This is a genomic window from Comamonas trifloxystrobinivorans (assembly GCF_043359985.1).
Classification (GTDB): Bacteria; Pseudomonadota; Gammaproteobacteria; order Burkholderiales; family Burkholderiaceae_C; genus Comamonas; species Comamonas trifloxystrobinivorans.
The window spans coordinates 1-56789 of sequence record NZ_JBHZGV010000019.1 but is presented as its reverse complement, the minus strand read 5'-3'; the positions used below and the strand labels follow the sequence as shown (position 1 = coordinate 56789).

Annotated in this window: 51 protein-coding genes and 1 pseudogene (1 of these 52 running past the window's edge); 42 read left to right on the top strand and 10 right to left on the bottom strand. The window is 61.0% G+C overall.

The window, feature by feature from the left end; genetic code table 11:
• The 6 genes from lldD to ACFIQF_RS20595 all read left to right on the top strand — a co-directional run.
• Positions 1 to 475 carry the end of an FMN-dependent L-lactate dehydrogenase LldD gene (lldD, locus tag ACFIQF_RS20620; RefSeq protein WP_393945521.1) on the top strand. Its footprint begins 665 nt before the window's first position, so 475 of the gene's 1140 nt are visible here — the last part of the coding sequence; the start codon falls outside the window, past its left edge; its stop codon occupies positions 473 to 475.
• A 492-nt stretch (positions 476 to 967) separates the two neighbouring features.
• The gene (locus tag ACFIQF_RS20615; RefSeq protein WP_393945520.1) at positions 968 to 1435 is read left to right on the top strand and encodes an ankyrin repeat domain-containing protein; all 468 of its coding nucleotides are present in this window, start codon (positions 968 to 970) and stop codon (positions 1433 to 1435) included.
• A 225-nt stretch (positions 1436 to 1660) separates the two neighbouring features.
• Complete coding sequence (locus ACFIQF_RS20610; protein ID WP_393945519.1) at positions 1661 to 2236, top strand: hypothetical protein; 576 nt, start codon at positions 1661 to 1663, stop codon at positions 2234 to 2236.
• Positions 2237 to 2596: 360 nt separating this feature from the next.
• Positions 2597 to 3073, top strand: coding sequence for a hypothetical protein (locus ACFIQF_RS20605; RefSeq protein ID WP_393945518.1), 477 nt, complete (start codon positions 2597 to 2599; stop codon positions 3071 to 3073).
• A gap of 702 nt (positions 3074 to 3775) precedes the next feature.
• Positions 3776 to 4252, top strand: coding sequence for a hypothetical protein (locus ACFIQF_RS20600; RefSeq protein WP_393945517.1), 477 nt, complete (start codon positions 3776 to 3778; stop codon positions 4250 to 4252).
• A gap of 1022 nt (positions 4253 to 5274) precedes the next feature.
• A complete protein-coding gene (locus tag ACFIQF_RS20595) occupies positions 5275 to 6033 on the top strand; it encodes a DUF3011 domain-containing protein (RefSeq protein ID WP_393945516.1) in 759 nt (252 codons plus the stop codon).
• Positions 6034 to 6099: 66 nt separating this feature from the next.
• On the opposite strand, the gene ACFIQF_RS20590 is transcribed toward ACFIQF_RS20595, so the two are convergent.
• On the bottom strand, positions 6100 to 6462 hold the full coding sequence (locus ACFIQF_RS20590; RefSeq protein ID WP_393945515.1) for a barstar family protein: 363 nt from the start codon (positions 6460 to 6462) through the stop codon (positions 6100 to 6102).
• Between the two features lie 78 nt (positions 6463 to 6540).
• Positions 6541 to 7929, bottom strand: coding sequence for a glycerate kinase type-2 family protein (locus tag ACFIQF_RS20585; protein WP_393945514.1), 1389 nt, complete (start codon positions 7927 to 7929; stop codon positions 6541 to 6543).
• A gap of 94 nt (positions 7930 to 8023) precedes the next feature.
• Here ACFIQF_RS20585 and rlmB point away from each other — a divergent pair, with 94 nt between their 5' ends.
• Positions 8024 to 8815, top strand: coding sequence for a 23S rRNA (guanosine(2251)-2'-O)-methyltransferase RlmB (rlmB, locus tag ACFIQF_RS20580; protein WP_393945513.1), 792 nt, complete (start codon positions 8024 to 8026; stop codon positions 8813 to 8815).
• A 128-nt stretch (positions 8816 to 8943) separates the two neighbouring features.
• Here rlmB and ACFIQF_RS20575 read toward each other — a convergent pair whose 3' ends face one another.
• From ACFIQF_RS20575 to ACFIQF_RS20565, 3 genes are all read right to left on the bottom strand, one after another.
• Entirely contained in the window at positions 8944 to 9417 is a 474-nt protein-coding gene (locus ACFIQF_RS20575; protein ID WP_393945512.1) for an SRPBCC family protein, read from the bottom strand.
• Positions 9418 to 9425: 8 nt separating this feature from the next.
• The gene (locus tag ACFIQF_RS20570; protein WP_393945511.1) at positions 9426 to 9881 is read right to left on the bottom strand and encodes a VOC family protein; all 456 of its coding nucleotides are present in this window, start codon (positions 9879 to 9881) and stop codon (positions 9426 to 9428) included.
• A gap of 188 nt (positions 9882 to 10069) precedes the next feature.
• Positions 10070 to 10714: a PepSY domain-containing protein gene (locus ACFIQF_RS20565; RefSeq protein WP_393945510.1), complete on the bottom strand. Its 645-nt coding sequence runs from the start codon at positions 10712 to 10714 to the stop codon at positions 10070 to 10072.
• Positions 10715 to 10861: 147 nt separating this feature from the next.
• Here ACFIQF_RS20565 and ACFIQF_RS20560 point away from each other — a divergent pair, with 147 nt between their 5' ends.
• Genes ACFIQF_RS20560 through ACFIQF_RS20545 form a run of 4 tightly spaced genes read left to right on the top strand, consistent with a single transcriptional unit; the run spans position 10862 to position 14555 of the window.
• Entirely contained in the window at positions 10862 to 11602 is a 741-nt protein-coding gene (locus tag ACFIQF_RS20560; protein WP_393945509.1) for a PepSY domain-containing protein, read from the top strand.
• 6 nt (positions 11603 to 11608) lie between these two features.
• Complete coding sequence (locus ACFIQF_RS20555) at positions 11609 to 12280, top strand: response regulator transcription factor (RefSeq protein ID WP_393945508.1); 672 nt, start codon at positions 11609 to 11611, stop codon at positions 12278 to 12280.
• Positions 12281 to 12298: 18 nt separating this feature from the next.
• Positions 12299 to 13735, top strand: coding sequence for a sensor histidine kinase (locus ACFIQF_RS20550; protein ID WP_393945507.1), 1437 nt, complete (start codon positions 12299 to 12301; stop codon positions 13733 to 13735).
• Between the two features lie 55 nt (positions 13736 to 13790).
• Positions 13791 to 14555, top strand: coding sequence for an SIR2 family NAD-dependent protein deacylase (locus tag ACFIQF_RS20545; protein WP_393945506.1), 765 nt, complete (start codon positions 13791 to 13793; stop codon positions 14553 to 14555).
• Between the two features lie 70 nt (positions 14556 to 14625).
• On the opposite strand, the gene ACFIQF_RS20540 is transcribed toward ACFIQF_RS20545, so the two are convergent.
• Together ACFIQF_RS20540 and ACFIQF_RS20535 are read right to left on the bottom strand one after the other, a co-directional pair.
• Positions 14626 to 15588: an aldo/keto reductase gene (locus ACFIQF_RS20540; RefSeq protein ID WP_393945542.1), complete on the bottom strand. Its 963-nt coding sequence runs from the start codon at positions 15586 to 15588 to the stop codon at positions 14626 to 14628.
• Positions 15589 to 15726: 138 nt separating this feature from the next.
• Positions 15727 to 16140 (bottom strand): annotated as a pseudogene (locus ACFIQF_RS20535) (GNAT family N-acetyltransferase); the annotation flags it as partial.
• Between the two features lie 140 nt (positions 16141 to 16280).
• Between ACFIQF_RS20535 and ACFIQF_RS20530 the strand changes: the two are divergent.
• From ACFIQF_RS20530 to ACFIQF_RS20505, 6 genes are all read left to right on the top strand, one after another.
• Positions 16281 to 16718, top strand: a complete 438-nt coding sequence (locus ACFIQF_RS20530; RefSeq protein ID WP_393945505.1) for a universal stress protein — start codon at positions 16281 to 16283, stop codon at positions 16716 to 16718.
• 358 nt (positions 16719 to 17076) lie between these two features.
• Entirely contained in the window at positions 17077 to 20313 is a 3237-nt protein-coding gene (locus ACFIQF_RS20525) for a M66 family metalloprotease (RefSeq protein WP_393945504.1), read from the top strand.
• A 154-nt stretch (positions 20314 to 20467) separates the two neighbouring features.
• Entirely contained in the window at positions 20468 to 21214 is a 747-nt protein-coding gene (locus ACFIQF_RS20520) for a 2OG-Fe dioxygenase family protein (RefSeq protein WP_393945503.1), read from the top strand.
• A gap of 482 nt (positions 21215 to 21696) precedes the next feature.
• Positions 21697 to 23193, top strand: a complete 1497-nt coding sequence (locus ACFIQF_RS20515; RefSeq protein ID WP_393945502.1) for a tail fiber domain-containing protein — start codon at positions 21697 to 21699, stop codon at positions 23191 to 23193.
• A gap of 222 nt (positions 23194 to 23415) precedes the next feature.
• The gene (locus ACFIQF_RS20510) at positions 23416 to 24870 is read left to right on the top strand and encodes a tail fiber domain-containing protein (RefSeq protein WP_393945501.1); all 1455 of its coding nucleotides are present in this window, start codon (positions 23416 to 23418) and stop codon (positions 24868 to 24870) included.
• Entirely contained in the window at positions 24867 to 26390 is a 1524-nt protein-coding gene (locus ACFIQF_RS20505; RefSeq protein ID WP_393945500.1) for a putative Ig domain-containing protein, read from the top strand. The genes ACFIQF_RS20510 and ACFIQF_RS20505 overlap by 4 nt, the downstream gene beginning before the upstream one ends.
• A gap of 116 nt (positions 26391 to 26506) precedes the next feature.
• Here ACFIQF_RS20505 and ACFIQF_RS20500 read toward each other — a convergent pair whose 3' ends face one another.
• The gene (locus ACFIQF_RS20500; protein ID WP_393945499.1) at positions 26507 to 27493 is read right to left on the bottom strand and encodes a Bug family tripartite tricarboxylate transporter substrate binding protein; all 987 of its coding nucleotides are present in this window, start codon (positions 27491 to 27493) and stop codon (positions 26507 to 26509) included.
• A 263-nt stretch (positions 27494 to 27756) separates the two neighbouring features.
• Between ACFIQF_RS20500 and ACFIQF_RS20495 the strand changes: the two genes are divergently transcribed.
• Positions 27757 to 28308, top strand: a complete 552-nt coding sequence (locus ACFIQF_RS20495; RefSeq protein WP_393945498.1) for a peroxiredoxin — start codon at positions 27757 to 27759, stop codon at positions 28306 to 28308.
• A gap of 111 nt (positions 28309 to 28419) precedes the next feature.
• On the opposite strand, the gene ACFIQF_RS20490 is transcribed toward ACFIQF_RS20495, so the two are convergent.
• Complete coding sequence (locus ACFIQF_RS20490) at positions 28420 to 30606, bottom strand: heavy metal translocating P-type ATPase (RefSeq protein ID WP_393945497.1); 2187 nt, start codon at positions 30604 to 30606, stop codon at positions 28420 to 28422.
• A 40-nt stretch (positions 30607 to 30646) separates the two neighbouring features.
• Here ACFIQF_RS20490 and ACFIQF_RS20485 point away from each other — a divergent pair, with 40 nt between their 5' ends.
• A complete protein-coding gene (locus ACFIQF_RS20485; protein WP_393945496.1) occupies positions 30647 to 31117 on the top strand; it encodes a Cd(II)/Pb(II)-responsive transcriptional regulator in 471 nt (156 codons plus the stop codon).
• 29 nt (positions 31118 to 31146) lie between these two features.
• Here the strand turns inward: ACFIQF_RS20485 and putP are convergent, their stop codons facing one another.
• Entirely contained in the window at positions 31147 to 32643 is a 1497-nt protein-coding gene (gene putP, locus ACFIQF_RS20480) for a sodium/proline symporter PutP (RefSeq protein WP_393945495.1), read from the bottom strand.
• 269 nt (positions 32644 to 32912) lie between these two features.
• Here putP and ACFIQF_RS20475 point away from each other — a divergent pair, with 269 nt between their 5' ends.
• The 23 genes from ACFIQF_RS20475 to ACFIQF_RS20365 all read left to right on the top strand — a co-directional run bounded on the left by ACFIQF_RS20475 (position 32913) and on the right by ACFIQF_RS20365 (position 56658).
• A complete protein-coding gene (locus ACFIQF_RS20475) occupies positions 32913 to 33728 on the top strand; it encodes an MlaE family ABC transporter permease (RefSeq protein WP_393945494.1) in 816 nt (271 codons plus the stop codon).
• 190 nt (positions 33729 to 33918) lie between these two features.
• On the top strand, positions 33919 to 34698 hold the full coding sequence (gene surE, locus ACFIQF_RS20470; RefSeq protein WP_393945493.1) for a 5'/3'-nucleotidase SurE: 780 nt from the start codon (positions 33919 to 33921) through the stop codon (positions 34696 to 34698).
• Between the two features lie 35 nt (positions 34699 to 34733).
• Positions 34734 to 35495: a protein-L-isoaspartate(D-aspartate) O-methyltransferase gene (locus ACFIQF_RS20465; protein WP_393945541.1), complete on the top strand. Its 762-nt coding sequence runs from the start codon at positions 34734 to 34736 to the stop codon at positions 35493 to 35495.
• 11 nt (positions 35496 to 35506) lie between these two features.
• Positions 35507 to 36349 carry a peptidoglycan DD-metalloendopeptidase family protein gene (locus ACFIQF_RS20460; protein ID WP_393945492.1) on the top strand — a complete coding sequence of 281 codons (843 nt, stop codon included), beginning with the start codon at positions 35507 to 35509 and terminating at the stop codon, positions 36347 to 36349.
• Positions 36349 to 37422: an RluA family pseudouridine synthase gene (locus tag ACFIQF_RS20455; RefSeq protein WP_393945491.1), complete on the top strand. Its 1074-nt coding sequence runs from the start codon at positions 36349 to 36351 to the stop codon at positions 37420 to 37422. Before ACFIQF_RS20460 ends, ACFIQF_RS20455 begins: the two co-directional genes overlap by 1 nt.
• A 132-nt stretch (positions 37423 to 37554) precedes the next feature.
• Positions 37555 to 38481, top strand: a complete 927-nt coding sequence (scpB, locus tag ACFIQF_RS20450; protein WP_393945490.1) for an SMC-Scp complex subunit ScpB — start codon at positions 37555 to 37557, stop codon at positions 38479 to 38481.
• Positions 38471 to 39979, top strand: a complete 1509-nt coding sequence (locus ACFIQF_RS20445; protein WP_393945489.1) for a pseudouridine synthase — start codon at positions 38471 to 38473, stop codon at positions 39977 to 39979. Before scpB ends, ACFIQF_RS20445 begins: the two co-directional genes overlap by 11 nt.
• Before the next feature lie 79 nt (positions 39980 to 40058).
• Positions 40059 to 40484, top strand: coding sequence for a nucleoside-diphosphate kinase (gene ndk / locus ACFIQF_RS20440; RefSeq protein WP_393945488.1), 426 nt, complete (start codon positions 40059 to 40061; stop codon positions 40482 to 40484).
• Positions 40485 to 40543: 59 nt separating this feature from the next.
• Entirely contained in the window at positions 40544 to 41668 is a 1125-nt protein-coding gene (rlmN, locus tag ACFIQF_RS20435; RefSeq protein ID WP_393945487.1) for a dual-specificity RNA methyltransferase RlmN, read from the top strand.
• A gap of 23 nt (positions 41669 to 41691) precedes the next feature.
• Entirely contained in the window at positions 41692 to 42513 is an 822-nt protein-coding gene (gene pilW, locus ACFIQF_RS20430; RefSeq protein ID WP_393945486.1) for a type IV pilus biogenesis/stability protein PilW, read from the top strand.
• 11 nt (positions 42514 to 42524) lie between these two features.
• The gene (locus tag ACFIQF_RS20425; protein WP_393945485.1) at positions 42525 to 43460 is read left to right on the top strand and encodes a helix-turn-helix domain-containing protein; all 936 of its coding nucleotides are present in this window, start codon (positions 42525 to 42527) and stop codon (positions 43458 to 43460) included.
• A gap of 2 nt (positions 43461 to 43462) precedes the next feature.
• Positions 43463 to 44734 carry a flavodoxin-dependent (E)-4-hydroxy-3-methylbut-2-enyl-diphosphate synthase gene (gene ispG, locus ACFIQF_RS20420; protein WP_393945483.1) on the top strand — a complete coding sequence of 424 codons (1272 nt, stop codon included), beginning with the start codon at positions 43463 to 43465 and terminating at the stop codon, positions 44732 to 44734.
• A 69-nt stretch (positions 44735 to 44803) separates the two neighbouring features.
• Positions 44804 to 46108 (top strand): histidine--tRNA ligase, encoded by a 1305-nt coding sequence (hisS, locus tag ACFIQF_RS20415; protein ID WP_393945482.1) that lies wholly within the window; start codon positions 44804 to 44806, stop codon positions 46106 to 46108.
• Between the two features lie 50 nt (positions 46109 to 46158).
• Entirely contained in the window at positions 46159 to 46803 is a 645-nt protein-coding gene (locus ACFIQF_RS20410; protein WP_393945481.1) for a YfgM family protein, read from the top strand.
• Positions 46804 to 47970 (top strand): outer membrane protein assembly factor BamB, encoded by a 1167-nt coding sequence (gene bamB, locus ACFIQF_RS20405; RefSeq protein ID WP_393945480.1) that lies wholly within the window; start codon positions 46804 to 46806, stop codon positions 47968 to 47970. It begins immediately after the preceding gene.
• Between the two features lie 24 nt (positions 47971 to 47994).
• Complete coding sequence (gene der / locus ACFIQF_RS20400) at positions 47995 to 49335, top strand: ribosome biogenesis GTPase Der (RefSeq protein WP_393945479.1); 1341 nt, start codon at positions 47995 to 47997, stop codon at positions 49333 to 49335.
• A 128-nt stretch (positions 49336 to 49463) separates the two neighbouring features.
• Positions 49464 to 49715, top strand: coding sequence for an RNA chaperone Hfq (gene hfq / locus ACFIQF_RS20395; RefSeq protein WP_431193950.1), 252 nt, complete (start codon positions 49464 to 49466; stop codon positions 49713 to 49715).
• Positions 49716 to 49802: 87 nt separating this feature from the next.
• Positions 49803 to 50960 (top strand): GTPase HflX, encoded by a 1158-nt coding sequence (hflX, locus tag ACFIQF_RS20390; protein WP_393945539.1) that lies wholly within the window; start codon positions 49803 to 49805, stop codon positions 50958 to 50960.
• Between the two features lie 58 nt (positions 50961 to 51018).
• The gene (gene hflK / locus ACFIQF_RS20385) at positions 51019 to 52401 is read left to right on the top strand and encodes an FtsH protease activity modulator HflK (protein WP_393945477.1); all 1383 of its coding nucleotides are present in this window, start codon (positions 51019 to 51021) and stop codon (positions 52399 to 52401) included.
• A 9-nt stretch (positions 52402 to 52410) separates the two neighbouring features.
• Entirely contained in the window at positions 52411 to 53298 is an 888-nt protein-coding gene (gene hflC / locus ACFIQF_RS20380; RefSeq protein ID WP_393945476.1) for a protease modulator HflC, read from the top strand.
• Between the two features lie 250 nt (positions 53299 to 53548).
• A complete protein-coding gene (locus tag ACFIQF_RS20375; RefSeq protein ID WP_393945475.1) occupies positions 53549 to 54697 on the top strand; it encodes an ATP phosphoribosyltransferase regulatory subunit in 1149 nt (382 codons plus the stop codon).
• Positions 54698 to 54726: 29 nt separating this feature from the next.
• Entirely contained in the window at positions 54727 to 56100 is a 1374-nt protein-coding gene (locus ACFIQF_RS20370; RefSeq protein ID WP_393945474.1) for an adenylosuccinate synthase, read from the top strand.
• 33 nt (positions 56101 to 56133) lie between these two features.
• Entirely contained in the window at positions 56134 to 56658 is a 525-nt protein-coding gene (locus tag ACFIQF_RS20365; protein WP_393945473.1) for a phosphoribosyltransferase, read from the top strand.
• Positions 56659 to 56789 lie beyond the last annotated feature (131 nt).

Genomic DNA, 56789 nt, shown 5'->3' with positions numbered 1-56789 from the left:
CTACCTGGCCGCGAACTTTGACCCCTCCATCTCGTGGAGCGATCTGGAATGGATCCGCGATTTCTGGAAGGGCCCCATGCTGATCAAAGGCATTCTCGACCCCGAGGACGCCAAAGACGCCGTGCGCTTTGGTGCGGACGGCATCATCGTCTCCAACCACGGCGGCCGCCAGTTGGATGGTGTGCTGTCGTCGGCACGCGCCTTGCCGGCGATTGCCGACGCAGTCAAAGGCCAGATCAAAATCCTGGCCGACTCCGGCGTGCGCAACGGCCTGGACATCGTGCGCCTGCTGGCCCTGGGCGCCGACTGCGCCATGATTGGCCGCGCCTTCATCTATGCACTGGCTACCGATGGCGAGGCCGGCGTTGCCAACCTGCTGAACCTGCTGGAGAAAGAAATGCGCGTGGCCATGACCTTGACCAGCGTGAAAAACGTGGGCGAGATTACCGGCGACTTGTTGGTGCGTGGCGGCTGATCAGCTGCTTTCCACGACTTGAACAGGGGCCGCTGATGCGGCTCTTTTTTATTGCTCGCGTATCCCTTTGGGCACCAAACAGCCGCCTTGGCTGGTGAAGTGGGCAGCCAAGACAGAAACTGACCAAGGGGTAGACGCAAACTTCTGGCGGTTTGATTGGGGTTGGCATTGCCCCAACACCGTGCAGCTTGCATGTCGCAGCCAGTAGCCAGTAGTTCACAAAGTCAGCCAAACATGCACTTTGCGCGGAAAGCTGAGCAGCACGCGTTCAGTTCAATGCTTTTTCTTGCTGCATTCGTTTGCCAATTCGGTTTGTCAAATGCGGCAAAGCTTGACATAGATTGATGGCTGAAATGGCAGGCTTGCCTATATTTAGATTAATAGCATTAATTAATCGAGGGTTGTAGTGTATCTGCTTTTGCGGTAGATACTTTTTGAAAGACGCTGCTCAAGTGAAAAATACACGGAATCCTAATAGATATTTGGTTATTTATGAAGCATATTGTTTACTATGTTCTTGGATTGTTGGTGGTTGTGCTATTTATGGCGGTGGGGGAGGATGATTCTGGAAAGACTGACGAGGAAAAGTTAGTTCATGCGATCATGACGAATAACATCAACAAGGTCAGGTACATGGTCGATGGGAATTTGGTGGGGGTGAATTCAATTATTAGTATTGAATATCGTAAGAGGCCAATTCATGTGGCTGCTTATTATTCGCGTGATGAAATAATAAAATATCTAGTTGACCGAGGTGCTGATATCAATGCGATAGATGGAGCCGGTGGAAAAACTGCGCTTAGTGTGGCTATTTGGAAAGGATATGAAAGTACCGCCATTTTGCTGTTGGACCTAGGGGCGGACCCAAAAATTCCCAATGATGTTGGCGTTTCGCCATGTCTAAGGGCAAAACGAGCCGGTATGCAGCGGGTAGTGAATAAGATACCTGATTGTGTTTGACCAGTTTTATTGATGAAATGCTGCTGTATTTCTTATTAAGGTGTATGTAAGTTGAGGGAATGACAGCCATTGAATTTCAATTGATTCTGAAAACAAGTATCGCAATTTAGTGATGTTTTGTGCTGCTTGATTAGATTTGTGGGGATTTTGTGGTGTATTTTTCTGGCTCTAATTTTGTAACTCAAAATATGATGAGGTGCCTTTTTGCATGATAGGGAGATTTTAATGCAAGACGAGTATTTTATTATGGCTTACGATATAAGAGTTGATATGCCACTTGCACATCCGTACACTGTTGACTCCAATGCTTGGCCGCCATATGAGTGGACGGGTTACGATTTTTTCTCAGACATCCCTGGTATGGATTCTTGTTGGTTTAGCAGGGCATTTGTTTTGAATGATCCTGAATGTTACTTGAAAGAGAAAAGAATTAATGTGGTAACTATCATTGCATGTGGTATAGACTTGCCTTCGCTAAGTTCTTTGGCAAAGATGTATTCGAATCCACCAGGCAATATTTCTTTTGAAAAAGAGCAAGATTTGCTCAACAGAGGATGGGTTGTTGCTGGTTTTGATTTGTGCACCTTGGATCTGACCAGTAGTTTGCTGTATAGCCAAGATTATGTAAAGAAACTTCCAGCATCAGTAATTAACAACTATGGGCTCATATCATTAAGAGAAGATGCTTTGGCGATAAATTCAAAATACTCCCCTGTTAATGAATGTGAAATATTTTCTCCGGTAAAGGTTTTATTTAAAGACGTGGTGGTGGGTAATGCATATTTTAGGGAGGCTCTGTAAAACGCCGCAGCACCCACAACCCATGGGCGATTCGCTCATAAAGCAATGGGTCTGGGTGCTGCTGTTGAGAAGAAATCCAAACGCACGCGCAAAGCCGATTGTTTTTATTGCTGCTAACCCGTCGAAGGCCAAATGGGGCCAGAGAAGCTGGAGCTTAAACGTCCAGGGTCTGAGCAGTAATTGAGTATTTTGCGCAAGGCCTGCCGCATGCCCATAGAAAAACGACATCATGCAGGCGGACATGATTTTGGGAAAGCTCGCCCCAATGGAAGCCGCGCTAAAAAATATTGAACTAGTGGCTATTAACCCGAGGGGGATTTTATGAAATATATTAGACGTAAATTGCAACTGGCCTGCATCATGTCCATCTTCGTAACGGGAATTGCACATGCGAGCGAATGGAGTCTTCTAAAAAGTGAATCTTTTATATGCACTTCAAGTAGCAAATTCTACTGGGTAAGTTACGTATCATTAAAAAATGGAGCGCAGAAAAAGATAGTCACCAATAAAGATGATGGATTTCTTTCATTTAAAAATGTGACACTTATGAGTAAATATAACGTTAACGCTGAGCATATTAGGACTTCAAGCGGGGAGGTTGTGGTTTATGCAACTCATTTATTCGAATTTCTAGGGAGGAATACGGATATCACTATTTTGCCAAATGGAAAATTTGATTTCTATATTGTTCACACTTATATGAATAATGAAAAAATTCAATCAATTTCATCTTTTGGGGAATTGAAATACGAGTTTGTTTTTGATTTAAATGATCCAATAGAAATTCAAGGCGATCTACAGGTTCATAAAAAGCCGTGTGCAGATGTTATAAAGTAAGTAATAACCGCTCAGGTGTGAAATCAATCATTTGTTTGAACGGGGAAATATGGAGAGAGAATTGCGACTCTTGTTTGCTTTGGTTCTTTGTCGTTGAGAAAGACTTCGCAAAGAAAGAAATTAACACCTGAATAAAAAATCGCAGCATTCGAGAGTTGATTTTGCAAATTTTCTGGGTTTAATTCGAAATGTTTTCGATTATTGTAGTTGCTATAAGCCTAATGTATTGAAAATAGCTTTTTTATTTTTAATGTTAACTGCAATGCAATCATTGAGCAGTGGTGAATTTAAGCGATTTAGACGATTGACTAAGGAAGCTCCGCAAAACGCCGCAGCGCCCACAGCCCATGCGGCGATCTGCTCATAAAGCAATGGGCCTGGGTGCTGCTGTCGAGAGGCAATCCCAATGCACGCGCAAAGCGGATTTTGTCTATTGCTGCATAGCTTTATCCAAGGCCAAACGCGGTCAGAGAAGCTGTCGTAAAGCGAAGCCCAAACGGCTCTAAGAGCCTAAGCGGTAATTGGGTATTTTGCGCAAGGTCTGCCGCATGCCCATAGAAAAACGACACCATGCAGGCGGGCATGATTGTGGGAAAGCTCGCCCCAACTGGAAGCCGCGCTAAAAAATTATGAACTAATGGCTATTAACCATAGGGGGATTTGATGAAATATTTAAGACGCAAATTTCTAATGACCTGCGTCATGTCTATCTTCGCAACAGGAATTGCACATGCTAGCGAATGGAGTCTTCTAAAAAGTGAATCTTTTATATGCACTGCAAATGATAAATTCTATTGGATAAGTTACGTATCATTAAAAAATGGAGCGCAGAAAAAGATAGTCACCAATAAAGATGATGGATATATTCCATTTAAAAAGGTGGCACTTATGAGTAAATATAACGTTAACGCTGAGTATATTGGAAGCCCAAGCGGGGAGATGGTGGTTCCTGCGACTAATTTGCTTGAGTTTTGGGGGAAGAGCACGGATATCACTATTTTGCCGAATAGAAATTTTAATTTCTATATTGTCCATACTGATATAAGCAAGAGAGAAATTCAATTGATTTCATCCATCGAGAAATTAAAATATGAGTTTGTTTTTGATCTTAATGATCCAATCGAAATTCAAGGTGATTTAAATATCGATCAAAAACCGTGCGCAGATGTTGTAAAATAATTAATCGCCAATTAAATATTTAATAAATCAATTATTTAAATCGAAGAATATGGAGAGGGAATCGCAACCTTCGCTTGTTGTGATTTTTCAAAAGCGATGGATGAAAAGCCGTGTGCGAGATGCAGGCCCTTTGCAAAGCTTCAAAATTCCGTCAAATTTTTGAGACGTTGAAAGCTTGCCTTGGCGAAGTGGCCTGGGGTACGCTGTGCGTTATGAGCGGAATGCCACATGGGGCAATTACTGCTTGCACTGGGTAAAGGAGACGGCCCAGTAATGTTTGGAGTCGCTTCAGGTAAAGCTACCGGGCCGGTGCATCCTACGGGAACTGAGCCGTCTGCGATCAGTGTAGCGAAATAGACGGAAGCAGCCAATAAGATGCGACAGATAGCGTTCTGCATTCCCTAAAAAATTGTACCCTCAATGTGGAAGGCTTGGCTGGTGTAGAAGTTGGAGCGGCCCATGCCTCATGTGTCGAGACTTCTGCTGCCTGCATATCGGTTTTGCAATAGAGGAGCGCCACTTTGGCTGTATCAGCATAAGCGTTAAATGCTGCGAGCCTGCATAAACCAGGCGGTGCAAATATCAATGGGGGGTGTTTGCAATGCCGGTGAGCCGAATTACCGCAAACAGCCCAGGCTGTTTGATCTGGTTGGCCCCAGGGAGCCATCAATACCGGTACTCCTGCCGAGCGCTCAAAGCACTCACGCATCGGCAAGCCTCGCGGGACAACCTGGGGCCAGACGTAATATGTTTGACAGCGATTGGGTTGTCAATGCCAGCAGTTTTATTCTGCTTTACAAAAACTGGATGGATGGTGTGCCGGTTGAAAGGCGGCGACAGGCGAGCGATGGACGAGTGCGCAGTAATATTTCTCTCTTGCTGAGGGTCTGGCCGACAAGTCAGAGCTTATGTTGGCTGCGGCAGGGCTGTAATTACGTGCTATCTTCGGCGCATTCTGACAAGCGGGGACGAGACTCTGGATTAGCCTCGCGGTTCAGGACCCAAGAAGAGAGGAGATTCCCATGTTTCAATTGCGCACTGCCCAGTCTTCTGTACCGGCCAAACAATGGTTGGGTGCCATGGCACTAGGCTTGTTTACCATGCTGGCCGCTGCGCCGGTAGCACACGCCCAGTACGGGCGCGATAGCGAAATTACCTGCGAAAGCGACAACGGCCGCACGCGCGAATGCCGCACGCCTTTCCGCAACCCGGTGGTGAGCCAGACCTTGTCGAACTCGCCTTGTATCGAAGGTCGTACCTGGGGCAACCGGGGCGGCGGCACGGTATGGGTGACCGATGGTTGCCGTGCCCGCTTTGTCGATGCCCGAGGCGGCGGCTGGCAGCAGCCCGACCGCAATGCTGGTTACGGCTCTGCGGTGGTTTGCGAAAGTGACGACGGCCGCACCCGCGAATGCATGGTGCCTGGTAACAGCCGCATGGTGATCTCGCGCCAACTCTCCAACACCTTCTGCCAGGAAGGCCGCAACTGGGGCCAGCGTGGCAACCGCATTTGGGTGACCGACGGTTGCCGCGCCGAGTTTGTGGCGGCTGACGGCCGCGTCAACCCCGGCCGTGGTGGCTTTGGCCAAGGCAGCGAGGTCGTCTGCGAAAGCCAGGACCGCCGCGACAACAGCTGCAACTGGAACGCCCGCTGGGGCCGCCCGCAATTGCTGGAGCAACTCTCGGACGACAGCTGCCGCGAGGGCTACACCTGGGGCTATGACAACCGCGCCAACCGCATCTGGGTAACGCGCGGCTGCCGAGGCCGATTTGGCCGATAAGCTGCGGGCTTGATGTGAGGGGAAAGGCGGCCGAGTGGTCGCCTTTTTCATGGCTGAAAACAAGGCTTAAAGATAAAAGGAGAGGGCCAGGATTGCCCCTCGGCCCACTTCGATGCGGCGCCAGTTGACGAACGCGCTGCACTCCACCAGCGCGCTATACTGGTCAGGGCAGCGGCATTTGAAGGCTTCGACCTCTTGCAACTGCAGCACCATGGTTTGCCCTGGCAGGCAATGGATGTTGCTCATGCCGTCGTCGGGCTCATCCAGGCTGCTCATGCAGTCGATCCAGGCGTTCATGTTGCGACCATAGAACGAAGGGAAGCCGAAGGCCTCAGCAAAAACGCGGTGGAAGGAATCCCAGTCTTCGATGGCGCTGCAATTAATCGTTACTTGCAAGACGGGTGCCGACGGTGTGTTGTTCAAGCCCATCAGGGCACTATAGCGAATCCACCGTGGCTTCTTAACGCCATGCTTGGCCAGAGCTTCCGCCGTTGTGCGGCCTGTGCGTCACAGCACCAAGATCGCCCGAAAGTCATTCACATTGGTGTGCGTGGGGCCGGTGATCAGCAGGTCGCCTAGCGGGGCGAAGAAGCCGTAGGAGTCGTTGCGGTCAAGAAAATGGGTGGGTTTGAGGCCCAGTTGTGCGGCGCGGGCCAAGGTGTCGGGGCTGACGAGGGCGCCGGCGTTGTCTTCCACGCCGTCGATGCCATCGGTGTCGGCCGCCAGGGCCCAGATGCGGGGTTCGGCCTGCAGGGCTTGCGCCAGGCCCAGGCAGAACTCGCCGGCGCGGCCGCCGCGCCCGCGCTCGGTGCCTGGGGTTTGCGGGCGCACGGTAACAGTGGTTTCGCCGCCAGACAATATGACGCAGGGCCGCGCAAACGGCTCGCCCCGGCGCGCTACGGCGCGGGCCAGCGCGGCGTGTACCTTGGCCACTTCGCGCGATTCGCCCTCCATCTCGTCACTCAGCACATGGCAGGCCAGCCCGGCAGCGTGGGCGGCGCTGGCCGCCGCTTGCAGCGATTGTTGGGGCGTGGCGATGAGCTGCACGCTTTGGTTGGCAAAACGCGGATCGTCGGCCTTGGGCGTTTCGAGCGTGCCGCTTTCCAATTGCTTGCGCACGGCGGCGGGCACATCAATGCCGTAGCGGGCCAAGATGGCCAGCGCATCGGCGCAAGTGCTGGGGTCAGGCACGGTGGGGCCGCTGGCGATGACGGAGGGGTCGTCGCCCGGCACGTCGCTGATCAGCAGGCTTACCACGCGGGCCGGGTGACAGGCCACGCCCAGGCGCCCGCCTTTGATGCGCGAGAGGTGTTTGCGCACGCAGTTCATCTCGCCAATATGGGCGCCGCTTTCCAGCAGTTGGCGGTTGATGCCTTGCTTGTCTTGCAGGCTCAGGCCTTCGGCCGGCAGGGTGAGCAGGGCCGAGCCGCCGCCCGAGATGAGGCAGATCACCAGATCGTCAGCGGTGAGGCCTTCGGTCAACGCCAAGATGCGTTCGGCAGCGGCCAGGCCGGCTGCGTCGGGCACGGGGTGCGCGGCTTCTACGACTTCGATGCGCTGCGCCAAACCAGCCGGGCGTGGCGGAATATGGCCGTAGCGGGTAACCACCAGGCCAGACAGCGGCGCGTCTTGCGGCCACAGTTGCTCCAGCGCTTGCGCCATGGCGCCACCAGCTTTGCCTGCGCCCAGTACCAAGGTGCGGCCTTTGGGGCGCTCGGGCAGGTGGGCGCGCAAGCCTTCCAGCGGCAGAGCGCTGCGCACCGCCACCCGGTACAGGTGTTGCAAAAACTGCAAGGGCTGTTGTTGCGGATCGGGCGCTGGCGTGGCGCTGTCTTGGGGCTGGTGCACGTCCAAATAGTGGGCTTGGACGGGAGAGTTGGTGGCGGGGGCGGTCATGGGGCGCTAGCGTGGCAGAAGGCGCGTGCTTTGCCAAGCCTGGCTTGTCCCCTTGGCATGTTGTAGTACGCGGCTGCGCGGATAATGGCGGCCTATGTCATCCCCCAAAGTTTTGTTCGGCTTTCATGCCGTTGGCGTGCGCATGAAGACCGCGCCGCAGTCGATTATCGAAGTCCTGTACGAGTCCACGCGGCGCGATGCGCGCATGCGCCAGTTCATCGAACGCGCCAAAGAGGCGGGGGTGCGCCTGATTGAGGCCGATGCCGTGCGCATTGCCAAGCTGGCCGGCAGCCATGGCCACCAGGGCGTGGCTGCACGCGTGGAGCCTGTGGCGCAAATGCATTCGCTCGACGAGCTGCTGGAGCAGTTGGAAGCCGACGGCGTAAAGAACCCGCTGTTGCTGGTTCTGGACGGCGTGACCGACCCGCACAACCTGGGCGCTTGCCTGCGCGTGGCTGATGGTGCTGGCGCGCATGCGGTTATCGCCCCCAAAGACCACGCCGTGGGCCTGAACGCCACCGTGGGCAAAGTGGCCAGCGGTGCGGCCGAGACCATGCCTTACTTCATGGTGACCAACTTGGCGCGCACGCTCAACGAGCTGAAGGAGCGCAATATCTGGATCATCGGCACCAGCGGCGACGCCGACAAGCACCTCTACCAGATGGACCTGACCGGCCCGGTAGCTTTGGTGCTGGGCGCCGAAGGCGACGGTATGCGCCAGCTCACGCGCAAGACCTGCGACGAGCTGATCAGCATTCCTATGCAAGGCGCGGTAGAGAGCCTGAACGTTTCGGTAGCCAGCGGCGTTTGCCTGTACGAGGCGCTGCGCCAGCGCATTGCTGCCGGCGTGGCGGGTACGGCGTCTGCAGCTTCGGCCCGTTTGTGATGGCGGCTTGGCTGGAATAGCCGAACATCCACAATCCGTAGTCCATAGCAAAAGGCTGGGTCACCCCCAGCCTTTTTTGTTGTGCGTTTGTTTGCGCCTGCCTGTTTGTGCGGGTTCAGCGCGCTCTTTTACAGAGTAGCCGCCAGCGCAGCCAACTGGTCGGCGCAAATGCCCCAGCCTGTGTGAAAACCCATGGCTTCGTGCTGTTGGCGCGCCTCTTCCGTCCAGTGGCGGGCGCGGGCGGTGTAGCGGGTGGCGCCGTCGCCTTCGGGATCGAAAGTGACGATGGCTGTCATGAAAGGCTTGGCGCTGGGCAGCCAGCCGGGGCCGTAGGCATCGGTAAAGACGATGCGGCGGTTGGGCACCAGGTCCAGGTACACGCCGGGGTTGGGGAATTCATTGCCGTCCGGATCGCGCATCACCACGGTGCAGCCGCCGCCGGGGCGCAGATCTTGCTCGATGTGCGCTACCGACCAAGGCTTGGGCACAAACCACTGTTTCAGCAGCGCCGGCTCGGTCCAGCAGCGGTAGAGCTTTTCTGGCGATGCGGCAATTACGCGCTCTATCACCAGGTCATTGGGGTGGCTGCTAGTGTTTTGCATGGCGGGCCTTACTGCGCTGCTGGCGCGGCTACGTTCACCATCCATGGCGTGCCAAAACGGTCTTTCACCATGCCAAAGCCGGGCGACCAGAAGGTGGCAGAAAACGGCATGGTCACTTGGCCGCCTTGGGCCAGTGCGTCGAACACGCGTTGGCCTTCAGCGGCGCTGTCCACGCCAATCGACACCCACATGCCTTGTGGCTTTTGGTAGCCGCCACCGCAGCCGTCGGGCTGGCCGGGCATGGCAGGCATGGTGTCGGAGGCCATGATTGCTTGCGCGCCCACTTGCAGGTGCGCGTGCATGATGCGGTTTTTGGCGGCCTCGGGCAGGGGCGGCATGCCAGCGCTGGCCGGCATCTCGCCAAACGTGCCCTGGTAGACAATCTGGCCGCCAAATACCTGGGCGTAAAAAGCCATGGCCTCTGCGCATTGGCCGTCGAAATTGAGGTAAGGGACAAACTGCATAGGCGGCTCCAAAAAACAAAGTTCATCAAGCACGGTTGGCGAGGAGCGCCTATGGTGCAGCTTCGCAAGCCATCTGTCCATGCCTATCTGTTGAGTCTCGGTAGGCGCATGCCGCTTAAGCATTTGTTAAGCAGCCATGAAAAAAGGGTGCACCAGGCACCCTTGGTTTTTGTGTGTTGGGGACGGGTTCAGTCGTCCAGCTTTTCGCGCAGCACGGCGCCCGTTTCGGGGTGAATCTTGAGCTCTACGCGCAAGCCCTTGGCGTTGGTGGCATCGGCTTCCCACACGCCGTCGTCCAGCTCCAGGTCGTGGATGCGGGTGTAGCCCGCCTGCTGCAGCAGCTGGGTGATCTGCGTGGCGCTCAGCACAGGCGCGGCGGTGCCGTTGTTGTTGCTGGCGTTGCCCGATTGGTGCAGCACTTGTAGCGTGACCGGGTGGATGATCAGCTCGGTTTTGCGGTTGTTGGCGTCGCGCACTTCGGCTTCCCAGAAACCGTCGTCAAACTCCAGGTCGTGCAGTTGGGCAAAGCCTTGGGCTTGCAACTGGGCCTCCACTTGCGCAGCGCCGGGGTAGGTGGTGCCCAGGTCGGACTTGCGGATGGTGACCACGCTGCCATCGGTATCGCTGACGAGCGCATAGGCGCGGCTGCCGTCTTGCAGCGTGACCTTGGCGCTCCAGTAGCCGTATTGTTTTTCCAGATTGTGCGGCGCCACCAGGCCGTGCTGGCTCAAGGTGTTCAGCACTTCCTGGGCATTGAAGGCCTGGGCGGCCAGGGGCAGGGCGCCGGCCAGACCGGCAACAGACAACACCAGGGCAATAGCGGTTTTCTTCATACAAGGCTCCATTAAAAAAACAGGGTTGCAGCACCCAGGGCATGGGGCTGATTCGTGATGGCTGTCAGTATGGAAAACCTTGTCTAAACCAAGCATGAAGCCTTCGTTCATGCAGCGTTTAGCTTGTGCCACGCCATAATGCGGGCCATGTGGCAATCTCGATCCTTGGTGTGCAGCTGGGCTGTGGCGGCGCTGGCCTGTGGGCTGGTGCTGGGCTTGCCCGCGCAGGCGGCCGAGCACGATGCTGTGCGCGCTGGGGTGGCTACGGGCAAGTACAAACCGCTGTCCACCATCTTGAACGAGGTGGCTGCCAGCCATGCTGGCCGCGTGGTAGACGTAGAGACCAAGCGCGGCCCCAAGGGCGAGCTGCGTTACGAGATCAAGCTGGTCGACGCCAAGGGCGGCAAGCAGGAGCTGCTGATCGACGCAGCCACCGGCCAAACCGTGGCCAGCCACGCCAAGGACCGCTCGCAGGCTTTGGGCATGGCCGAGCTGGGCGCGTATTTGGCCGCGCTGTCGCACAAGCACAGCGGCCGCATCACCGATGTGGAGTTTGAGCGCGACGGCCAAGGCCGCGGCGTCTACCAGATCAAGCTCAGCGCCGACCAGGCGGGCTACAGCAAGCTGATCATGGATGCCGCCAACGGCCAGGTTTTGCCGTCGCCGGGCGGAAAAACCAAGAGCGGCGCGGCGATCAAGCCCATTGATGAGCTGCTGCAAGCCCTGGCGCCGCGTTTTACCGGCTTGGTGCTGGAGGTGGAGCTGGAGCACGACGATTCTCAGCAACCGTATTACGAGATTGAATTGCTGCAGCCCAATGGCTCGACCTTGGAGCTGAAAGTGGATGCCCGCACGCTGCGGGTGCTGCAGCAAAAAGTGGAGGACTAGGCTGCAATGCGCATTTTGGTGGTGGAGGACGACGCGGCCCTGGCCGCGCAATTGCAAGAGGCGTTGCAGCGCGCCGGCTTCTCGGTCGATGTGGAAGGCGATGGCGAAGGCGCAGCGTTTGCCGGCACCACCGAGCAATACGATGCGGCGGTGCTCGACCTGGGCTTGCCACTGCGCGACGGCCTGAGCGTGCTGCGCGATTGGCGCGAAGCCGGTTGCCAATGGCCGGTGCTGATTTTGACGGCCCGCAACCGCTGGAGCGACAAAGTGGCGGGCTTTACTGCAGGCGCCGATGACTACCTGACCAAGCCTTTCATGATTGACGAAGTGGTGTTGCGCCTGCGGGCCATGTTGCGCCGCACGGCGGGCAGCGCCACCACCGTGCTCAAGGCCGGTGCGCTGGAGTACGACGTGACTGCCGGGCGCTTTTTGCTGGGTGGCCAGGCGCTGCAGTTGACAGCGCAAGAGCACAAAATCCTGGCCTATCTGATGCACCACCCGGACCGCGTGCTCACGCGCACCGAGATCAGCGAGCATGTGTATGCGCGCGATCTGGACCCGGATTCCAACACCTTGGATGTGCTGATTGGCCGCATCCGGCGCAAGCTGGCCCAGCCCGATCTGCTGGTGACCGAGCGCGGCCAGGGTTTCCGGCTCAACCGCCAGGCGGCGGGCTGACGGCCTGCTGCCCACCGCATGACGGAGCCCTCCACGCCCACTGCACCAGGCCCGGCCCGCCGGCCTTGGTCGCTGGCGGCGCGCATCGCCGTGCTGGCACTAGTGCCCACCTTGCTGGCCACCGCAGCCTTGGGCGCTTGGCTGCGCTACGAGGTGCAGGCCAGCCTGTATGCCAGCATGGCGCGCACGCTCGAAGAGAAATCGCAGCGCATCACCGCGCGCCTGCGCAGCTTGCCCGATGGGCGTGTGCAAGAGGCAGCGGGCAGTGGCGACGAGTTCAGCGCCATCTTCTCGGGCTGGTACTGGCAGCTGAGCACGCCGCAGGCCGTGGCTGCGCCGCTGGCACGCTCGCGCTCGCTGTGGGACCAGGCTGATCTGGTGATGGCCGATTCCGCTGTGTGGGGCAGCCAGCTGCTGCAAAGTGCCACCGGCCCACAGAATGAGCCCTTGCTGGCGCAGCGTTTTGCCGTGCAACTGCCGGGTATTGATCCAGCCGTGGAGCTGCAGGTGTACGGCCCGGCGGAAGCGGTGCAGGCGAGCCTGGGCCGCATTGACCGCATCTTGCTGACAGCCGCGGCTTTGCAAGTGCTGTTGCTGGGTGGCTTGGTGTGGCTGCAACTGCGCGTAGGCCTGGTGCCGCTCAAACGCTTGATTGCGGTGATTGCCGGATTGCGCAAAGGCAGCAGCCAGGCGTTGCCTGCTACGGTGCAGATCGCGCAACTGCCCTTGGGCCCTGATCTGGCGCCACTGCAGCGCGAGCTGGTGGCCTTGGTGGAACAGAACGCGCAGGTGGTGCAGCGTGCGCGCTCGCATGCGGCGGATCTGAACCATGCGCTGAAAAAGCCTTTGTCGGTGTTGACGGCGCAAGCGGGCAGCGCGGCCAGCGTACCCTCGGCCCAGGTGCTGCTGCAAGCCACCGCCATGGCGCGGCTGATCGACCGCTACCAGGCCAGAACGCACAGCGACGCCGTGCATGCACCACTGGCTGCCGGGGCAGGGCAGACGGTGGATGTGCTGGCTTGCGCCCGCCAAATGCTGGCCATGCTGCGCCAACTGCACCAGGCGCAAGAGCTGGATTGGCAGTTGCAGCCCGAGGGCGAAGCCGCCGCTTGGCGCTGGCGCGGCGAGCGCGCCGATCTGGAAGAGCTGCTGGGCAACGTGCTGGACAACGCGGGCAAATGGGCGGCTTCTACCGTGCGCCTCACGCTGCAAACTGCTGGCGCAGGCCGCTTGCGCCTGCTGGTGGACGACGACGGCCCGGGCATGACTGAGGCACAGATGCAGACTGCCGGCGAGCGCGGCCTGCGCTTTGACGAAACCGTGGACGGCAGCGGCCTGGGCCTGGCGATTGCGCAGCAAATTGCCAGCAGCTATGGCGGCGCTTTGCAATTGCGCAAAAGTGCCGCGCTCAAAGGTCTGCAAGTGCAGTTGGAGCTGGGCGGTTTACTCGACTAAGCATGCTGGTACTGCGCTTGGCGTATGCTGCGCGCTCCGTTTTTCAAAAGCTAGTATGACTGTTGCGCCCGCCCATTCCCCCACCGAAGCCGATATCGACCAGGTTCGCCAATGGATTGCCGAGGCGCGCCACATGCTGGTGTTGACGGGTGCGGGCGTGAGCGCCGAATCGGGTGTGCCCACTTTTCGTGACGCGCAGACGGGCTTTTGGGCCCAGTACAGCGCTGAGGAAATGGCCAGCGAAGCCGGCTATCTGGCCAACCCGCAGCGCGTTTGGGACTGGTACCAGTACCGGCGCGAGCTGGTGCGCAAGGTGGCGCCCAACCCCGGGCATTTTGCGTTGGCCAAGTGGCAGCAACAGTACCCTGAGCGCCTGAGCCTGGTGACCCAGAACGTGGACGGCCTGCACCAGCGCGCCGGCAGCCAAGGCGTGCTGTGCCTGCACGGCAACCTGATGGAAGACCGCTGGCTGCTGCGCCCCAAGCCTTGCTGCGACATGCGCTTTACCGAAGACGACGCGCCGCCGCAATGCCCTGGCTGCGGCAACTATGTGCGCCCGGCCGTGGTGTGGTTTGGCGAAAACCTGCCGCGCGCCGAGCTGGAGCAAGCGCAAGACGCTGCCAAGGGCTGCGATGTGATGCTGGTAATTGGCACCAGCGGCAACGTTTACCCGGCCGCTGGTTTGGCGCATATTGCAGCACGCGGCGGTGCCAAGGTGGTGATCATCAACCCGCAGCCCACAGGGCTGGACGAGGTGGCCGATGTACGTTTGCGGGGGGCGTCGGCGGTGTTGCTGCCGCAGCTGTTGCAGACGGCATAAAGCGCGCTGAAATAAAAAAGCGGCCAGCGCCGGAAAACCAGGCGCTGGCCGCATTGGCAGCTGGGTGTACTCAGGCCTCGGCGCTGGCGGCGTTCAGGGTGGCCATGGCGGCGTCGTCGAGTTGCAGGCGGCTGGCTTTGAGCAGCGATTGCAGCTGCTGCAAATTGCTGGCGCTGGCAATTGGCGAGCTGATGCCGGGTTGGCGCATGACCCAGGCCACGGCCACTTCGCCGAGTTCGGCGCCCAGGCGCTGCGCCACTTGCTCCATGGCGGTCAGAATGCCCAGGCCGCGCTCATTCAAGTACAGGCTGGTGGTTTTGGCGCCGCGCGGGCTCTTGCTGGCGTCGGCTGCCGTGCGGTATTTGCCGGTCAAAAAGCCGGCGGCCAGCGAGTAGAAATTGATGACGCCGACCTGGTTTTGCACGCACAGCGGCTGCAGCTCTTTCTCGAACACGGCGCGGTCGTACAGGTTGTAGAGCGGCTGCAGGCTTTCGTAGCGGGTCAGGCGGTGCTTTTCGCTGGTTTGCAGGGCTTCGGCCAAGCGTGCTGCGCTGTAGTTGCTGGCGCCCACGGCGCGCACCTTGCCTTGCTGTATCAGCTCACCGAAGGTGCCCATCACGTCTTCGAGCGGCACGTTCGGGTCGTCGTCGTGCGATTGGTAGAGGTCGATGTAGTCGGTTTGCAGGCGCTGCAGCGAGGCATCTACCGCCTCGCGAATGTATTGGGGGCGCAGGCCGACTTTGCCGTCGCCCATGTCTTTGCCAACCTTGGTGGCCAGCACCAGTTGGTGGCGCTTGCCCGATTTGCGCAGCCATTTGCCGATGACGCTCTCTGACTCGCCACCCTGGTGGCCGGGTGCCCAGCGCGAGTACACGTCGGCCGTGTCGACAAAGTTCATTCCGGCATCGAGCCAGGCGTCAAGCAGGCTGAAGCTGGTGGCCTCGTCGGCCGTCCAGCCAAACACATTGCCGCCAAAGCACAGCGGAGATACCTGGAGCGGCGAGCGGCCGAGCGGGCGCAGGGAAGTGGTCATGGTGGCAGATTTCTCACGGTGATGAATACGCTGGCGGCCATTATCGGCAAGGTCTGCTGGCTGGCAATCAAGTGCATGACAATTTGTACCGAGCAGCGGCTTACGCATGAGCGCATTTGGAATGGCAATGCCAGCGCGCACGGGCATGCGGTGCTCCACCAGCACGAAGCCATGGTGCGCAAAAAACGGCTGCGCTGCCAGGCTGACGTCGGCGCTCAGTTGCGGCAAATGCCGCGTTTGCGCCAAGGCCAGCAAGTGCTGCATCAAGGCCGTGCCCAGGCCTTGGCGGGCCTGGCCGCCGCGTACAAAAAAGTGGTCTATGTAACCGCTGCTTTCCAGGCTGGCATAGCCAAGCATTTGGCCGCCTTGCTCCAGCACCCAAGGCTGCATGGCGTTCATGCGTGCCTGCCAGGTGGCGAAATCTCTGCCCGCCGGCGCCCAGGCCTGGCGCTGCGCCAGGCTGTAGTAGGGCGCTGCCGTTATATGGACGGCAGAGTTGAAGATGTCCAGCAGCGCGGCAGCGTCGCTGCTCTGGTAGGGGCGGATTCGCATTTCAAGAGGGCGGTAGAAGAAGATTTGATGTAGCGCAAGCTGGTTTTGACGATGGTTTCGGGCAGGGGAACCGAGTTTGCCGCGCTATCAAAATTGGGGTACAACCTGCTTACACGCAACAACAAATAGGAGTGATGGCCATGTTCAAGCATATTCTGGTTCCCGTCGACGGTTCGCCCACCTCGATGCTGGCGGTGCAAAAAGCCGCTGGTCTGGCCAAGGCTTTCAACAGCCAAGTCACCGCGGTGTATGTGATTGATCCGTATCCGTTTACCGGCGTCGGCGCTGATTTTGCGTACGGTCAGGCGCAGTACCTGTCGGCCGCCACGTCAGACGCGCATGCCGCGCTGGACACCGTCAAGTCGTCGATGGAGCAAGCTGGCGTGCCGGTGGAGACCGTGATGGGCGAAGGCCATTCGGTGCACGACGGCATCATGGAAGCGGCCAAAACCACGGGTGCCGACCTGATCGTGATGGGCTCGCACGGCCGCCGCGGCCTCGAAAAGCTGGTGCTCGGCAGCGTGACGCAGCGGGTACTGAGCGACAGCCTGATCCCTGTGCTGGTGGTGCGCCAGTAAGCCCGCCCCGCTTCCCCGAGCGATGCCAGAGCGCTGTCCCGTTGCGGGCCAACCAGGCAGTCGCCCTGAAAGACTCCATTGCGGAGTCTTTTTTTATGCCCACCAAAGTGGTGCGTGCGCTAGCGGTGAGCAGCGCAGGATGAGCAGGGGGTTTCTGGCGAACGCTGCCCATTGCGCGACGGGGCAGGGCAACGGCGATTGCCAAGCGCAGCCACGGTTTGCACTGCTTTGGTGCACCCTGATGCACGCCATAGCCAGAGAGTAATTGGTATCTGTTTCAATTGATAAAAATTGTTAAAAGGGTGAGGTTCTTTCCCTAGAATCGAGCCCCTTCAACAAAGTGATTGATCAGGCAACGATGCGTTTTTCTCGACTGGAACAGTTAAGCAGTTTGGTTTTCAGTGCGGCCTTGCTGGCTGGCTGCGGTGGTGGCGGCGGTGAATCCGGCAGCCCCAGCCCGGCACCGGCGCCGCAACCGCCTGTGCAAGTGCCCAGCCCGCCCAGCCAGCCAGAAGAACCCAGCACGCCCAGCCAACCCGAGGTGCCCGAGCAACCCGGGACTCCTGGCACACCGGGCCAGCCCAATGAGGGCGATGGTTCGCTGGGCACACCTTCGCCTTCACCTTCACCTGCGCCGTCGCCTGCACCCATCCCTGCGCCATCGCCATCGCCTTCACCTGCACCTGAGCCGGCACCAGCACCAGCACCAAGCCCGTCACCGGCTCCAAGCCCGGCGCCTACTCCGGCGCCCAGCCCAACGCCTGCACCAAGCCCAACGCCTGCACCAAGTCCTGCGCCTGCTCCAAGCCCAACGCCCACACCTGCACCTAGCCCGGCGCCTGCTCCCAGTCCGGCTCCGACGCCAGCGCCCGAGCCCGCACCAGCGCCCAGTCCCGCTCCTACGCCAGCACCTGAGCCCGCACCGGCTCCAAGCCCGGCACCCACGCCAGCGCCCGAGCCAGCACCCGCTCCAAGCCCGGCGCCCACGCCAGCTCCTGAGCCGGCACCTGCACCCAGCCCAGCGCCGGCTCCTGGCTACCCCGAGCCCACTGGCGCCCTGGTGGCGCCGCTCACGGCCAAGGCTTTTTACGATTTCGACAAGACCGGCGCGGTGCGCGCGGTGCGCAACGACCTGGGCGGCTCGCTGCCCGGCATGGTGCAGTTTGCGCAAGACCACACGGTGGACCCCTCGGGCAACGAAGCCAAGGAGATGCCGCGCCTGACCATGTCGCGCGAAGCCATGGTGCTGATCACGCCCGATCCATCGCTGACCGGCATCAGCGCCATGCAGGTAACGGCTACGCTCAACGGCGCCACGCTGGGCACCATCCAGCTACGCCAGCCCGAGGCCATCTTCCGCTCGGATTACTCAGCCACCGACGGCCGCAGCGATTACGTCTATTCCAAACGCGCCTGGACGGGCGTGCTGCCCTGGCAATGGGTGCAGCCCGGCCTGGAGCTGCGCGTGGCCGACAACCAGAACCGCAGCGGCAGCCTGGCGGCCAAGGCCATCGATTTTGCTGGCGCGGGCGAGCTGGTGGTGCAAAGCATCCGCATCGGCATGCTGACCACGCCCGAGGTCAGCCCTGGCAAGCAGCTGTTCCGCTCCAATCCGGTGAAGGCGGCGACCGACTATTTCCAGACCATTCCGGCTGCCAAGATCACCGCCAGCTATTACGAAGATGTCAGCCTGCCCAAGGTGATGGTGGCTACCGGCGTCATTTACGACAAGGCCAGCGCCGGCAACGGCGGCTGGTATGAGGGAGACATGCGCGAGAACACCGCCAAGTCCACCTTCAGCGTCGGCATCAATATGGCCAACTATGGCGTCACCAGCTCCAGCATGGTCAGCCAGGCCCAGCCGCAGGCCATTCAGACGGCCACCATCCACCACGCTCGCGGCGTGTACGCCAACGGCACCATGCCTCACGGTTACAGCGGCGGCAACAGCATCCTGACGCTCGACAACAGCGTGGGCAACGAGTTCAGCCACGAGATCGGCCACCACTACGGCCTGGGCCACTACCCGGGGCAGAGCGGTGACAACTACTTCTGGTCGGTGCACCACCACGACAGTGGCTGGGGCTATATGGGCCACCGCAAGCGCATGCGCTCGAACATTTTGTGGCAGCGCCCTGTCACCGGTGGCCTGTCCGGCTCGGCGACCTTGGACAACACCTACCGCTTTGCGCCCGATTCGATGGCCGGCGGCGATTTCCAAAGCGCGCTGTCCTCGTACACGCACTACACCGGCTACAGCACCAGGCGCGCCATCCAGCCCGCTATCGGCAACAAAGCCGTGCCCGACAAAGATGCCAGTTCCGGCTACCGCATGTGGAACGCCAGCACGCGCACCATGGAAGACAAGGCGCCGAGCGTGCCAGTGCAAAAAGAGGTTTGGTACAACAACGCCACCACCTTCGCCAAGCCGCGTTTGTATGGCGTGCCGGTAATCACCATTCTCGGCGGCTACGATCCGCAAACCAACAACGCCTTGCTCTACCAGCCGCTGCGCGGCAACTGGGGCAATGTGTTCAATCTGCCCAGCGAGGCTTATGACAAGGACCCTGTAACCCGAAACTGCTGGTTGGACGTAAGCTTTGCCGCTGGCAATACCCAGCGTATTGCCGTAGCAGGTCGGCGCATGAACACCGGCGGCACCTACGTCGCCAACAAACTGCACGTCAACCTGGCCCAGTCCGAAAACCCGACCCAGGCCGTGCTGCAGTGCCAGACCAAGGGCGCACCTGCGGCGGAAACCTTGTACACGCTGGACATTCCGCAGTCCACCACGGCCATGCCAGCGCCGGTGATTGTGGGCAAGGAATACGGTTACTCCGCCTTGCGTGCGGTTGAGCTGCCTGCGCTGGACGCTGCCTTGCAGGCCTTTGCCGGCAAGGAGATGCTCACGCTGAGCGCAGCCAACCAGGTACTGCTCGACAGCTACCGCGACAACGCCAGCGAACTGTCTGCGCCAGCACGCACGCAATTGCAGCGCTACGACGCGCAGCAAAGCCTGGGCCTGCGCCTGAACCGCTGGATGAATGCCTACGCTACCGATCTGGGCAAGGGCGTGACCGAGGCGCAGACCGCCCTGGTCAGCTTTGTGCGCCAACTGGGCTTTAGCGAAACCAGCCTGGTGCCTGCCGCCCAGACCATGACCATGACCAATGGCAACTGCATCCAGAAATACGGCAACAGCGTGCGCGTGGCGGGCAAAGCCTTGTGCACCGGCGGGCCGGACGAGCAGTGGATTCTGGACGCCCGTGGCGCCATCCACAGCCGCAGCGACCTGGGCCTGTGCCTGACCGATCCGGGCAACAGTGGTGGCGACGTGAAGCTCAGCGCCTGCTCTGCCACCAGCGACAACCAGGCCTGGGACACCAGCACCCCCAAGAAGATCACGCGCGGCGGCCGCTGCATGGATTTGAACACCGGCAAGCTCGGCAGTGATGGCACCAACCGCCTCATCGTCTACGGCTGCACGGGCGGCGCCAACCAGCAGTGGAGCGGGCTGGTCAACAGCAACAGCTTGTTGATGACGCTGCTGAGCAACGACAACCTGCGCCTGCTGGCCACCATTCCGCAGAAGTAAGGGCTGCTGCCAAATAAATGGGAGGGAGAGCAGCGTGGGGCTGGCCGCTGGGCCGCCCCACAAAGCTGCCTTGGCGCGCACGGTTTTCGCTGTAGGCGTAAGCTGACAAACCAAGCATTTTTCTGCCACTTTTTATCTGCGGATCGAGCCCAGCATGCAAGCTTTCCCACCTCCTTATTGCGATGCCAACAGCGTTGACAGCACCTTGCGTGCCTACGGTTATGCCGTGCTCAGCCCGGCCGCGGTGGCGCAGTGGGCGGGCTGTGCGGCAGAGCAACTGGCGGCTTTGGTGCCCAGCTGGGATGGCATGCCGGATGACGCTTACCTGAAGGATGGTGGCCGCTACCGCAAGCGCCGCCATTCTTGCTATGTGGTCAGTAATGGCGCAGTGCAAACCGTGCCGCACCGTGCGCACTGGCAGCCGCTGCAATACAACGCTTTGCATGGCGGCATGCAGCGCTGGTTTGAACCGGTGCTGCCCGCTACGCAACAGAACCCGGCCTGGAACCAGCTGCTGCTGGCGCTGGGCCGCAGCGCCAATGCCTTGTTTGACACCACAGCCAACGAGCCCTGGTACACCGAGGCGCACCAGTTCCGTATCGACACCGCCGACGGCATTGGCCGCCCCACGCCGGAAGGCGCGCACCGCGACGGCGTGGATCTGGTGGCCGTGTTTCTGGTGGGGCGCGAAAACATCAAAGGCGGCGAAACCCGCGTCTTCGATGCCAACGGCCCGCAAGGCCTGCGCTTTACCTTGACCGAGCCCTGGTCGCTGATGCTGCTCGACGACGCACGCATGATCCACGAGAGCACGCCCATCCAGCCGCTGGGTGAGGCCGGTGGTCACCGCGATACCTGGGTGGTGACGCTGCGTCGCCAGGCGTTTCAGGGCGACGAGTAATGGGGGATAAAAGTGATTGCCCTGCCGGGGGCAGTCTCTGTTTCCGACCTCAAAATCAGATTCACGCCTTCGGGCAATACTTTGTCTCCGATCTGCGTGGGCACGATGCGTTCAGCCATCTGCTCCATCGACAGTTCTGACGGGTTCATCCAGCTGCTTTGGGCGCCGCTCGATCCAGCTTTCGCGGGCAGCGCTATCCGGCTGCAAGCCTCCCGCACGCAGCACCAGCCGCTCCACACGCCAGTCTTACGTGCTGCCCCTGTAGCTTTTCCCGATCACAGTTGGTAACATATTGCAACAAATGGAAGCCTTTGGCAGCTATCCATCGTTGGCCTGCGTTTCAGATTGTGGGCGCAAGGCATCGTCATCCATCGCAACGGGGGCATCGCATGTTCGACGCACGCAAATTCACGCTCGCAATTTCAGCTTCGGCTTCGCATTCGGTTTTGGCTTTACTCGCCTGTTTGGCATTGGGCGCAAGCGTGACTGCGCATGCAGCGACATCAGCCATCAGCGCGTCGGTGCAGGCTGACCGCATCACCTGGTCATCGACCCAGCCCTATGGCACCGCCACGCTGCGGTTGGCAAGGCCCGGCGGTCAAGTGGTCGATATTCCACTCGGCCCCTCGGGACTCGAGTTCAAGCTTCGGCAATTGCCTGGGCTGACGGATGGCAACTATGTCTACGAGCTCACGCTCACCCCGCCAGCCAACATGCCCGCCGCACAGGCGCAGGCCTCCATTCAGCAACGCGTGATTTCCGGCGCGTTCACGCTCGCGAGCGGTCAGTTGGTTTTGCCCGCAGCAGGCATCTCCGGCAAGGCTTCCAGCCCGATGACCAAGGCGGCCGTGTTGGCAGACGACCAGATTGTGCAAGCCAGCCTCTGCGTGGGCAGTGACTGCGTCAACAATGAATCTTTCGGCTATGACACCATCCGTCTGAAGACGGCCAGCCCGCGCATCCACTTTGATGACACCAGCTCAAATGCGGGTTATGCCGCCAACGACTGGCGGCTGTTGGCCAACGATGGCGGCAGCGACAACTTTGCCCTGGATGACGCCACCTCCGGCAACCGCATCTTCAGCGTGACGGCGGGTGCGCCGAGCAATAGCCTGTACGTTGCGGCCAACGGAAAGATCGGTTTGCGGACCGCCACGCCGGGGCTCGATATTCATGCAGTGACAGGCAACACGCCCGCCATTCGGCTGGAGCAGACTAATGCGGGTGGCTATGTGCCGCAGACCTGGGATATCGGTGGCAACGAGGCCAACTTCTTCATCCGCGACGTCACCGGTGGCAGCAAACTGCCGCTGCGCATTCGTCCCGGCGCGCCCACCAGCAGCGTCGATATTGCATCCACCGGTTTTGTAGGAATGGGGATTATCAGCCCCAGTGCTGCATTGCACATCCAGCGCAGCAATGGCCAGGCCAAGCTGCTGGTGGATGAAGCCAGCACCACGGCTGCCACCCGGACCTTGCTTGAGCTCTCCAACAACGGAGCAGCAGCAATACGCTTCACTACCGGCACCAATGCTGGCTGGGACATGGCCGCTGGCAACGAGTTGACGCTGGCCACGCAAGGCGCTGCAACGCCGCAGTTCTCATTGCAATCCAATGGCAACCTGACCATCACCGGCACCCTCAGCAACGGCTCCAGCCGTCTGCTGAAAACAGGCATCGTGCCGGTTGACGGGGCTGCGTTGCTCGACAAAGTGCTGGCATTGCCGATCTACCACTGGCGTTACAAAACCAGCCCCGCGCAGGAGTTGCACGTGGGGCCGATGGCAGAAGACTTCCGGCAAATGTTCCATCTGGGACACGATGACCGCAGCCTCGCTCCCGCCGACTTGGCCGGGGTAACACTCGGCGCCGTGCAAGCGCTGGCGCAGAAGGTGAGCGAGCGTGATGCCGACATCGCCGACATCAAGGCCCGCATCCAGGCACTGGAAGCGTTGGTGGCCCCCACTGGCAATCGCTGATCGGGGCGCAGCATGGCACATCCGATCCTTTTCAAGACACTGCGGCCAAGCCCGCAACGGCTCGCTTCCGCGTTGATGACGCTCTTGCTAAGTGGCTTGCCCCTGCACGCAAGCCTTGCGCAGGCAGCGAGCACCACTCAATCCACGCCACTGAGCATCAGCTCCACGGTCACCGCTACGCATCTGACATGGCAGGCATCATCAGCACATGGCGCTGCCACGTTGCGACTGGCCTCCAGAAGTGGCGAATGGCTGCGAGACATCCCACTACCTGCCAGCGCCTTGGCCCTGTCGGCACACGATGCGGCCCTGCCCGACGGTGACTACATCTACGAGCTGACACTGGCTCCCGCCCTCAACGCAACGCGCAACCGGACAGCAGATGAAAGTGCGGCTCCAACACCGGCCAGCCTCCCCCAAGGCGCAGCGCAATCCGGTTACGTCAGCGTGCGCGCTGGCCGCTTCGTGCTGCCAGTTGCGGAGACGTCCGATCCAAGCGTGGTAACGAAGAGCGCCACGCTGGTCAAAGACGTTGTGGTGGCTGAAGACTCCATCGTGCAAGGTCGCTTCTGCGTGGGCCTCGACTGCGCCACCAGTGAAACCTTTGGCAGCGATACGCTGCGCTTGAAGGAAAACAACACCCGCCTCAAGTTCGAAGAGACCCGCACCACACCTGCGCCAACCCACGTGTGGCAAATCATTGCCAATGATTTAGCAAGCGGCGGTGCCAACTTTTTGGGCATTGAAGATGTCACCGGCGCGCTCATGCCCATTCGCTGGATGGCTGGCGCACCTGCCAACAGCCTGTTGATTGATGCACAAGGTCGTCTTGGTGCCAGAACCGCCACACCGGCCCAGGACACACACATCCGCACCGGGGACACGCCGGGCATTCGCTACGAGCAAAACACCACCAGCGGCTTTACACCGCAAACCTGGGACGTGGCCGGCAATGAAGCCAACTTCTTTGTGCGTGACCAGAGTTCCGGCAGCCTTTTGCCTCTGCGCATTCGTCCGGGTGCACCGCAATCGAGCCTGGACATTGCCAGCAGCGGCTCGATCGGCCTCGGCACCCCACGCCCCACCGCCGCCTTGCATGTGCGCCGTGCGGATGGCAATGCCAAAGTACTTGTTGAAAACACCACCACAGCCAGCACCAGCCCCGTGGTGGAGCTGAAAAACGATGGCCCGGTGGTGGCCGCTTTGCTACGCGGCTCGCCAACCACCCGCTGGACCACCACGGCAGACAGCGCCGACTTCCGCTTTGCCGGTGACTCGGGTGCGACGGCACTGGCAGTACAAGCCAATGGCGATCTGACGGTGCCCGGCATTCTGAGCCAGGGCTCAAGCCGCTCGCTCAAACATGACATCACGCCCGTGGGTGTCGAATCGATCCTGCAAAGCGTGCGAGAACTGCCGGTCTATGCCTGGCAATATCTGAGCGACCAAAACGCCAGCACACACTTGGGGCCGATGGCCGAAGACGTGCACCAAGCCACGCAGTTGGGCGAGAGCCCCCGCCGACTCGCACCTAGCGACATCGCCAGCCTCGCCACAGCCGCAGTGCAGGCGCTGAGCCAGCAATTGGCAGCGCGTGATGCCGAACTCAACGCCTTGCAACAGCGCTTTCTGGAGTTGGAATCGCGCTTGACCCGACAACTCAGGAGCCAGCCATGACCCGACTGACTCCCAAGCCCTGCAATCGCCTTGTCCGCCCTGTTGCGCGAGCTTGGTTTGCTGGCGCCGCGCTGCAACTCTCAACGATTAGTTGCGCTCTGGCGCAGGCCTTCACGGTGACGCCATCGACCATCGTCATGCCCGCATCAGGCGACGCGATCAACGTCACACTGGTCCCCTCGGGCGGCATTGCCCCTTATCAGTACATCCTGAGTACTGGGCGTCTTCCGGCGGGCGTCAGCCTGTCGAGCGCTGGCGTGCTCAGCGGTACGCTGGCGGAAACCTCGCCCGCATTCACGATCACCGTGGCCGATGACCGGGGCGCGGAGGTGGATGTGCTCGCCAAGGTGATCACCATGACACCGCCCGCCGCGCCCTTCACCGTAGGCACCAGCCCTGGCGCCGTGCTCAGCGCTGCGGGTGGCTCCGGCCCCTATCAGTTTGTGCTGGCCCCCGGAAGCAGCATGCCGCCCGGCCTCACCTTGAATCCCGACGGCAGCCTGAGCGGCGCAGCCACAACGGCAGGCACCTACACGGTTCCCATCGTCGTCACGGACAGCGCTGGTTCCAGCGTGACCGTCAACGTGACCTTCACCGTCAATGCGGCGCCCGTCGTGCTCAGCTTTGCGGCACCGCCCGTCATGACTGTGGGCATCCCGTCCAGCACTACGCTGGCTGCCTCGGGCGGTAGTGCGCCGTATCAGTTTGCGCTCACCAGCGGCGCTCTGCCCGCAGGGCTGACCCTGAACGCTGACGGCACCGTCACTGGCACGCCCAGCGCGGCAGGGTCTGCCAGCGTCACCATCACGGTGACAGACAATGCAGGCGCCAGCACACCTAACACAGTCACTTTCACCGTGAATGCGGCACCGATTGTGCTCAGCATTGCTGCGCCTCAGGTCATGACCGTTGGCAGCCCCGTCAACATGGCTCTGGCAGCGTCGGGCGGGAGTGCGCCCTATCAGTTTGCGCTCACCAGCGGCACGCTACCCGCAGGATTGACGCTGAACGCGGACGGTACCGTCACTGGCACGCCCAGCGAGGCAGGGACTGCCAGCGTCACCATCACCGTTACGGACAATGCGGGCGCCAGCACGCCCAATGCAGTGACCTTCTCCGTGAACGCAGCCCCCGTAGTGGTGGTCATCAGCATTGCAACGCCACCGGCGATGACGGTAGGCAGCCCGGCCAATGTGGCGCTCGTCGCATCTGGCGGCACGAGTCCCTACCGGTTTGCACTCACCAGCGGCAGCCTGCCCGCAGGTTTGACGCTCAACCCGGACGGTACCGTGACAGGCACGCCCAGCGTGGTGGGATCGTCCTCCGTCACCATCACGGTGACCGACAACGCAGGAAACAGCACGCCCAATCCGGTGACCTTCGCCGTGAATGCAGCCCCTGTCCCCGTGAGTCCGGCACCGGTGCCCTGGAACGCGCCGTGGGCGCTGTTCTCCAGCGCAGCGCTGATCTTGCTCGGACGAGCGTTTACGCGACGTAAGGGGAGTTCGAGGCAGCCTTAACCGGCACAGCCGAGCAGTCTGCAAGAACAGGTGCCGGGCAGCTGAAAAATGGAGATGAAAAAAAGCCAATGCAGAAACACCTGCATTGGCTTTTTGTTTGTTTGAAGGCGGTGGCTTTACTGGATGGCAGCGCCCGAGGATTCGACGATGGCCTTCGATTCCTTAAAGTCCTTTTGGAAGAACTTGTCAAAATCGGCCGCCGACATGGCTTGTGGCTCGGCGCCCTGGGCCTGGATAGCTTCTTGCACGGCCTTGTCGCCGAGCAGCTTGTTCACTTCGGTGTTCAGCTTGGTGACGATGGGCGCGGGCAGGTTCTTGGGGCCGAAGAGGCCGTACCAAGTGCTCACGTCAAAGCCCTTCATGCCCAGCTCAGCCACGGTCGGCACATCGGGCAGTGAGGAGCTGCGCTTGGCCGAGGTAACAGCCAGCGGGCGCAGCTTGCCGGCCTTGATTTGTGCAATGGCCGAGGGCACGGAAGACACCAGCAGATCGACGTTGCCCGAGAGCGTATCGACCAGCGCCGGGCTGGAGCCCTTGTAAGGCACGTGGGTGAGCTTGACGCCCGCAGCCTTCTCGAACAACACACCCGCAATGTGGATGCTGGTGCCGTTGCCGGGCGAGCCGTAGGTGACCTTGCCGGGATCGGCCTTGGCGGCGGCGATCACGTCGTTCAGGGTTTTGAACTTGCTGGTTTCGGCCGTGGCGATGATGACGGGCGAGTAGGCCACGTGGGCAATCGGCGTCAGATCGGTCGAAGGGTTCCAGGGCAGGCCTTTGTAGAGGTAGTAGCCCAGCACCACATTGTCTTTTTGGCCCATCACGATGTCGTAACCCGTGGGCTGCGCCTTGGCCGCTTCGGTGATGCCGATGGTGCCGCCCGCTCCGGCGCGGTTGTCGGCCACCACCGTCCAGTGGTTTTGCTCGGTCAGCTTTTGCGCGATGATGCGCGAGAGAATGTCGGTGCCGCCGCCCGGTGGGAAAGGCACGATCAGGCGCACTGGCTTGCTGCCGGGGTAGTCGGTGGCCGGGCCTTGTGCCTGGGCCAGAGAAGCAGCGCCCAAGGCTACAGCCACGGCACCGTATTGCAATACTTGTCGAATCATCGGGTTTGTCTCCTGGTGAGATCGCACCTTCGCATGCCGGCACACGCTCGGTGCTGCAAGGAGGGGGTTAAATGCTGTCAGATCGGTGATGATGTATGCCATCCCGCCAAGCTGGTTATTCTAGGGGGTGTGACAAGCCTGTGACTGCGGGCTTGTCCCAGGCGGCGCGGTGCTCCATTGGGGCCTGCGAAATGCACGCAGCCCCTCGTGCCCAATTGCGAAGGCCGGGCAGGGTGTTTCGGCCTTGTTCAAGGAGAAGTGGAATGCAGACCAAGCACATCAGACACCTGGCATTGGCAGCCAGCCTGCTCGCCAGCAGCGCAGTGTCCCAAGCCGCGTTGGCCGTGGGTGCCAGCGCACCGGTGTTCAACACGCAATCGGCCATGGCCGGCAAGGCGCAGCCGTTTGACATGGCAGCAGCCTTGGCCAAAGGGCCTGTGGTGCTGTACTTCTTCCCCAAGGCTTTCACGCAGGGCTGCACGATGGAGGCCCATGCGTTCGCTGAGGCCACGCCGCAGTTCGCGGCGCTCGGTGCCCGCGTGGTGGGCATTTCGCACGACGACATCGCCACCTTGCAGAAGTTCTCCACTGAAGCCTGCCGCGACCAGTTCGTAGTGGCCTCCGACCCAGAGGCCAAAACCATCCAGGCCTACGACGCAGGCTCGGCCGCGCGGCCGGGCACGGCTTCACGCATTTCGTATGTGATTGCGCCCAACGGCAAGGTGCTGTTTGTCCATGAAGGCAGTGATCCGCTGGAGCATGTGCAGCGGACGCTGAAGGCGGTGGAGGCTTGGAAGGCAGGGGCGAAGAAATAGGCGTTGTCACCTTTGCGTGGCGTGGTGCTTAGCTGCGCGAATCGCAAAGGAGCATGCCAGCAAACAAAAAAGCGCGGACTGCTCCGCGCTTTGGGCATTTGTTGAGGGCGTTCAGTCCAATTGCTTGAAGCCTTGCCAGATCCGCAACCGCAAGCCATTGGCCACCACCAGCAGACTCACGCCCATATCGGCCACTACCGCCATCCACATGCTGGCGTTGCCGGTGAGCGCCAGTCCGAAGAAGATGACTTTCACGCCCAGGGCCAGGCCAATGTTCTGCCACAGCACGCTGTGCGAGTAGCGCGAGAGCGCGATGGTTTGCGGGATGCGGCGCAGGTCGTCGTTCATCAGCACCACGTCGGCGGTTTCCATGGCCATGTCGGTGCCGTGTGCGCCACCCATGGCAAAGGCCAGGTCGGCTTTGGCCAGTGCGGGTGCGTCGTTGATGCCGTCGCCCACCATGGCGGTGGGGCCGATGGCGCTTTGCATTTCACCCAGAATGCGCAGCTTATCCTCGGGCAGCAGATTGCCTTGGGCTTGCACAATGCCGGCCTGCTTGGAAATGGTGGTGACGGTGGTGCTGTTGTCGCCGCTCAGTACCACGGGTTGTACGCCTTCGGTTTGTAGCAAGTGCACGGCGGCGGGCGCTTGTTCGCGCAACGGGTCGGCCACGGCAAACAGGGCGGCAGCACCATCTTCGCTGGCCAGGGCGGTGACGGTGCGGCCTTGTTGCTCGTGCACGGCCATGGCGGCTTGCACGGCTTCGGTGGCGATGGAGCGCTCGCGCAGCAAGCGCAGATTGCCCAGCATCCAGCGCTTGCCGTGCACGACGGCTTCGGTGCCGCGGCCGGGCAGGGCTTGTACCTCGCTGATCTCGTTGTCGGCCGTCTGGCCGGCTTGCAGACCGGCGGCGATGGCACGCGATACCGGGTGGTCGGAGCGGCTGGCCAGATGCCAGGCAATGTGGGCCAGCTCATCTTTAGCGTCGCCCGTGTTCAGTGTTTGCCATTCCACCAGCTTGGGTTGGCCAGTGGTAAGGGTGCCGGTTTTGTCCAACGCAATGGCGCGCAGGTTGCGTGCGCTTTCCAGCGCGCTGCCGCCCTTGATCAGCACGCCGTTTTTAGCGGCCACGGTGAGTGCGCTGACCACAGTGACAGGCGTGGAGATGACCAGCGCGCATGGGCAGGCGATCACCAGCAAAGCCAGTGCCTGGTAGGCAGACTGCGTCCAGGTCCAGTCCATGGCAAAGGGCGCAATTACGGCCAGCGCAATGGCCAGCAACAAGATGATGGGCGTGTAGATGGCGGCAAAGCGGTCGACAAAACGCTGTGTCGGCGCTTTGGCGGCCTGCGCTTGTTCGACGGCGCGCACGATGCGGCTGATCAGGCTTTGCTCGGGCGCGGCGTCCACGCGCATTTGCAGCTCGGCGTGCTGGTTCACGCTGCCGGCATAGAGCGGGTCGCCAGCGGCTTTTTCGGCCAGGGCGCTTTCGCCGGTGATGGGTGCCTGGTCTACCGCGCTCTGGCCTTGGGTGACGGTGCCGTCCAGCGGCACGCGCGCACCGGGCGCAATGCGCAGCACCGCGCCCATGGGCACATCGGCTGCCAGCATGCGTTGTGTGCTGCCGTCGGCTTGCAGCACATCGGCTTCTTGCGGTGCCAGGTTCAAGAGGTCGCGGATGGCGTTGCGGGCGCGGTCCATGGCCATGTCTTCGATGCGCTCAGCCGCCGCATACAGCGCCATCACCATGGCGGCTTCGGGCCACTGTCCAATCAGGAAAGCGCCAGTCACCGCTACCGCCATGAGCGCGTGGATGCCGAGCTTGAGCTGCATCAGCCCTTGGATACCGGCCTTGTAGACGCCCAGGCCCGACAGCGCAATGGCCAGCACCGCCAGCGCCATGCCGCCGTAGTGCAGCAGCTGGTAGTTGGCGCTGCCCGGTTGGCCGCTGGCCCAGTGGCAGGCCTCTGCCACCACGGCCGCTACCAAGGCGGCGCCAATACGGCCCCAGCCGGGCAGGGCGCCGTGGTCGTGGCCATGGTCGTCATGCTCGCCATGCTCATCGTGGGCATGGTCGTGGCCGCTGTGGTCGTGGGCATCGGCAGGCGCGGCCTTGCGCATGCCGAAGCTCAGGTCGATGGTGCCGCAGTCGGTGCAGCCTGCGGCCTGTTTGCTGCCGGTGGCGCAGCTGGCGGCTGCAGGGCGAGGCTGGTGTTGGTGCTCATGACCGTGGTCGTGCTCATGCCCGTGCTCATGCGGGTGCGAATGCACATGCGGGTTCAGGTTTTTATCGCTCATGCCATGATTGGAAACCTTGAAGTCACTTGAATGTCAAGCCATGGCCGTTGCTTCTGCTCCCACCGGTGTTTACAAGATTGGCGAGGCCGCTGCGCGCTCGGGCGTGTCGGCGGCCAATATCCGCTATTACGAGAAAGAAAAGCTGCTCAGCGCCGGCACGCGCAGCGCCAGCAGCTACCGCTTGTACAGCGATGCCGATATTCACCAGCTGCGCTTTATCCGCCTGTGCCGGGCCATGGACATGTCGCTGGACGAGGTGCGCAGCCTGCTTGCCCTCGATTGGCACAGCAGCGATGACTGCGCAGCTGCACGCAATACGGTCGACGAGCACTTGCACCACGTACGCGAGCGCTTGCAAGAGCTGCAGACGCTGGAGAAAGAATTGGTGGCTTTGCGCGATTGCTGCGACGGCAACTCAGGCGTGTGCCACACCATTGAGGCACTGCACCGCCGCGCCGATGCGCAAGACCTGGAAGCGCAGACCAGCTCGCCGGTCAAGCGCCATGTTTGATCGACGGTAGCGTGGGTCGCCAGTAATGTTCAGGCGCGCAGCAGCGCAGCATCCACTTCGTCAAAGCTGCGCTCCATCTGCGGCGATGGGCGCTTGCCCAGCAGGCTGACGACGACGATTGCCACGCTGGCCAGCACAAAGCCGGGCACGATTTCGTAGAGCTTCCAGCCCAGCATGGGGTCGAGCCAGCTCTTCCACAACACTACGGTGACGGCGCCCACCAGCATGCCGGCGAGGGCGCCGTTGCGCGTCATGCGTTTCCACAGCAGCGAGAACAGCACGACAGGGCCGAAGGCGGCGCCAAAGCCGGCCCAGGCGTAGGCCACCATGCCCAGCACCTTGGCGTCGGGGTCGGCCGCAATGGCGATGGCGATCACCGAGATCAGCAACACCATGGCGCGGCCGAACCAGACCAGCTCGTGCTGCGTGGCCTGTTTGCGCAAAAAGGTTTTGTAGATGTCTTGCGTGAGCGCGCTGGAGCACACCAGCAATTGGCAAGAGAGCGTGCTCATCACCGCAGCCAGAATGGCGGCCAGCAGAATGCCGGCGATCCAGGGATTGAAGAGTTGTTTGGCCACTTCGATGAACACGGTTTCTGCATTTGCGGTCACACCTGCCGCTTGCTCCGGGCGCGTGCCGAAATAGGCAATGCCGAAATAGCCCACGGCCACTGCGCCGGCCAGGCACAGCACCATCCAGGTCATGCCAATGCGGCGCGCGTTGGGGATGGTGGCCACCGATTCGGCGGCCATGAAGCGCACCAGAATGTGCGGCTGGCCAAAATAGCCCAGGCCCCAGGCGAGCAGGGAGACGATGGCGATGGTGTCGAGCTTGGCCAGCATGTCCAGCGCGCCGGGGCGCACGGTTTGCACTACGGCATTGCTGGCGGCTACGCCACCGTCGGCGTAGATGACCATCAGCGGCGCCAGGATGAGCGCAGTGATCATCAGCGCGGCTTGGATGGTGTCGGTCCAGCTCACGGCCAGAAAACCGCCGATGAACACATAGGCAATGGTGGCTACCGCGCCCACCCACAGTGCCACGTGGTACGGCATACCGAACATGCTCTCGAACAAGCGAGCACCGGCTACCACGCCCGAGGCGCAGTAGATGGTGAAGAACACCAGAATGACGACCGAGGTGAAGATGCGCAGCACATTGCTGCTGTCTTCAAAGCGGTTGCTGAAGTAATCGGGCAGGGTGAGCGCGTTGCCGACTTTCTCGGTGTAAACGCGCAAGCGCGCCGCCACAAAACGCCAGTTGAGCCAGGCGCCAATGCACAGGCCGATGGCGATCCACGACTGCGACAGGCCCGAGAGGTAGACCGCGCCGGGCAGGCCCATGAGCAGCCAGCCGCTCATGTCCGAGGCGCCGGCCGAGAGCGCGGTGACAAAGCTGCCCAGGCTGCGGCCGCCCAGAATGTAGTCCGACAGGTTGCTGGTGGCGCGGTAGCCGAGCCAGCCGATCAGCATCATGCCGCACAGGTAGATCGCAAAAGTCACCAGGGTAGGGGTGTTGGCCGTCATGGCAATAGCTCCGAATCGCGCCGCTGGCGCGAAGCTGGGTGAGGGAGTGGTTCAACGGCCAGCAACAAGCGCAGTGCGGCCTTGGGGTCAGACGGAGAACGTAGAGTGCTATCAAATAAATAGCTTCCTGAGCCCGCTGATAGTGTGTAAAGCCGCGCATTTTAGCGGCTGCTCACAAACAACCTGGTAGAAACCCTAGGGGTAAAGCGGGCAGCGGCCAGGCGCCGGCCCAGCGCTGCGCGGCCGGGTGGATCGCCTATCATGCGCACATGTTGACCAGCCTGCTCCAACCCCAATGGCCAGACCGTCTGTGGCGCACGCTGCAGCGCTGGGCCGTGGCGTGGTGGCGCATTGTGTATTTGGGCGCGGCGGTGATGGTGATGCTTTTGTCGCCCAGCAGTTATGTGCGGCAGACGCGGGGCCGCATGCTGCGCCGCATGTATGTGGATACGGCGCCGATTCTGGTGGGCTTTACCGCTTTGGCAGCGCTGCTGTGCCTGGTGATTGCGCGCATCGTCATCGTCACGGCCGGCAGCTATGGCTTGTCGCGGGTGGCGGTGGAGATGGTGATCCGCGTGCTGGTGCTGGAGCTGATTCCGCTGACCGCCGCGCTGTTTGTGGCCATGCGTTGCTCGATACCCGCGGGCGCGGCGCTCACCCGCATGCGCGAGGATGGGCATTTCGAGCGTCTCCGTGCCCAAGGTCTGGACCCGGTGCGCACCGAAATGCTGCCGCTGGTGGTGGCAAGCATGTACGCCTCGGTCACGCTGGCGGCCTTGTCTTGCGTGGTCTCGCTGGTGATGGTGTATTTCAGCGTCTACGGCTTCAATCTGATGGGGCTGGAGTTGTATACGCGCATGTTCGGCAGGGTCTTCACGCCCATGGTGACCTGGCTTTTCGGGCTCAAAACCTTGCTGTTCAGCCTGGCCGTGGCGCTGATTCCCACGGCTTCGGCCATGTACCGGCCCTACGGCATGCGTGCCGACGAGGTGCTGGGCCCGGAATCCGATCTGTCCGGGCTGGCGCGCATGTTTGCTGTGCTCTTGCTGATCGAGGTGGCGTCGCTGCTGGGTAATTACTATTGATTACTTCTGCCGCCAAGCAGGTAAAGCTGGCGCGGCAACGCCCGGCCGGCCCGCGCGCTCACTACAATCGCGCTTGGCCGCGCACTGCGGCGGGCTGGCAGTAGCGAACCGGGGGCGGTCGTATTGCAGCCACAAAACCTAGGGATTCGGCGGTTGCACCTCTACAATGTGGCGCAACTGGTTCAAATACATGAAGATACTGCTTTGTAACGATGATGGTTATCAGGCGCCCGGCATCGTGGCGCTGTATGAGGCGTTGAAGACGCAAGCAGATGTCGAGGTAGTGGCGCCCGAGCACAACAACAGCGCCAAGTCGAACGCCCTGACCTTGAACTCCCCTTTGTACGTGCACCGCGCGGCCAACGGCTTTCGCTACGTGAACGGCACACCGGCCGATTGCGTGCATATCGCGCTGACCGGCCTGCTCGGCTACCGGCCCGATCTGGTGGTATCGGGCATCAACAACGGCGCCAATATGGGCGACGATACGATTTACTCCGGCACCGTGGGCGCGGCCATGGAAGGCTATCTGTTCGGCATTCCGGCCATGGCTTTTTCGCAGATCGACAAAGGCTGGGGTGAGCTGGCATCGGCTGCACGCAAAGCCGCTGAGCTGGTGCAGCAGTTTGACCGGGCGCAGCTCGTGGGCAACAAGCCCTGGTTGCTGAATGTGAACATTCCTAATTTGCCGTACGAGCAGATCCAGCCGGTCAAGCTGTGTCGCCTGGGGCGGCGCCATTCGGCCGAAAAAGTCATCACCCAGACCAGCCCGCGCGGTGAAACCATGTACTGGATTGGCAATGCCGGCCCAGTGCTGGACAACGCCGAAGGCACGGATTTCCACGCCACGGCGGCCGGCCATGTGTCGGTCACGCCGCTCAAGGTCGACCTCACCGACCACCAGAACCTGGTGTACTGGGCACAAACCGCAGCCACGCTGCGCCACGCGAATGCCGAGGTGCTTGGGTGAGTCTGCGCAAACCAGGTTTTCCCGCCCGTGGAGCCATGCCTGCCCGCCAGGCGGCGCAGGCCGCCACCGTGCACCGCGAGTGGGCGCGCTTGCCCGCCGAGCTGGCACCGGTGCCGATGGCCGTGCAGGAAACCCTGGGTGTGGAAACGGTAGATTTCACCTCGGCCCGGCTGCGCATGGTGCAGCGTCTGGCGGCTGCGGGCATTGAGCACACACGCGTGCTCAAGGCCATGAACTCAGTGCTGCGCCACCAATTTGTCGACAGCGCGCTGGCCGTACAGGCTTACCAGGACACGAGTTTGCCCATTGGCCTGGGGCAAACCATTTCCAAGCCCAGCATCGTGGCGCGCATGTGCGAGCTGCTGGCGAACGCGCCCGGTGGTGGCGTGGCGCAAGGCCGCATTCTGGAGATTGGTACCGGCTGCGGTTACCAGGCGGCGGTGCTCAGCCTAGTGGCCAAAGAGGTGTACACCATTGAGCGCCTGCGTGCGTTGCATGAAAAGGCCCGCGTCAACCTGCGCCCGCTGCGCCTGGCGAACGTGCACCTGATTCTGGGTGACGGCATGCTAGGTTTTGCCAAGGGCGGGCCCTATGCAGGAATCATTTCGGCTGCCGGTGGCGATGAATTGCCACAGGCCTGGTGCGAGCAACTGGCCGTGGGTGGCCGCTTGGTGGCACCTATCATGGGCCATGGCGGACAGCAAGTTTTGCTCGTGGTAGACCGCAGCGCTGATGGGTTTCAGCGCACGGTGCTGGAGCATGTTCATTTCGTGCCTCTAAAATCGGGGCTCGGTTAACAAGGATAGGTATGTTGGATTCACGTGGTTTTTTAACGTGGGGAAGCAGTTTGATTGCGGCCGCCGTCTTGGCGGGCTGCGGTGGTACATCGCTGAACAAGGCACCGGTGGAAGACCGGGGCACATCGACCGGGCGCACGCCCAGCTCCACCAGCAGCACCACGCCAGCCAAGGTGGATCCGGCCACGCTGCCGGGTGCCGAGAACGCTGGCAAACCTGGTTACTACACCGTCAAGCCGGGCGAGACGCTGATGCGCATTGCCTCGGACCACGGCCAGAACTGGCGTGACATTGCGCGCTGGAGCAATCTGGAAAATCCGAACGTGATCGAAGTCGGCCAGGTGCTGCGCGTAGTGCCGCCTACCTCGTCTACGGTAACGGCAGCTGCGCCTGTGGCGCCGGCAGTGGCGGGTTCGGCCTCGGCTTCGGCAGCTCCTGCACCCGCACCAGCCCCGGCGGCAGCAGAACCTGCTGGCCCGGCTGACAGCAGCATTGCCTTTATCTGGCCTGCCTCGGGCACGGTGGTGGCCACCTTTGACGACGCCCGCAACAAGGGTGTGGACATTGGCGGCAAGGCCGGCGACCCGGTGGTGGCGGCGGCCGACGGCCGTGTGATCTATTCCGGTGCCGGCCTGCGTGGCTACGGCAACCTGATCCTGATCAAGCACAACAACACCTACCTGACCGCTTACGCGCACAACCAGACCTTGCTCGTCAAGGACGACCAGGTGGTGCGCAAGGGCCAGAAGATCGCCGAAATGGGCAGCTCCGATGCCGATCGCGTCAAGCTGCACTTCGAGGTGCGCCGCCAAGGCAAGCCGGTCGATCCGTCGCGCTACCTGCCATCGCGTTAATGCCGCGCTCCAAAAACGAGCCGACGCTGCCTGCCCAGGCTGCCAGCGTCGGCTCTTTGATTTCTGAGGGTGCCGACGCCGAACAGGACGAGGGCAGCGAAGATGCCGCCGCCGACCTGGGCGCGGGCGAATGGGAAAGCCGCAACGTGGTGGCGGCCGTGGCCGACCACGGCCTGCGGCTGGACAAAGCGCTGGCGCAATGGGTGCCGGAGTTCTCGCGCAACTATCTGCAAACCTTACTGGTGCAAGGCGCGGTGCTGCTCAACGGCAAAGCCGGTGCCAAACCCAGCGCCAAGGTAAAGGCGGGCGATGCTGTGGCCATTGAGCTGCGGCCCACGCAGCAAAGCCAGGCCTTTTTGCCGCAAGACATTCCGCTGGACGTGGTGTACGAGGACGAGCATTTGCTCATCGTCAACAAACCGGCTGGCATGGTGGTGCACCCTGCGCCCGGCAATTGGAGCGGTACTTTGCTCAACGCCTTGCTGGCGCGGGATGCCAAAGCGGCGCAACTGCCGCGCGCAGGCATCGTGCACCGGCTCGACAAAGACACCAGTGGTCTGATGGTGGTGGCGCGGGAGCGTCAGACCATGGATGCGCTGGTCAAGCTGATTGCTGCGCGCGATGTGCACCGCAACTACATTGCGCTGGGTCATAAGCGCTGGACAGGTGCGGCCACTAAGACAGTGGCTTTGCCCATTGGCCGCGACCCGCGCAACCGCTTGCGCATGGCGGCAGTCGATTTGGCGCAACACCCAGGCAAACCGGCCAAAACCGATTTGCGCCTGCTGGCCAACGCGGCAGAGGGCTGCCTGGTGTATTGCAGCTTGCACACCGGGCGCACGCACCAGATTCGCGTGCACATGGCTTCGCAGCAGCATCCGCTGGTGGCCGATGTGCTGTACGGCGGCCAACCGGCGGCCGGCCTGGAGCGCCAGGCGTTGCATGCATTGAGGTTGGCGTTTGTGCATCCGGTCACTGGCAAGGACATGGCTTGGTTTGCCATGCCGCCGGCAGATTTGCGGGCCGCGCTGGAAAATTGGGATATTCGGTATAATTTGCAGGAATTGGCCTGAGTGCCGGCGGTGCAGGGCGCTTATGTCCTCGCCGCGATCCTTCTGCCGCGCTTTGGATGCGGCCCTCTTTGACTTGCAATCCTCTCTTTCAAGCCGTCGCCGTTGGCGCTGACGGCTTCTGGGATTCTTCGCATGCAGACTTTGGAAGCGAAACGGGTGTTGGAGACAGCGCTGATTTGCGCGCCCCAACCCATCACGGTGCGTGAGCTGCGCAGCTTGTTTGCCGATGAACTGGGCTCGGATACCTTGAAGGTGTTGCTGCAGGAGCTGCAGCTCGATTGGGCCCACAAGGGCGTGGAACTGGTACAGGTGGCCTCGGGCTGGCGTTTTCAGAGCAAGCCCGAGATGCGCGAGTTTCTCGACCGCCTGCACCCGGAAAAGCCGCCCAAGTACACGCGGGCCACGCTGGAGACCCTGGCCATCATTGCCTACCGGCAACCGGTGACGCGGGGTGACATCGAAGATATCCGTGGTGTGACGGTCAACAGCCTGATCATCAAGCAGTTGGAAGATCGCGGCTGGGTCGAGGTGATCGGTTACCGCGAAACCGTGGGTCGGCCCGCCTTGCTGGCGACGACTCGGCAGTTTCTTGACGATCTGGGTCTGCAGTCGCTGGACCAGTTGCCAGCGCTCGATGACAGCCAGCAGTCGACCATTTTTGAGAGCCTGCCGCTGGAAGAAACACCGGCACCGGGCGAGGCTGAAGCAGTGGCTGAGCTTGCAGATGCGGCGCAAGCTGCAGATGCAGTGCAGAACGCTGGCAATGCAGCGGTGGCCGAAGCTGGCGAGACTGCGCCGAAGGCTGCCGACGAAGAAGAATTTGCACTGGTGGGCGAGGCGATGGCATTGCCCGACGAGGCTGACCCCGAGGTCGGCCAGGATGGCCTGCCCCCAAAGCAGACCGATGGCGTAGACGATGCCCTGGCACCGCTCTTGCCGCCGGCGTCCGCTGCCGATGCAGCGGCGCAAGAGACTGAGAGTGAGACGGGCGCTGAGCCCTCTGGACATGATGACCATGCCGCCCTGGGCGGTGAAGAAAAGCATAAAAATGACGAGTGAAAACGGCGATATCGATTCGCAACCCGCAGTGAACGCAGCCGCTGATGCCGAGGCCGGCAAGCCTGCGCCCAAGCGCAGAGCGCCCCGTAAGCGTGTGGCTGCCGAGGCCGCGCCTGTGGCCGAAGCCAGCGTGCCTGCCGAGCCCGCTGCACCCAGCGCTGCGGTGGCGCCAGAGCAAGCGGCCGAGCCTGCAGCCGAAGCGGTGGATGGCGCAGCAACGTCTGCCGATGCCCCTGCGCGCACCCGCCGTGATGGCGAGCAGCGCGTCAGCCGCTATCCGGCGCGCGCACGACGCTTCCGCGATCGCGAAGGCCAGCCCCGTGGCGAAGGCCAGGCGGAAGGTGATGCAGAGCGCGAGCGCAAGCCAGCGCCTGCGGCCAAACCGCGCGGTGAAAGCGTGGATGTCTCTGGCTACGCATTCGAAGACGTGGTGGCCGGTGCGCTGGAAGAGGCAGAAACCTCCGATGAGGCCATGCCCATCAAGCGCGTGCTGCAACCGCATGTCGAGACGCCCAAGCTGCACAAGGTGCTGGCGCAAGCTGGCATGGGTTCGCGCCTGGAGATGGAGCGCCTGATTCTGGAAGGCCGCATCTCGGTCAATAACGAACCGGCCCACGTTGGCCAGCGTATCCAGTACAACGACAAAATCCGTGTTAATGGCAAGCTGATCAACTTCCGTATCGAGCAGCCACCAGCTCGCGTGCTGGCCTACCACAAGCCGGTGGGCGAAGTGGTGACGCACGACGATCCGCAAAACCGACCCACGGTGTTCCGCAAGCTGCCCAAGCTGATGCACGGCAAGTGGCAGTCAATTGGTCGTCTGGATTTGAACACCGAAGGTCTGCTGCTGTTCACCAGCTCGGGCGAGCTGGCCAACAGCCTGATGCACCCGCGCTTCGGCCTGGAGCGTGAGTACGCCGTGCGCGTACTGGGCGCCCTGACCAAGGAAGAAAAAGAACTGTTGCTCGCCGGCGTCAACCTCGAAGACGGCGTGGCCAGCTTTGGCTCCATCGACGATGGCGGTGGCGAAGGCGCCAACTGCTGGTACCGCGTCACCATCTCCGAAGGCCGCAACCGCGAAGTGCGCCGCATGTTTGAATCGGTCGGTCACGCGGTCAGCCGCCTGATCCGTATCCGCTACGGCGCCATGGTGTTGCCACGCGGCCTCAAGCGCGGCAACTGGGTAGAGTTGGATCAGCGCGACATCCAGGCGCTCACGGCGGCTGCCGGTGCGCCCGTGCGCCAGAACCGTCCGCAGCAGGGCCAGGGCTCGCGTGGTGGCCGTGCTGACAACCGTCCGCAGCAAAATGGCCCGCGTCCTTCGACAGGCCCGGCCAAGAACACCCGCGGTGGCGGCCTGCGCCGTGCACCCGAAAAGCGCAACAGCCAGCCCGACCCGATGAAGACCTCGCTGGGCTACATCGGCCACGACAGCCTGATGCGCCAGCGCCAAGGTGAGCGTAAAAACGGTGGTTTCAAGCGAGGCGGAAGGTCGTAGTCACCTTACTGACTTCTAGGAGCCCGTACAATCAAAGGTTTGCTTTTGCGGCAAAAAATCAACCAACAGGAAATTCAACATGGCAATCGAACGTACCCTCTCGATCATCAAGCCCGATGCAGTGGCTAAGAATGTTATCGGTCAAATCTACGCCCGCTTTGAGGCTGCTGGCCTGAAGATCGTGGCCGCCAAGCTGGTGCACCTGTCGCGCCAGGAAGCTGAGCAGTTCTACGCTGTGCACGCTGCCCGTCCTTTCTTCAAGGACCTGGTCGACTTCATGATCTCCGGCCCCGTGATGATCCAGGCTCTGGAAGGCGAAAACGCCATCCTGAAGAACCGCGAACTGATGGGCGCTACCGACCCCAAGAAGGCCGACAAGGGCACCATCCGCGCTGACTTTGCTGACAGCATCGATGCCAACGCCGTGCACGGCTCTGACGCCGCTGAAACGGCTGCTGTGGAAGTGGCTTTCTTCTTCCCCGGCATGAACGTTTATTCCCGTTAATTGAGAATGCGCACGGCTCGCGCCGTGCAGCATGAGTAAGTGGCCCGAGCGTGAACCCCATGACCACCAATTTGCTTGATTTTGATTTGGCTGGTTTGACCGCCTTTTGTGAAGGCCTGGGAGAAAAACGCTTCCGGGCCACTCAGCTTTTCCGCTGGATCCACCAGCGCGGCGCTGCCGATTTCGACCAGATGACCGATCTGGCCAAATCGCTGCGCGAAAAACTCAAGGGCACGGCCCACATCACGGCGCTGCCCGTGATCACCGAGCATGTGTCCGCCGACGGAACCGTCAAATGGTTGTTTGACGTGGGCGATGGCAATGCCGTCGAATCCGTTTTTATTCCTGAAGATGACCGCGGCACGCTGTGCGTATCGTCGCAAGCGGGCTGCGCGGTGGGATGCCGCTTTTGCTCGACCGGGCACCAGGGCTTCAGCCGCAATCTGAGTACGGGCGAAATCATCGCCCAGCTCTGGTTTGCCGAACATGCGCTGCGCAAGCGCCTGGGCACCGAAGAGCGCGTTATCTCCAACGTCGTGATGATGGGCATGGGCGAGCCGCTGCAAAACTACAGCGCCTTGGTGCCTGCATTGCGTACCATGCTCGACGACCATGGCTACGGCCTGTCGCGCCGCCGTGTGACGGTTTCCACCTCGGGCGTGGTGCCGATGATCGACCGCCTGTCGCAAGACTGCGCCGTGGCGCTGGCTGTATCGCTGCACGCGCCCAACGACGAGCTGCGCGATGCGCTGGTGCCGCTCAACAAGAAATACCCGCTCCAAGAGCTGATGGAAGCTTGCCGCCGCTACCTGGAGTTTGCGCCGCGCGATTTCATCACCTTCGAGTACTGCATGCTCGATGGCGTGAACGACCAACCCGAGCACGCCCAGCAATTGATAGCACTGGTGCGAGAGTTTGCTGGTACGGGCGGCGCCTGGTGCAAATTCAATTTGATTCCATTCAACCCGTTTCCGGCCTCGGGTCTGTTACGATCACCGGCTGCACGGGTCTCGGCGTTTGCCAAGATGCTGCTCGATGCCGGCGTGGTGACCACCGTGCGCAAAACCCGTGGCGATGATATCGATGCCGCCTGCGGACAGCTGGCTGGCGATGTGAAAGACCGAACGCGTGCCGCAGAACGCATGGCCAAGAACCGTGTGATTCCGCTGACTCAGGCGTCGTAGCAATAGCGCAAAGGAGGGCGTGCATGGCATTGGCTTGGAGCTTGGGGCGGCAAAACCTTTACCGCCTGGTGGCGGCAGCGCTCCTGGGTGTGGCAACCGGCAGTACTTTGCTCGGTTGCGCCTCCACTGCAGCGCGGGAAGACGCCAACATCGTCACCCAATCGGACGAAACCGAAACCCAGCGGCGCGCCCGCATTCGCCTGGAGTTGGCGGCCAACTATTTCCAGACCGGAAAAACCACCATCGCGCTCGATGAGATCAAGCAGGCGCTGGCGCTGGAGCCCTCCAACGGTGACGCCTACAACATGCGCGGCCTGATCTACATGCAGCTGGGCGACCCGGCCATTGCGGCCGAGAGCTTCACCAAGGCCCAGTCGCTCAAGCCCAACGATGGCAACATCATGCACAACCACGGCTGGCTGCTGTGCCAAGAGAAAAAGTTTGCCGAGGCAGACCGCTACTTCAGCCAGGCCCTGGTGCAAAGACAGTATTTCCAGCAAGGCAAAACGCTGATGGCGCAAGGTCTGTGCCTGGAGGCAGCAGGCAAGCCCGTCGAGGCGGAAGCGGCCTTGCTCAAATCGTATGAATACGATGCCGGCAACCCGGTGGTGGCCTACAACCTGGCCAAACTCATGAAGCAGCGCGGCGACAACCAGCGCGCGCAGTTCTATATCCGCCGCCTCAACAATGGCGATCTGGCCAATGCCGAGTCGCTCTACCTGGGCATCCAGATCGAGCAGGCACTGGGTGACCGCACGGCCGCTCGCCAGTTGGCCAACCAGTTGCAAAAGCGTTTTCCGGATTCGAAGGAATGGGCCCGAGTCGCCAGCGGAGGCGTGCAGTGATCGAATCGGATATGCAAAACACATCTTCTAACGCGGCGGCTGCACAGGACGAGTCTTTGGCCGCAACAGGCGCGACGGCTGGGCAATTGCTGCGCGCAGCGCGTGAGCAAGCGGGCCTGCGCCTGCCTGCATTGGCGGCCAACCTGAAAGTGGCGCCCAACAAGCTCGAAGCGCTGGAAGCTGACGACCTGAGTGTCTTCCCTGATGTGGTCTTCATCCGCGCCTTGGCTTCGGCCATCTGCCGCGTGCTGAAGGTGGATGCAGCGCCTATTTTGGCCTTGCTGCCGCAAGCGCCCGGGCGCGATCTGAGCAAAGTGGGCGAGGGCATCAACGCCAAAGTCTCGGGCGGTATGGCGCCGAGCAAAGGCGGCGATTTTTCGTCGAGCAAACCTTTCCCCTGGATGGCCGTGGTGGGCTTGCTGGTAGTGGCAACCGCTGGCGTGCTGTTTTACCCGCAGCTGTCCGAGCGCTGGAAAAAGAACAACCCTGCTGCGCCAGCAGTGTCGGCCCGCTCCAACACCATTGCTGGCGATGCTAGCAGCAGCGAGCCCGTGCCTTTAGGCTCCAGTAACGACAACGCTGAGGCGCCTGCCAGCGCCGCAGTGTCGGCTGCAACGGGTGCGCCAGCTGCGGCTGTGGCGACAGCGGCAACCAATGCTGCTGGCGCGGCTGCCAATGCGCCTGCAACGCCGGCTGCGCCCGTTGCCGAGGTGCCTGTGCTGAAGGTGAAAACCACGCAAGACAGCTGGGTGCAGGTGAAAGAGGCTTCTGGCACGGTGGTTTTTGAGAAAACCATCAAGGCCGGCAGCGAGCAAGAAATTACGGCCACGCCGCCGCTCAAAGTGGTGGTGGGCAACGCCGGTGGCGTTGAAATGTGGTTGCGCGGGGCTGCTTTTGATCTGAAAAAAGCGACCAAAGGCAGCACAGCCCGTTTTGAGGTGAACTAAAAGTGCAAGCAGAAAATCCGCTGTCGCCGGTGCCCCTGGTGGCCCCGGCTGGCCGCAAAAGCCGCCAGGCCCGCGTGGTCTGGGGCGATCGTGTCGTCACCGTTGGTGGCGATGCGCCGGTGCGTATCCAATCGATGACGAACACCGACACGGTGGACGCCATTGAGACGGCCATTCAGGTCAAAGAGCTGGCGCAGGCTGGCTCGGAGATGGTGCGCATCACCGTCAACACGCCCGAGGCTGCGGCGGCTGTGCCTTATATCCGCGAGCAGCTCGACCGCATGGGCGAGAACGTGCCACTGGTGGGCGATTTCCACTACAACGGCCACCGTCTGCTGACCGAATACCCCGATTGCGCCAAAGCGCTGTCCAAATATCGCATCAACCCAGGCAACGTGGGCAAGGGCGACAAAAAGGACAAGCAGTTCGGCCAGATGATCGAAGCGGCTATCCAGTACGACAAAGCTGTGCGCATTGGCGTCAACTGGGGCAGTCTTGACCAGGAGCTGCTGGCCGAGCTGATGGACGTGAACAACCGGCGTGCCAAGCCCTGGGATGCGCGTCAAGTGATGTACGAGGCGTTGATTACCTCGGCCATCTCGTCGGCGCAGCGCGCCGAGGAAATGGGTCTGAGCGGCAACCAGATCATTCTCTCGTGCAAGGTCAGTGGCGTGCAGGATCTGATCGCGGTTTACCGTGGCCTCTCAGCCCGTTGCGATTACGCTTTGCACCTGGGTTTGACCGAAGCCGGCATGGGCACCAAGGGCACCGTGGCTTCCACGGCGGCGCTGTCCATTCTGTTGCAAGAAGGCATTGGCGACACCATCCGGGTTTCGCTCACGCCGCAGCCGGGCGAGGCGCGCACGCAAGAAGTGGTGGTGGCCAGCGAAATTCTGCAGGCCATGGGCATGCGCAGTTTTGTGCCCAGTGTCACAGCCTGCCCAGGCTGCGGCCGCACCACCAGCACCACGTTCCAGGAGCTGGCCAAAGATATTGACGAGCATCTGCGCTCGCAAATGCCGGTCTGGCGCGTCAAATACCCGGGCGTCGAGAAGATGAAGGTGGCTGTGATGGGCTGCATCGTCAACGGCCCGGGCGAGAGCAAGCATGCCGACATCGGCATCAGTCTGCCAGGCAATGGCGAATCGCCGGCCGCGCCGGTGTTCATCGATGGTGAAAAGGCCATGACCTTGCGCGGCGAACGCATCGCGCAAGAGTTCCACGAGATCGTGCAAGCCTATGTCGAACGCCGCTACGGCGCGGCAAAAGCATAAAATTGATAGCTGCTGATGCCTCGCAATGAGGCATTGGCGCGTGTTGTTTACTGAAAAAGACGGAAGCCCATGGGCAAGAATGAAAAGCTGGTCGCCATCAAAGGCATGAACGATATCCTGCCGCCCGATTCGGCGATGTGGGAATGGTTTGAGGCCAAGGTGCGCGATCTGATGGGGCGCTTTGCCTACCGCAATATCCGCACCCCGATGGCTGAGCACACGGCGCTGTTCGTGCGCGGCCTCGGCGAGGTGACCGATATTGTCGAGAAGGAGATGTACTCCTTTGAAGACCGCGCTGACAAGCATGGCCAGGCCGAACACCTGACGCTGCGCCCCGAAGGCACGGCTGGCGTGGTGCGTGCTGTGGTTGAGAACAATATGCTGTATGACGGCGGCAAGCGCCTGTTCTATATCGGCCCCATGTTCCGCCGCGAGAAGCCGCAGCGTGGCCGCTATCGCCAGTTCCACCAGGTAGGCGTCGAAGCATTGGGTTTTGCCGGTGCCGAGCTCGATGCCGAGGTGATCTTGCTGGCCGCCCAATTGTGGAAAGACCTGGGCATCGAAGGCGTGCGCCTGGAGCTCAACAGCCTGGGCCAGCCCGAGGAGCGCAAGGCGCACCGCGATGCGCTGGTGGCCTACTTCGAGCAGCACACCGACGTGATGGACGAAGAGGGCAAGCGCCGCATGTACAGCAACCCGCTGCGCGTGCTGGACACCAAGAACCCGGCCATGCAAGACATGGTGAATGCCGCGCCGCAGCTGCTCGACTTTTTGGGCGATGCCTCCAAGGCTCACCTGAAGGCAGTGCAAGACATTCTGGATGCGAACGGCGTGGAATGGTCGATCAACCCGCGCCTGGTGCGCGGCATGGACTACTACAACCTGACGGTGTTCGAGTTCATTACCGACAAGCTCGGCTCGCAAGGCACGATCTGCGGCGGTGGCCGTTACGACTACCTGATCGAGCAAATCGGCGGCAAGCCCGCACCGGCCGTGGGCTGGGGCATGGGCATCGAGCGCGTGCTGGAGCTGATCAAAGAGCTGAATATCCAGTGGGATCGCCCGTCTATTGACGCCTACGCTATCCTGCCGGACGCTGCGCTGCTGCCGCAAGCCGTGCGCGTGCTGCAAGCACTGCGCAATGCCGGTGTCAGCGTGCAAATGCACGGTTCTGCCACTGCCGAAGGCATGGGCAGCATGAAGTCGCAGTTCAAGAAGGCCGACGCTAGTGGCGCGCGCTGTGCGCTGATTTTTGGCGGTGACGAAATGCAGCGCGGTATGGTCACGGTCAAGCAGCTGCGTGATGGCGCCGGTGCTCAGGCAGAATATGCTATTGATAACGTAGCGGAATGGGCGGCGCAACTGCGCGGCTGAGCCTGCGCAGCCATTCGCTACACCTTGCAATCAACCCAACTAGAACAACCATGGCAACGCATTTAGATCTGGAAGAACAGGAACAGCTAGACCAGCTCAAGCACTTTTGGAACAAGTGGGGCACGCTGATCACCACCGTGCTCGTGATTGTGCTGGGCGGCTTTGCGGTCTGGAACGGCTACCAATACTGGCAAAACCGCCAAGGCTTGCAAGCCAGCGCGCTGGGCGCTGCGGTAGAAACCGCGCTTGATTCGGGTGACAAGGCCCGTATCGATCAGGCATTTTCCGATATGCGCAGCAGCTACGGCGGCACGGTGCAGGCTGCGCAAGCGGGCTTGCTGGTAGCCAAAGCCGCCAGCGACAAAGGCCAGATGGAAGACGCCAAGTCGGCGCTGACCTGGGTGGTAGACAACGCATCGGACGAAGGCCTCAAGGCCACGGCTCGTATCCGTCTGGCATCGGTGCTGCTGAGCAGCCAGGCTTACGACGAAGCGCTCAAGCAGCTCGAAGCCAAGATGCCCACCGAGTTTGACGCGCTGGTTGCCGACCGCCAAGGTGATGTGTATCTGGCCAAGGGTGACAAGGCCAAGGCCATCGAAGCCTACCGCAGCGCCTACCAGAAATCGGCTCCGGGCCTGGAATACCGCAATGTGATTTCCGTCAAGCTGAACGCGCTTGGCGAAGATGTGAAGTAAATGGATAGCGAGGCTGTGCGCATGAACTACCAAGCACTACCAATCCGGGCCAGCGCCAAGCTGCTCACTGTTTCCGTGCTGGCATTGGCCATGGCCGGCTGCTCGCTGTTTTCGTCAGACAAGCGCAAGCCCGTGGAGCTGGAGCCGAATGTGGCTTTGCTCGGCGTCAAGCAGACCTGGTCGCAACGCGCCGGCAAGGCCAACCCGACGCTGGTGATGAACGTCAGCGGCAAGGTGGTGACCCTGGCGGCGGCTGACGGCCATGTGGTGGCCGTCAATGCCGATACCGGTGCCGAACTGTGGCGCGCCAGCGTGGGCCAGAACCTGTCCGCCGGCGTGGGCAGCGATGGCAAGTGGGCCGCTGTGGTGACCGAAGCTGGCGATCTGGTGGTGCTGGCTCAAGGCAAAGAACAATGGCGCAAGCGCCTGCCCAACCGTGCCTATACCGCACCGTTGGTAGCCGGTGAGCGCGTTTTTGTGCAAGGCGCAGACCGTTCGGTCAGCGCTTTTGATGCGGCTAGCGGCAATGCGCTGTGGAGCCAATCCAAAACCGGCGAATCGCTGGTGCTGCGCCAAAGCGGCGTGCTGGTGGCGTACAAGGACACCTTGGTCACCGGCGTATCGGGCCGCTTTGTCGGCATCGATCCCAACAACGGCACGCTGCGTTGGGAAGTGCCTATCGCCAGCCCGCGTGGTACCAATGACGTGGAGCGCCTCGTTGAGCTGATTGGCGGCGTTTCGCGCGATGGTTCGGTGCTGTGCACACGCGCCTACCAAATGGCGGTGGGTTGCATCGATGCCGATGCGGCCCAGCTGCGCTGGACGGTGCGTGCGGATGGCATCAACGGCATCTCGGGTGATGACGAAATCGTCGCCGGTGCCGATGCCAATGGCGTCATCACCGCGTGGAAGCGCGATGGTGGCAGCGTCGCCTGGACGAGCAACCGCCTCAAATACCGCAAGCTGAGCCAGCCTTTGGTGCTGGGGCGTTCGGTGATTTTTGGTGATGGCAACGGAACCGTGCACATGCTGTCGAAAAAAGACGGCTCGCCGCTCAACCGCTTTGCCACCAACAGTTCAGGTATTTCTGTCGCGCCCGTCGTGGCCGGCAACACCATGGTGGTGCAGACCAACGACGGCGCGGTGTTCGGCTTTCAGCCCGAGTGAGAGAAAAAGAAAAAGTAGTCAGGAATGAAGCCAGTTATTGCTTTGGTGGGCCGCCCCAATGTGGGCAAATCCACCTTGTTCAACCGCATGACCAAGTCGCGCGACGCCATCGTTGCCGACTTTGCCGGTTTGACCCGCGATCGCCACTACGGCCAAGGCCGTCAGGGCAAGCGCGAATACATCGTGATCGACACGGGCGGTTTTGAGCCCGATGCATCGAGCGGCATCTTCAAGGAGATGGCCAAACAAACCCGCCAGGCCGTGGCTGAGGCGGATGTGGTGGTGTTCGTGGTAGATGTGCGCCTGGGCCTGTCGGCACAGGACCACGAAATCGCCGGCTACCTGCGCCGTCTGGGCAAGCCCACCTTGCTGGTGGGCAACAAGGCCGAAGGCATGAAGGACGGCGCCCAGCTCGTCGAGTTCTATGAACTCGGCCTGGGCGAGGTGTACCCGGTGTCCGCTGCACACGGCCAAGGCATTCGCAGCCTGATCGACATGGCGCTCGACAAACTGGATTTGCCGAGCGAAGAAGACGAAGTCGTGGACCCCGATGCGCCCAAGCCCATCCGCTTGGCCGTTGCTGGCCGCCCGAATGTCGGTAAATCCACACTGATCAACACCTGGTTGGGTGAAGAGCGTCTGGTGGCTTTTGACCTGGCGGGAACCACGCGCGATGCGATCACGGTGCCGTTCGAGAAAAACGGCCAGCAGTTCGAGCTCATTGACACGGCCGGTCTGCGCCGCAAAGGCCAGGTGTTTGAAGCCATCGAGAAATTCTCGGTGGTCAAAACCCTGCAAGCCATTGAAGGCGCCAACGTGGTGCTGCTGCTCTTGGACGCCACGCAAGGCGTGACCGACCAGGATGCGCACATTGCCGGCTTCATTTTGGAAAGTGGCCGCGCCGTGGTGCTGGCCGTCAACAAATGGGATGCGCTCGACGACTACGGTCGCCAGATGCTGGAGCGCTCGATCGAGATGCGCCTGTCGTTCATGAAGTTTGCGCCCATGCACTTCATCTCGGCGAAAAAGCGCCAAGGTCTGGGCCCGCTGTGGACTTCGCTGATCCAGGCGCACAAGGCTGCTACCTGCAAGATGCCCACGCCGGTGCTGACGCGCCTGCTGCTGGAGTCGGTGCAGTTCCAGACGCCCAAGAAGGTGGGCCCTTACCGCCCCAAGCTGCGCTATGCGCACCAGGGCGGCATGAACCCGCCGGTGATCGTGATCCACGGCAACTCGCTCGAACACGTGACCGATGCCTACAAGCGCTTTTTGGAAGGGCGTTTCCGCAAGGAATTTAATTTGGTCGGCACCCCCTTGCGGATCGAGTTCAAGACCTCACATAACCCTTACGCTGATAAAGATTGATAGCGAACAAATGAGGCGGAGCGGGCAGCTGCCGTTCGTCGCATGAAAAAACCTTTTCTCAATCAGTTTCGTTGCCACTGTGGTAAGGTGGCGTTTTACAACAACATTGTCTGAACACGGAGAATATCGTGAGCAACAAAGGCCAACTTCTGCAAGATCCATTCCTCAACGCTCTGCGTCGCGAGCATGTGCCAGTGTCCATATACTTGGTCAACGGTATCAAGCTGCAAGGCCAGATCGAATCCTTTGACCAATACGTTGTGCTGCTGCGCAACACGGTGACGCAGATGGTGTACAAGCACGCCATCTCGACCATCGTTCCCGGTCGCGCCGTGAATTTCTCGGCCTCCGAGTCGCAAGACGACAACGCAGCTGCCTAAGACGGACAGCCCGTGCCTGGCGCGGGTGAGAGTGCTACTTCATTGAGTAATCACCAAATCAATAACGACAAGAAATCCACCCCGGTCATGCTGGTCGGGGTGGATTTTGGTTTTCCGCACTTCGATTCTGAGCTCGAAGAGCTCGGCCTGCTGGCGCAGACCGCCGGGCTCAAGCCCGTGGTGCGCCTGAGCTGCAAGCGCAAAGTGCCCGATGCAGCGCTGTTTGTGGGCAGCGGCAAGGCGGACGAAATCCGCATGCTGGCCCAGACCTACGGCGCCCAAGAGATTCTGTTTGACCAGGCGCTGAGCCCGGCACAGCAGCGCAACCTGGAGCGGCACCTGCAAATGCCGGTCAACGACCGCACTTTGCTGATTCTGGAAATCTTTGCCCAGCGTGCGCGCAGCCACGAAGGCAAGCTGCAGGTCGAGCTGGCCAAGCTGCAATACCTGAGCACGCGCCTGGTGCGGCGCTGGTCGCACTTGGAGCGTCAGCGCGGTGGTATTGGCACGCGTGGCGGCCCAGGTGAAACCCAGATCGAGCTGGACCGCCGCATGATCAACGATGCGATCAAGCGTACCAAAGAGCGTTTGGTCAAGGTCAAAAAACAGCGTGCCACGCAGCGCCGCCAGCGCGAGCGCAACGATACTTTCAACGTCTCGCTGGTGGGTTACACCAACGCCGGTAAATCGACGTTTTTCAATGCCGTGGTCAAGGCGCGCGCCTATGCGGCCGACCAGCTTTTCGCCACGCTGGACACCACCACTCGCCAGATGTATCTGGAAGCTGCGCAGCAGTCGGTGTCGATATCCGACACCGTCGGCTTTATTCGCGACCTGCCTCACGGTCTGGTCAATGCTTTCGAAGCCACCTTGCAAGAGGCGGTCGATGCCGATCTGCTGCTGCATGTGGTGGATGCATCCAACCCTGCTTTCCCCGAGCAAATACAGCAAGTTCAAAAAGTCTTGCGGGAAATTGGAGCCGAAGACGTACCGCAGGTACTGATCTTCAACAAACTCGACGCCATTGAGCCCGAGCGCCGCCCGCCTGTGCTGTCAGACAGTTACGAGCTGGATGGTGTGCAGATCCCGCGTTTTTTTGTCAGCGCAGCCCAAGGTTTGGGTTTGGAGCAGGTGCGAGAGCACTTGGCGCAAATGGTGTTGGCTCGCCGGGCACAGCTGCTAGCAGAGCAGCCCGATGAGATAGCCCCAGACCATGATGACGAATTACTGGGAAATGCCTCTTAGGGCTGCCACAATGGCTGCTTGCATGTACATGTAACGCTGATTGATAGAGACACCGCTAATGAAATTTCAAGCACGCTTTCCGCGCCTGGCCCTGCTGCCGCAGGGCATTCGCGGAATGTTCAACCTGAATGATCCGCGCTGGGGGCGTGGTGATGACGGCAAGGATGGCAGCAGCAACGGCGGCCAGGAGCCTCCGTCGCAGCCGCCCCAATCGCCTTACACGCCGCCCGACAACAACCATCAACGCCCGCCACAGCAGCGCCCCAACAACAGCGGTGCGCCTGATCTGGATGAGCTGTGGCAAGACCTGAACAAAAAGCTGGGCGGTCTGTTTGGCGGCAAGGGCGGTGGCGGTAGCGGCCGTGGTGTCGGCGGCCCGCAACCGGAGTTCAAAGGTGCTGGCATCGGCGTAGGTTTGATTGCCGGTGTGGCTGCGCTCATCTGGCTGGGCACGGGCTTCTTCATCGTGCAAGAAGGCCAGCAGGCTGTGATCACCCAGTTCGGCAAGTACCACAAGACGGTGAACGCCGGTATCAACTGGCGCCTGCCTTACCCGGTGCAGCGCCACGAGCTGGTGTATGTGTCGCAAATTCGCTCGGCAGATGTGGGGCGTGACAGCATTGTGCGCAGCACGGGCCTGCGCGAATCGGCCATGCTGACCGAAGACGAGAACATCGTCGAGATCAAGTTTGCCGTGCAATACCGCCTGAACGATGCACGCGCTTGGCTGTTTGAGAGCAAGGCACCTGCGGACACGGTGATTCAGGTGGCCGAAACGGCTGTGCGCGAAGTGGTTGGCAAGATGCGCATGGATGCCGCGCTGGCCGACGAGCGCGACCAGATTGCACCTCGCGTGCGTGACTTGATGCAAACCATTCTGGACCGCTACAAGATTGGCGTGGAAGTGGTGGGCGTGAACCTGCAGCAAGGTGGCGTGCGTCCGCCCGAGCAAGTGCAGGCGGCGTTTGACGATGTGCTCAAGGCCGGCCAAGAGCGCGAGCGCACCAAGAACCAGGCCGAAGCCTATGCCAACGACGTGGTGCCACGTGCCAAGGGTACGGCTTCGCGCCTGATGGAAGAAGCCTCGGCCTACAAGGAGCGCATTGTTGCGCAGGCTCAGGGTGATGCGCAGCGCTTCTCGTCGATCTACAGCGAGTACCAGAAGGCGCCCCAGGTCACGCGTGATCGCCTGTACCTGGAAACCATGCAGCAGGTCTACAGCAATGTGACCAAGGTGGTGGTCGATTCCAAGCAGGGTTCGAACCTCTTGTACCTGCCGCTCGACAAGATCATGCAGCAAGCCCCGGGCGGCGCCGCGTCAGCCAGCGGCGAAGCGGCTTCGACCACAGCACCAGCCACCAGCGCACCCGCATCAGCACCTTCGGTGCCCGATGCCCGCGCCCGTGATACCAGCCGTACCCGTGAGCGCGAGTCGCGCTAGGAGTGATTTGTGAACCGAATGGGATTTTTAGCTTCAACCGTTCTGGTGCTGCTGGCCTTGCTCAGCTCCACCGTGTTTGTGGTCGACCAGCGCCAGTTTGGCATCAAGTACGCCATGGGTCAGATCAAGGATGTGATCACTGAGCCCGGGCTGAACTTCAAGCTGCCGCCGCCGCTGCAAAACGTCACTTATCTGGACAAGCGCTTGCTGACGCTGGACAGCACCGACACCGAATCCATGCTGACAGCTGAAAAGCAGCGTGTGGTGATCGATTGGTATGTGCGTTGGCGCATTACCGAGCCGTCGGAGTACATCCGCAATGTGGGCACCAGCGAAAGCGCTGGCGCTACGCAGCTGAACCGCGTGGTGCGCAATGCTTTCCAGGAAGAGGTCAACCGCCGCACGGTGCAAGACCTGATCTCCACCAAGCGCGAGCAGACCATGGCCGACGTCAAGCGTGAAGTGCTGGAAGCTGTCAAGGGTAGCAAGCCTTGGGGTATTGATGTGGTGGACGTGCGTATCACGCGGGTCGACTATGTCGAGGCCATCACCGAATCGGTCTACAGCCGTATGGAAGCCGAGCGCAAGCGCGTGGCCAACGAGCTGCGTTCCACCGGCGGTGCTGTTGGTGAAAAAATCCGTGCCGATGCCGATCGCCAGCGCGAGGTGACCATTGCCAACGCTTACCGCGATGCCCAGGCCTTGAAGGGGCAGGGCGATGCGGAAGCCGCCAAGGTGTATGCCGAGGCGTTTGGCAAGGACCCGCAATTTGCCCAGTTCTACCGCAGCCTGGAAGCCTACAAATCCAGCTTCAGCAAGAAATCGGATGTGATCGTGGTGGACCCGTCGACGACCGACTTCTTCAAGGGCTACCGCGGCCCGGCTTCGGCCAAGTAAAAACGCTGGCATTGCCACGTATGAAAACGCCCTGTAGCTTAGCTGCAGGGCGTTTTTTATGGCCGCAAACGGGTGGGGCAAGCGGCCCAAAGCCCTCGGGAACCAGGGCTTTTTTACGCGCTGCTTATAGCACCGTGACTCTTGGGCACAAGGCTAAATGCCGCAAAGGCGCAGTGGTTCGGGCAGGTTATGCAGACCGGCCCGCGCCATCCCTGTAGAATCACGTTTTTAACAGCCTCTCAAATTCCCCATGTCTGCTTGGATCCTTCCGGATCACATCGCCGATGTGCTGCCCTCTGAAGCGCGACACATCGAAGAGCTTCGGCGTGGCCTGCTCGACACGGCCTGTGCTTACGGCTATGAGCTGGTGATGCCTCCGCTGCTGGAGCATCTGGACTCCCTGTTATCCGGTTCCGGCGAGGCCCTGGATCTGCTGACGTTCAAGCTGGTCGACCAGCTCTCCGGGCGTACGCTGGGGATTCGCCCTGACACCACCCAACAAGTCGCTCGTATCGATGCCCATTTGCTCAACCGCAAGGGCGTGACCCGCTTGTGCTATTGCGGCCCGGTGCTGCATGCCATGCCCGATCGTCCGCATGCAACGCGCGAGCAACTGCAGTTCGGCGCCGAAATTTATGGCCATGCCGGTGTTGAGGCAGATGTGGAAGTCATCACGCTGGCCACCGAAGTGCTGCGGGTTGCGCAATTGCACGATTTCTCGGTCGACCTGGCGGATGTGCGCATCGTGCAGCGCCTGCTGTCCGGTCTGTTGGTCGATTTGCCTACGCTGCGCCGCGTACATGCCGCTTTGGCGGTCAAAGACGGCTCCGAGCTCAAACAACTCACCAAGAATTTCCCGCAGGCGCAGCGCGAAGGCCTGCTGGCCTTGCTGAACCTGTATGGCGATGTCTCTGTGCTTGACGAGGCGGAGAAGGCGCTGGCAGCGATTCCAGGCGTGGCGTCCATCATCAATGACCTGCGCCAATTGGCGGGCAGGGTGGACAGCCCTTCGGTCACGTTCGATCTGGCGGATCTACGCGGCTACTCGTACTACAGCGGCATGCGCTTTGCCATTTATGCGCAAGGTGTGACCGACGCGCTGGTGCGCGGCGGCCGCTATGACGAAGTGGGCGCAGCGTTTGGCCGCAGCCGTCCTGCCGTGGGTTTCAGCCTGGATATCAAACAACTGGTGCCGGTGGTCGAGCCGCGCCCGCTCAAGGCAGCCATTCGCGCGCCCTGGGTAGATCGCCAGGACATGCGCCAGGTGATTCAGGGCTTGCGCCAATCTGGCGAAACCGTGGTCTGTGCCCTGCCGGGGCATGACGACGAAATCGACGAATTCAATTGCGACCGCGAACTGGCCGAAGTCAACGGCCAATGGATCGTGCGCAGCATTTAACTGTATTTTGTTCTTGGATGGGAAAAGAAATGACTGTTTCCAAAGGTCGCAACGTTGTTGTGGTTGGCACTCAATGGGGTGATGAAGGCAAAGGCAAGCTGGTCGACTGGCTGACCGAAAGCGCCCAGGGCGTCGTCCGCTTCCAAGGCGGCCACAACGCCGGCCACACGCTAGTCATCAACGGCGTGAAAACCGCGCTGCACCTGATTCCTAGCGGCATCATGCGTCCCGGCGTCAAGTGCTACATCGGCAATGGTGTGGTGCTGTCGGTAGGCAAGCTGTTCGAAGAAATCGAAGGTCTGGAAAAGGCTGGCGTGCAAGTGCGCAACCGCCTGCGCGTGTCCGAAGCCTGCCCGCTGATCCTGCCTTTCCACCAGGCGCTGGATCTGGCTCGCGAAGCGGCTCGCGAACAAGGCGGTGTGCAAAAAATCGGCACCACCGGCAAGGGTATTGGCCCTGCTTACGAAGACAAGATTGCTCGCCGTGCGCTGCGTGTGCAAGACCTTAAGCACCCAGAGCGCTTTGCCACCAAGCTGCGCGAGCTGCTCAACCTGCACAACCACATTCTGGTGAACGTGCTGGGTTCGCAAAAATTTGATTTCGGCCCGCAACTGGCTCCGTACATGAAGAACGGCGAAGTGCAGTTTGACGCGGTGTTCAACGAAGCCATGCAACACGCCGAACTGATCAAGCCCATGATCGCCGACGTATCGTGCGAACTGAACGCGCTGCACGCCCAAGGCGGCAACCTGCTGTTCGAAGGCGCGCAAGGCACGTTGCTGGATGTGGACCACGGCACCTATCCTTATGTCACCTCGTCCAACTGCGTGGCTGGCAATGCTGCTGCAGGTGCAGGCGTGGGTCCTGGCTTGTTGCACTACATCCTGGGTATCACCAAGGCCTACTGCACCCGCGTGGGCGGCGGCCCATTCCCTACAGAGTTGGAATGGCAAAAAGAAGGCACGCCTGGTTGGATCATGTCCACTGTGGGCGCTGAAAAGGGCGTAACGACCGGTCGCTTCCGTCGTTGCGGCTGGTTCGATGCTGCTTTGCTCAAGCGTTCGGCCCAAATTAACGGCCTGTCTGGCCTGTGCATCACCAAGCTGGACGTGCTGGACGGCATTGAAGAGCTGCAACTGTGCATTGGCTACGAGCTCGACGGTCAGAAGATCGACCTGCTGCCGCTGGGTGCTGATGACATCGAGCGTTGCAAGCCGATCTACGAATCCATTCCCGGTTGGACGGAAACGACGGTTGGCGTGACCGAATACGACAAGCTGCCTGCCAACGCGCGCCGCTATCTGGACCGCATCGCTGAGGTGACGGGCGTGCCTATCGCCATGGTCTCCACCAGCCCCGATCGTGACCACACGATCCTGATGCAAAACCCTTACCAGGCCTGAGCGCCTGAGTCTCTCCATTGATCGAGGAAAACCATGCTTACTGAAGACGGCAAGCACTTGTACGTCAGCTATGACGAATACCATGGCCTGATTGAAAAGCTGGCCATCAAGATTCACCAGTCCGGCTGGGAGTTCGACACCATTTTGTGTCTGGCCCGCGGCGGCATGCGCCCTGGTGACATCTTGAGCCGCATTTTTGACAAGCCTTTGGCCATCATGTCCACCAGCTCGTACCGCGCCGAAGCCGGTACCCAGCAAGGCCATCTGGACATCGCGCGCTTCATCACCACGCCCAAGGGCGAGATTGCCGGCCGCGTGCTGCTGGTCGATGACTTGGCTGACTCGGGTCACACGCTCAACGCCGTGATCCAAATGCTCAAGAACAACTACTCGCCCATCACCGAGCTGCGCAGCGCCGTGATCTGGACCAAGGGTGTCTCCAAGTTCACGCCCGATTACTCGGTGGACTTCCTGGCAACCAACCCCTGGATCCATCAGCCCTTCGAAGGCTACGACACACTGCGTCCAGAAAAGCTGCTGGAGAAGTGGAAGGTCTGAGCGCCGAGCTTTCCCGCCCAAATCCCTAAAAATTTTTCAGTTTTGTGAAAAGGGCGGGAAAACTCCTATACAATTGCGTTCATCGACAGCACGACGCCTTGCAAAGCTGCCAGACACAAATGGTGGTGAGC

What these genes read in the sequence shown, in the direction of transcription:
- ACFIQF_RS20585 (WP_393945514.1), bottom strand. Translation starts at nt 7,929, where the DNA reads ATGACCGCCCCCGCCACCAACTCTCCCGTCCAAGCCCACTATTTGGAC.
- ACFIQF_RS20550 (WP_393945507.1), top strand. Translation starts at nt 12,299, where the DNA reads ATGACGGAGCCCTCCACGCCCACTGCACCAGGCCCGGCCCGCCGGCCT.
- ACFIQF_RS20570 (WP_393945511.1), bottom strand. Translation starts at nt 9,881, where the DNA reads ATGCAGTTTGTCCCTTACCTCAATTTCGACGGCCAATGCGCAGAGGCC.
- hisS (WP_393945482.1), top strand. Translation starts at nt 44,804, where the DNA reads ATGGGCAAGAATGAAAAGCTGGTCGCCATCAAAGGCATGAACGATATC.
- rlmN (WP_393945487.1), top strand. Translation starts at nt 40,544, where the DNA reads ATGACCACCAATTTGCTTGATTTTGATTTGGCTGGTTTGACCGCCTTT.
- ACFIQF_RS20540 (WP_393945542.1), bottom strand. Translation starts at nt 15,588, where the DNA reads ATGACCACTTCCCTGCGCCCGCTCGGCCGCTCGCCGCTCCAGGTATCT.
- ACFIQF_RS20565 (WP_393945510.1), bottom strand. Translation starts at nt 10,714, where the DNA reads ATGAAGAAAACCGCTATTGCCCTGGTGTTGTCTGTTGCCGGTCTGGCC.
- ACFIQF_RS20590 (WP_393945515.1), bottom strand. Translation starts at nt 6,462, where the DNA reads ATGGGCTTGAACAACACACCGTCGGCACCCGTCTTGCAAGTAACGATT.
- scpB (WP_393945490.1), top strand. Translation starts at nt 37,555, where the DNA reads ATGCAGACTTTGGAAGCGAAACGGGTGTTGGAGACAGCGCTGATTTGC.
- ACFIQF_RS20555 (WP_393945508.1), top strand. Translation starts at nt 11,609, where the DNA reads ATGCGCATTTTGGTGGTGGAGGACGACGCGGCCCTGGCCGCGCAATTG.
- hflX (WP_393945539.1), top strand. Translation starts at nt 49,803, where the DNA reads ATGCTGGTCGGGGTGGATTTTGGTTTTCCGCACTTCGATTCTGAGCTC.
- ACFIQF_RS20615 (WP_393945520.1), top strand. Translation starts at nt 968, where the DNA reads ATGAAGCATATTGTTTACTATGTTCTTGGATTGTTGGTGGTTGTGCTA.
- ACFIQF_RS20365 (WP_393945473.1), top strand. Translation starts at nt 56,134, where the DNA reads ATGCTTACTGAAGACGGCAAGCACTTGTACGTCAGCTATGACGAATAC.
- ACFIQF_RS20410 (WP_393945481.1), top strand. Translation starts at nt 46,159, where the DNA reads ATGGCAACGCATTTAGATCTGGAAGAACAGGAACAGCTAGACCAGCTC.
- pilW (WP_393945486.1), top strand. Translation starts at nt 41,692, where the DNA reads ATGGCATTGGCTTGGAGCTTGGGGCGGCAAAACCTTTACCGCCTGGTG.
- ACFIQF_RS20495 (WP_393945498.1), top strand. Translation starts at nt 27,757, where the DNA reads ATGCAGACCAAGCACATCAGACACCTGGCATTGGCAGCCAGCCTGCTC.
- putP (WP_393945495.1), bottom strand. Translation starts at nt 32,643, where the DNA reads ATGACGGCCAACACCCCTACCCTGGTGACTTTTGCGATCTACCTGTGC.
- ACFIQF_RS20375 (WP_393945475.1), top strand. Translation starts at nt 53,549, where the DNA reads ATGTCTGCTTGGATCCTTCCGGATCACATCGCCGATGTGCTGCCCTCT.
- ACFIQF_RS20425 (WP_393945485.1), top strand. Translation starts at nt 42,525, where the DNA reads ATGCAAAACACATCTTCTAACGCGGCGGCTGCACAGGACGAGTCTTTG.
- surE (WP_393945493.1), top strand. Translation starts at nt 33,919, where the DNA reads ATGAAGATACTGCTTTGTAACGATGATGGTTATCAGGCGCCCGGCATC.
- ACFIQF_RS20610 (WP_393945519.1), top strand. Translation starts at nt 1,661, where the DNA reads ATGCAAGACGAGTATTTTATTATGGCTTACGATATAAGAGTTGATATG.
- ACFIQF_RS20605 (WP_393945518.1), top strand. Translation starts at nt 2,597, where the DNA reads ATGTCCATCTTCGTAACGGGAATTGCACATGCGAGCGAATGGAGTCTT.
- ACFIQF_RS20560 (WP_393945509.1), top strand. Translation starts at nt 10,862, where the DNA reads ATGTGGCAATCTCGATCCTTGGTGTGCAGCTGGGCTGTGGCGGCGCTG.
- bamB (WP_393945480.1), top strand. Translation starts at nt 46,804, where the DNA reads ATGGATAGCGAGGCTGTGCGCATGAACTACCAAGCACTACCAATCCGG.
- rlmB (WP_393945513.1), top strand. Translation starts at nt 8,024, where the DNA reads ATGTCATCCCCCAAAGTTTTGTTCGGCTTTCATGCCGTTGGCGTGCGC.
- ACFIQF_RS20455 (WP_393945491.1), top strand. Translation starts at nt 36,349, where the DNA reads ATGCCGCGCTCCAAAAACGAGCCGACGCTGCCTGCCCAGGCTGCCAGC.
- ACFIQF_RS20490 (WP_393945497.1), bottom strand. Translation starts at nt 30,606, where the DNA reads ATGAGCGATAAAAACCTGAACCCGCATGTGCATTCGCACCCGCATGAG.
- ACFIQF_RS20460 (WP_393945492.1), top strand. Translation starts at nt 35,507, where the DNA reads ATGTTGGATTCACGTGGTTTTTTAACGTGGGGAAGCAGTTTGATTGCG.
- ACFIQF_RS20370 (WP_393945474.1), top strand. Translation starts at nt 54,727, where the DNA reads ATGACTGTTTCCAAAGGTCGCAACGTTGTTGTGGTTGGCACTCAATGG.
- der (WP_393945479.1), top strand. Translation starts at nt 47,995, where the DNA reads ATGAAGCCAGTTATTGCTTTGGTGGGCCGCCCCAATGTGGGCAAATCC.
- ndk (WP_393945488.1), top strand. Translation starts at nt 40,059, where the DNA reads ATGGCAATCGAACGTACCCTCTCGATCATCAAGCCCGATGCAGTGGCT.
- ACFIQF_RS20545 (WP_393945506.1), top strand. Translation starts at nt 13,791, where the DNA reads ATGACTGTTGCGCCCGCCCATTCCCCCACCGAAGCCGATATCGACCAG.
- ACFIQF_RS20520 (WP_393945503.1), top strand. Translation starts at nt 20,468, where the DNA reads ATGCAAGCTTTCCCACCTCCTTATTGCGATGCCAACAGCGTTGACAGC.
- ACFIQF_RS20595 (WP_393945516.1), top strand. Translation starts at nt 5,275, where the DNA reads ATGTTTCAATTGCGCACTGCCCAGTCTTCTGTACCGGCCAAACAATGG.
- ACFIQF_RS20600 (WP_393945517.1), top strand. Translation starts at nt 3,776, where the DNA reads ATGTCTATCTTCGCAACAGGAATTGCACATGCTAGCGAATGGAGTCTT.
- ACFIQF_RS20530 (WP_393945505.1), top strand. Translation starts at nt 16,281, where the DNA reads ATGTTCAAGCATATTCTGGTTCCCGTCGACGGTTCGCCCACCTCGATG.
- ACFIQF_RS20575 (WP_393945512.1), bottom strand. Translation starts at nt 9,417, where the DNA reads ATGCAAAACACTAGCAGCCACCCCAATGACCTGGTGATAGAGCGCGTA.
- ACFIQF_RS20500 (WP_393945499.1), bottom strand. Translation starts at nt 27,493, where the DNA reads ATGATTCGACAAGTATTGCAATACGGTGCCGTGGCTGTAGCCTTGGGC.
- ACFIQF_RS20445 (WP_393945489.1), top strand. Translation starts at nt 38,471, where the DNA reads ATGACGAGTGAAAACGGCGATATCGATTCGCAACCCGCAGTGAACGCA.
- ACFIQF_RS20485 (WP_393945496.1), top strand. Translation starts at nt 30,647, where the DNA reads ATGGCCGTTGCTTCTGCTCCCACCGGTGTTTACAAGATTGGCGAGGCC.
- ACFIQF_RS20505 (WP_393945500.1), top strand. Translation starts at nt 24,867, where the DNA reads ATGACCCGACTGACTCCCAAGCCCTGCAATCGCCTTGTCCGCCCTGTT.
- hflK (WP_393945477.1), top strand. Translation starts at nt 51,019, where the DNA reads ATGAAATTTCAAGCACGCTTTCCGCGCCTGGCCCTGCTGCCGCAGGGC.
- ACFIQF_RS20525 (WP_393945504.1), top strand. Translation starts at nt 17,077, where the DNA reads ATGCGTTTTTCTCGACTGGAACAGTTAAGCAGTTTGGTTTTCAGTGCG.
- ACFIQF_RS20465 (WP_393945541.1), top strand. Translation starts at nt 34,734, where the DNA reads ATGCCTGCCCGCCAGGCGGCGCAGGCCGCCACCGTGCACCGCGAGTGG.
- ACFIQF_RS20475 (WP_393945494.1), top strand. Translation starts at nt 32,913, where the DNA reads ATGTTGACCAGCCTGCTCCAACCCCAATGGCCAGACCGTCTGTGGCGC.